Below are 55,831 nucleotides of genomic sequence, written 5' to 3'. Positions count from 1 at the left end.
CCGCGCTGCGCATGCGCAAGGTGCTGGACGGCGAGGAGAACCGGCAGGCGGTGCTCACCCGCTTCGTCACGGCCCTGCCGCCCGGGGACGAGCAGTTGCTCCGCAACCTGCTGGCCCAGGCGGCCGAGGAGGAGGAAGACTGACGCCATGGGGGTCTTCGTCTTCCTGCCGCTCGTCCTTCCGCTGACCGCCTGGCCGATCGCCCGTCTGGCGGAGCAACATCTCCACCCGCGCACTGCGACCGGGCTGTTGACGGCCGTCGCGGCCGTGCTGGCCTGCTGCAGCACGCTGTGCCTCGCCCTCGTCATGGTCGTGGGCACCGCGCAACTGCCGGGCAATCCCCTGCCCGACAGTTGGTCGGACCCGGAGGTCCGGGAGGCCGTACCGTACGACGAGGTCGCCGGGCGGATCGCCATCCCGGCGCTGCTGACCGTACTGACGTCCTGTTCCGCTGCGGTCTGGCGGCAGCACAGGGTCCGGCGGCGCACGGAGGAGGCACTGCGCACGGCCCGCCCGGGGCCGGTGGCCGTACTGCCGGACGAGGCTCCGTACGCGTACGCGCTGCCCGGCCGCGGACTCGACCGGGTCGTCGTCAGCACCGGCATGCTCGCGGCGCTCACCTCCCGTGAGCGACGGGCCCTGTTCGCACACGAGCGGGCCCACCTGTCCGGCCGTCACCACCGGTTCCTGCTCACCGTCCGGCTCGCGGCACACGCCAATCCCTTCCTGCTGCCGCTGCGGACGGCCGTGGCCTACACCTGCGAGCGGTGGGCCGACGAGGAGGCCGCTGCGCAGATCGGCAGCAGGCGGACCGTGGCTCGGGCCATCGGCAAGGCCGCCCTGGTCTCCCCCGGCGGGCCGCCGGTCGCGGCGGCGCACTTCGCGATGGCCGGGCCGGTACCGCGCCGCGTGGCCGCGCTGCTGGGCCCGGCCCCCGCCGGGGGAGCCTGGCCGCCCGCCTTCACCCGGGCCGGCCTGGCGGTGTGGACCGCGGCCGGCGGGGCGACGGCCTCGGCGCTGTCCTCCGCGAACGCGGCCGTCACCCTCTACTTCATCCTGCACGCGGCCACGTTCTCCGCCTGAGCGGCGGCTCGCGGCGCCGGCCCGCGGTCACGGGCCGGCCGGGCCGGAACTACGCCTTCTCCCCCAGCCCGGTGAGGAAGCCCTTGGCCTTGTCCACCCCGGTGTCGATGTGGTCGGCGTACTTGCCGTCCGTCTTCTCGTCGACGACGTCGGCCGCCTTCTCCAGGCCCTGTGCCAGGACCTCGCGGTGCTCCGTCGCCAGTTCGGTCGCCTTGCCGACCAGACCCTTCAGACCGTCGAGCATGATCCGCTCCTTCACTGTTGTGTCGAACGGGCCGGTGAGGCCCGTCTGTTCCACCGCGTACGCCGCGGGGTCAGGCTTCGTCGTCGCCCTCGTCCTCGTCGTCCTCGAAGAAGTCGCCTACCTCGTCGATGACTTCGGCCGCCACCATGCCGCCCACCACGCCGACCGCCAGTCCGGCCGCACCGGCGGCGACGACCGTTCCCATGCCGGGGCCGGACCGGTGGCCTCCGTGGCCGTGATCGTCCTTGTGGCCCGCGTGGCCGTAGGGGTCGTGCCCGTAGGAGGCGTGGGGCGCGTGCGCGCCGTGCGCCTCGATCAGGGCGCGGATCCAGCCGTCGACTTCGGCGTTCCAGTCCGTTTGGGCCACCTGGTCGTGGCGGACCGTGTGACGGGCGAGGGCGTCGTGGCTGCCGGAGAACCCGCCGCGCTTGTCCGCCTCCAGGACGACGTCCATGCCGGCCGCGGAGGCGAGGAAGGTGACCTCGATCTCGTTCACCCGGTGGGCGTAGCTCGGGGCGGGGCTCAGCTCGATCTCCTGGTAGAAGGGCAGCTGCTGGCCGGTGCCGCCGATGTGTCCGTACTCGAGGTCGGCGGACTTGAAGCCGAAGCCGAGCTGCCCCAGGGCCTCCAGCACGGCCTCCTGGACCGGGAGCGGACGGACGGTGAAGGCGTCGAGGTCGCCCTTGTCCCTGGCTCCGGACACGCCGAGTTCGGTGCGCACCCCGAGGACGATGCCGAGGGCCTGGCCGTGCAGCTCGGTGACGGGGGTCTCCCAGGGCAGGGCGACGGTGAACGGAATGTTGCGCTGTTCGCCCTCGTGGAGGCGGAAGCCGCCGCCGACGGTGAAGCGCTCGAAGACGGCGACGCCGTCGTGCTCGCCGTGCTCGGTCTCCGCCTCGACACGGGCGACGAGTTCGAGGGTGATGTGCTCGACGTCGTAGTCCGCGCGGCCCCCGGTGAGCCGGACCTCGCCGGACAGGCTGCCACCGGGTACCGGGCTCACCGGGTCGAGGACCGTGTCGACGGCAGGACCGCCGACGCCCATCGAGCCGAGCAGTCGCTTGAACACCATCGTGGCGTCCACTCCTTCAGTCATGGTTGAATCTACACGCATGTAGAAGCATAGGAGTAACCGGAGGATCGCGAAGCGTCGCCGCGGGAACCGGGCGAGAACGACGCGAAAGCGCCGCCGGCAGGGCGGATGGGCTTTGCTTGCTCTTTACCAAGGAGTCGCGGATACTGTCCGTGACCGAACAGCCGTCCGGACCCAAGCGGTCCGCCCGAGAAGCGAATGGAGCAGCAGCCCGCAATGGGTGAACCTCCCAGTCCCTGCCGTGCCACGTCCTGCCCGAAGACCCGTGGGGTTCACGATCCGGGAGCGGGGGTGGCACGGTGACCGAGATCCTGCTGCTGCTCCTCGCGCTCGCCCTGACGCTGGCCTGCGCGGTGTTCGTCGCCGCCGAGTTCTCCCTGACCACCGTCGAGCGCAGTGAGCTGGAGCGCGCTGCCGCCGCCGGTGAACGGGGAGCCGAGAGCGCGTTGAAGGCTGCCAAAAAGCTGACCTTCCAGCTGTCCGGTGCCCAGTTGGGCATCACGGTGACCTCGCTCGTCATCGGCATGCTCGCCGAGCCGTCCGTCTCCGCCCTGCTGCGCGGGCCGCTGACCGCGGCCGGACTGCCCGACGGGGCCGTCGCCACCACGGCGACGCTGCTCGGCGTGGCGCTGTCCACGGTCGTCCTGATGGTCGTCGGCGAGCTGGTCCCCAAGAACTGGGCGATCTCCCGCCCGCTGGCCGTGGCGAAGGTGGTGGCCGGTCCGCAGCGTGCCTTCACCGCCGTCTTCGCACCGCTGATCCGGCACCTGAACAACACCGCCAACCGCCTGGTGCGCCGCTTCGGGCTGGAGCCCGCCGAGGAGCTCGCCTCGGCCCGCACCCCGGAGGAACTGGTCGCGCTCGCCCGGCACTCCGCCCGCGAGGGCGCGATAGAGGCCGATTCCGCCGAACTGTTCGTGAAGACCCTGCACCTGGGCGAGCTGACCGCCGAGAACGTGATGACGCCCCGCGTGGACGTGCGGGCCCTGGAGGCCCACGCCACCGCGCTCGACGCCGCCCATCTGACCCTGGCCACCGGCATCTCGCGGTTCCCGGTCTACCGGGACTCGCTGGACGAGGTCGTCGGCACCGTCCACGTCCGGGACGTGCTGGCCCTGGAGGAGGACAAACGGCCCCTCACCCCGATCGTGGACCTGATGACCGAACCGCTGCTGGTTCCGCACTCGCTGCCCGTGGACACCCTGCTGGGTCGCCTCCGCAGGGCCCGCACGATGGCCGTGGTGATCGACGAGTACGGCGGCACCGCCGGTGTGGCCACCGTGGAGGACATCGTCGAGGAGGTCGTCGGCGAGGTGCGCGACGAGCACGACCCGATGGAGGTCCCCGACCTGATCGAGGCCCCGGACGAGGACGGCCGCAAGGTGTGGGAGGCCGACGGCAGTGTGCGCCTCGACGAGCTGGCCGAGATCGGCCTCACCGTGCCCGAGGGTCCCTACGAGACACTCGCCGGCCTGATCGCCACGCGCCTCGAACGCATCCCCGTCGAACGGGACACGGTGGACGTCGACGGCTGGCAGCTGACCGTGCTCGACGTCGACCATCACCGGGCGGACCGGGTGACGCTCACCATGCCCGCCGCCACCCACACGCACGAGGAGGATGCCCGATGACCACCGTCCAGCTGCTGATCGGCGCACTCACCCTCATCACGAACGCCTTCTTCGTCGGCGCCGAGTTCGCGCTGATCTCGGTACGCCGCAGCCAGATCGAACCGGCCGCGCTCAAGGGCGACCGGCGGGCCAGGACCACGCTGTGGGGGCTGGAGCACCTCTCCGCGATGATGGCCACCGCCCAGCTCGGCATCACCGTCTCCTCGCTGGTCCTCGGCGCCGTCGCCGAGCCGGCCATCGCGCACCTGCTGGAACCGCCGTTCGCCTCGATCGGCGTGCCCGAGGCGCTCGTCCACCCGATCGCCTTCGTCATCGCGCTCACCCTGGCCACGTACCTCCATATGCTGATCGGCGAGATGGTCCCGAAGAACATCGCGCTGGCCGCCCCGGCACCCACCGCGCTGCTCCTCGGACCGCCCCTGGTCGCCGTCACCCGGGCGCTGCGCCCGCTGATCTTCGGCATCAACGCCTTCGCCAACACCCTGCTGCGCCTGCTGAAGGTGGAACCCAAGGACGAGGTCGCCGCCGTCTTCACCGACGACGAACTCGCGCGGCTGGTCGCGGACTCCCGCGACGCCGGTCTGCTCGACCCGGAGGACAGCGAACGTCTCCAGGACGCGCTCGAACTCGGCACCCGCACGGTCGGCGAGATCATGATCGCGCGATCCGACTTCGTCACGGTCGGCGAGGACGTCACGCCGCGCGGGCTGGAGCGCACCGCCGCGGAGCACGGATTCTCCCGGCTGGTCGTCACCAGTTCCGGGGGCGGGATCCTGGGCTTCGTGCACATCAAGGACGCCCTCGGTGCGGCCGATCGCTCGGCCCCCTTCCCCCGAGCGAGCCTGCACACCGTCACGGAGGTGCCGGTCTCGACCCCCCTTGACGACACCATGTCCGCCATGCGGGCCGCCGGTACGCACCTCGCCGCCGTCACCGGCGTCGACGGCGCCGTGGTCGGTTTCGTCACCATGGAGGACGTCCTGGAGGAGCTGGTCGGCGAGGCGTCCGAACCCGCCGCCGGCTGAGCAGGCCCGCCGGCGGGGCCGCAGAGCCCCGCCGGACCGGTGCGAGCCCCGCCGGTGGCGTTCGGGCATCCGGGTGACGGCCGGTACGGATGGTGACGTATGCGCCGGACGGGCATTGCGTACGTCACCACCGGCCTGTCCCCGGCGGGCGCAGCCCGTGGAGCCCCGGCCGGCCCATGACCGGCAGGAGTCCGTCACCGCGAGATCAGGCCGGCACCTCGTGCGGGATGCCGCGGGTGGTGACGACCCTGGCGCTGCCGTCGGCCAGCCGGTAGGACAGGCCCACCACTGCCACGCTCCCGGCCGCCACCTGGTCGGCGAGGACCCGGGAGCGGTCCAGGAGCAGGTCGACGGTGTGTCGTATGTGCTCGGCGATGATGTCGTCCTCGTCGGTGAGCCCGGCGGCACGGGCGGCCAGCACGCTGGGGGTCACGCGTTCGATGACGTCGCGCACGTATCCGGTGGCGCTGACCCCGTCCGCCACGGCGGCGCGGGTGGCGGCGACCGCACCGCAGGTGTCGTGGCCGAGCACGACGACCAGCGGACAGTCCAGCACGCTCACGGCGTACTCGATGCTGCCCAGGACCTCCGCTCCCGCGACGTGGCCCGCGGTGCGGACGACGAAGAGGTCGCCCAGCCCGCGGTCGAAGATGATCTCGGCCGCCAGCCTGGAATCGGAACAGCCGAAGAGGACGGCGAAGGGACGTTGGGCGGGCGCGGTCTCGGTACGGCGTGCCGCGTCCTGGTTCGGGTGCTCAGGTGCACCCGCGGTGAAACGCCGGTTGCCGGCCAGCAGCAGCTCGAAGGCCTCGGACGGAGTCGGTGACAGCGATGTACTCATGACCGCAGGCTACGACGCCGCCCGGGCCTCCACCCACCGAGGGTCACGCCTCCAGCAGGTCGGGCACGACGGAGCGCAGGGTGTGGACGCCGATGGCTCCGGCCCGCTTGAGGACCGGAACCGGTCCGGTGAGGTCCACGATCGAGGAGGCGACGGCCGCCTCGGTGGGACCGCCGTCGAGGTAGACGGAGACGGAGTCGCCCAGCATGTCCTGTGCGGCGTCGCAGTCCTGGGGGGAGGGGCGACCGGTCAGGTTGGCGCTGGAAACCGCCATCGGCCCGGTCTCCGCGAGCAGTGCGAGGGCAACGGGGTGCGAGGGCATCCGGACGGCGACCGTACCGCCCGTCTCTCCGAGGTCCCAGGTCAGCGAGGGCAGGTGGCGGGTGACCAGGGTCAGTCCGCCCGGCCAGAAGGCCTCCACCAGCGCCCATCCCTGCTTCGGGAGATCGGCCACGAGGTCGTGCAGGGCGTCCGGGGAGGCGACCAGGACCGGCGAGGGCATCGCACGGTCGCGGCCCTTGGCTCCCAGCAGGCTGTCCACCGCGTCGGGGTTGAAGGCGTCCGCACCGATGCCGTAGACGGTGTCGGTCGGGAGCACCACGAGGTCGCCCCGCCGGACCGCCAGTGCGGCGGCGGTCAGCCCCTCGGCCCGGGCCGAATCCGTGGAGCAGTCGTATCGAAGGGCCATGGCCGCGTCTCCATCCCACCGGGCTCTCGGCCCGGACCTGCCGTGTGACGTCGGCAGGCTACCGGAACGGCCCGCGCACCGGGCAGCAGGGCGTCAACACCGCGGACGACCTTTCCCCCGATCGTGGAACGGCGCGCACCGCCGTGGGCGGCGCCGTCCGCCGCGGTTCCGGGCGGCAGGGTGCGCGGTGTGCCCGGCGCCCCGGGCCGGTTCGTGCGCTCCGGGGAGTTTCCGCTCCGCCCCGTCGGGGGTAGTCGGATCCCAGCGGTCGACGAGGCCCGTCCGTTGGCCGGCCGCGGCGGTGCCGGCCGGACCGGCCGGGAAGCACCCCGATACCGGGCCCGGGGCCCGTGTGATCCTGTGCATCCACTCCGGGGAGGCGATCGTGCCGGGCAGGGGCATGCGAGGGGCCGCGGGCGCGACGGCCGCGGTCTGCATGCTGCTGCTCCTCGGCCCGGCCACGCCGGGCGGGGGCGTCCCCCGTGCCGGACGGCTGCCGCCCGGCGCGGCCAAGGAGGTCGTGCCCGACCGGGTCGGCACGTGGAACATCTGCAATCCGTGCGGGAGCGGGAACGACTACGGCCGTGCGACGGAGATCGCCACGTACGCGCCGCAGGTGATCGGCCTGCAAGAGGCCTGCGTACGTGACGTCGAGCGGATCCGCGCATACCTGGAGGAGGTCTACGGGCTGGCCTACCACGTCCGCTACGGAACGGTCCTGCGCAACTGGAACCGCTGCGGGGGGCTGCCGTGGCGGCCGGGCGGCTACGGCCAGGCGATCCTCTCGGCAGCGCCGATGACCGACCGGGTGAGCGTCGAGTACCCCGACGGCGGTTCCGAGGACCGCGGCTACCTGGCCGTCACCACACTGGTGGGCGGCCGGCCCGTCCGCATATTCAACACCCACCTCGCCGAGCGGCGGCAGGGCGAGGTGCGGGCCGGCCAGGTCGAGGTGCTCGCCGCCGCGGTGGCCCGGCACGACCGCGCGATCGTCCTCGGTGACTTCAACGCCGTACCGGACGCGCCCGAACTGGCCCCCTTGTGGGCTCTGGCCCCGGACGCGGACCCCGGCTGCCGTCCCCAAGCCGACGATGCCGGCGGGGACGCAGACGACTGCACGGCGACCACCGACTGGGAGAGCAAGTTCGACTACGTGTTCCTGCGCGGTGTCGTCTCGGGCCCGCACCACGTGCGCCCCAGCCGGTACTCGGACCACCACGTGCTGTACACCGATCTGGACCGCAGCCGGGAGCCGTGACCGTGCCGGGAGCGCAGGACGCTCCCGGGCCGGGGGGACCCGCGGTGTTCGGCGGCATCAGGTGGCTCGCCGCCCCGCCCATGCGGCCGCCTTCCGCAGTACGGGGGCGCGACCGCGGTCCGGTACCGTCCACAGGGTCTGCCCGTGGAGGCCCCAGCGTTCGAGCAGGGCGTTCGCGGCCTGGAAGCCGGTCGTGGCCGCCCGTTCCATCAGCGCGACCGGAAGATCGGTACGCACGACGTCTCCGGCGAGGACCAGTCCGGGATCGCAGGTGCGGACGGTGGGGCGGTCGGCGTAGCCGCCCACCGGAAACAACGGGCAGTCCGCACGCCACTCGTTGCGGACGTCGACGACCTCGGCGGCGCGGGTCTCCGGGTACACGCGGTGGAGCTGCCGCAGCAGTCGCTGCTCCTGAACGGGGCGGGGGACGCTCGGGTCGACGGCGTAGGCGTGGAGTTCCACCACGGATCCTCCGGTGCGCGCCGCCCAGCGGGCGGCCTCGTCCTCCCAGCGGTTCAGCACGCTGATGTTGTCGAGACCGCCGAAGCCGCTGGTGCCCAGGAAGCCCGGCCGGTCGGGGGCGACGGGACGGTCGAGCCAGAGCCGGACGACGAGGAAGGGCGGAGCGGACCGCAACCGCGCCACGCGCTCCCGCCACGGCCGGTCGGCCAGCCGGTCGGAACGGGCCACCAGCGACCGCAGGCCGCCGGCGTCCAGGGCGAGGACCACGGCGTCGTACCGGGACGTGGCGGCGCTCCCGGTCACCTCGAAGAGGCCGGCCGGAGTGGGCCGGACATGGTCGACGGGGCTTGCGGTGCGTACTTCGGCCCGGTGCCGTTCCAAGTAGGCGGCCAGCGGGGCCCACAGCGCGGCCGGGTAGGGCGAGCGGGGCACGTCGAACAGCAGTCCTTCGGCGGAACCGAGGAAGTAGATGTGGAACATGAGGGCCATCTCGGCCGCGGACAGCTCCTTCGGGTCGGCGAAGAAGCTCCGGGAGAACACCTCGAAGGCCAGGTGCCGGGCCCGTTGGGGGAAGCCGATGGCCTCCAGGAAGTCGTGGGCGCTGGTGCCGTCGAGCCGGTGGTACACGTCCGGCACGCGGACGTCGAGCAGCGGCAGGGCCGGGGCCGGATTCATGGCGCGCAGGTCCCGCAGGCGGAAGGTGGGGCTGAGTGCGACGAAGCCCAGCGCGCTCCACGGCGGGGTGCGCGGTACGCGCCGGAAGCTGTCACAGAGACCGTCCGCGTGCAGCAGCGGATAATCGGGGAGTCCGGTGAGGCCCGCCAGGCCGGGGTCGGTTCGGCGGAACAGGCCCCGCAGGTTGTAGTACTGCCGGAAGAAGGCGTGGAAGCCGCGGCTCATCGTCACGGTGCTGCCGTCGCGCAGGCGGGTCGGCCATCCGCCCGCCCGGCCGCCCAGGTAGGGCTCGCGCTCGTAGAGCGTCACCTGCACGCCCCGTTCGGCGAGCGCGGTGGCGGCGGCGAGGCCGGCGATCCCGCCGCCGATCACGGCTGTCGTGGGGCGGCCCTGTGCGCGGCGGGCTCCTGGTGCGGCGGGCAGGACGCGTGCCCGCCGGTCCCTGCCGCGGCGCGCCGCGGTCGGCGTGGGCGCGGTCATCGCGGGCCTGCCGGGCGCGCGGCGACGAAGGTGTGGGTGATGCCCGTCTGCCAGCCCGGCAGGCGCAGGGCCCGGACCGCTTCGAAACCGGCTTCGCGGATGCGGGTGGCGAACCGGTCGGCCGGGTCGAAGTGGACGACGCTGCGCCACAAGTGGCGGTAGAGGGGGCCGTCGCCCAGCAGGGTGGCCGCGGGTTGGACGATGCCGCGGCACACCGCCGTCCACACGACGCGGTCGGTGCGGCGCCCGCTGAGGCTGTATTCGTGCGCGGCGAGCCTGCCGCCCGGCCGCAACACGCTGCTGACGGTGTGGAGGACGGCGTCGGGGTCGGTGACGTTGCGGAAGAGGTACGCGGCGAAGACGGCGTCGAACGGTCCCTGGACGCCCGCGTCCGCCAGATGCTCGGCCGGTGCGTGAACGAAGCGCACACCGCCCGCCCACGGTTTTGCGGCGGCTTTCGCCAGCATCCCGGCGGATGCGTCGACGGCGGTGACGTCCGCGGCGGGCAGGACGGCGCGGATCGCGGCCGTCGAGGCCCCGGTGCCGCAGCCGAGGTCCAGGATCCTCAACCCGGCCCCCGGCGCGGTGAGACCGAGGCGGCGTACCGAGCGCCGCAGGTGCGCGTGGTAGCCGGGGTTCGCCGCGACCAGTGCGTCGTAGGTGCGGGAGGCGTGGTCGAAGGCGGCGGCGAGGTCCTCGTCGCGCAGCAGGGTCATACGTTCTCCAGAGACGGGTGGTGGCGCGGTCGAGGGTCAGGGGAAGGGGCGGCGGGGCAGGCGGGGCAATTCGGCGGCGGTGCGCAACATGGGGCCGACGGGGGCGTGGCGGCCCACGGACAGGTCTTCGAGCAGGCTGGTGCGGCCGTCGAGGAAGCGGAGCAGCCGGGACGGGGGGACGCGGGTGAAGAGCCGGCAGAACAGGTCGGGGCCGTCGACCCGGCCGGTGTCCAGGGCGCGCAGCAGGACCGCGTCCATGGCACGGGCCCGCGAGGAGTGGGCGGCCGGGGGCACCGGGTCGCGACCCTGCCGCAGCGCGGCGGCGACGGCCCGGGTCTGGCGCTGGAGTCCGGCGAAGGTGTAGCCCGTGGACGGGCGGGTCGCGCCGCCGGCGGCGCCGATCCGGAACACCGAAGCGCCGACCCGCTGGGGTACGGGGGCGTCCGTCATGGGGATGAGGCCGGTCTCGGTGGCCAGGATCTCCAGGTCGCCGAGGGCCAGGACGTCCGTGGTGTAGTGCCGCAGCGCGGCCTCGTAGCCGCTGCCCGTGAGCACGCACGGGGAGAACTCGGTGTACTCGACGAGCGCCTCCCGCGGCCCAGTGGGCAGGACGTAGCCGAAGGAGAGCCCCTCGGCGGGCTGCGGTGTGCGGAAGTCCATCAGTTCGGCGGTCGTGTGGTCGAAGGCGGGCCGGGAGGTCCGGACGAACCAGCCGCGGAAGTGCTGCAGCATGGTGGTCCGGGCGGCCGGAAGGCTTCCCGGCGGACGCGAGTCGAACACCCAGCGGGCCTCCAGGGCATCCCCGCTGCCGTCGGCGCGGGTCATCAGGACCCGGGGCCCGGACGGGGCCTCCTCGACGGTGTCGACGGTCGCCTCCAGGCGCCGGACGTTGGAGCTGTGCGCGAGGTCCTGCCCGACCAGCGACTCGAAGTCGTCGGAGCGGATCATCTTGTACCGCAGCGGTGTGATGTCCGCTTCGATCGCAGGGCCGGCCGGCGGCCTCACGCGCAGGTGGCTCCATCGTGATCGCACCGCGGCGTCGAAGCGGCCGTGGCCGGACTCCCAGAAGCACCAGGTGCGGGGGGCGGGCCGCAGCGGACCGGGCGGGGGGTCGATGAGGACCACGGACGGGGCCGGGCCGCCGTGTCCGTTCAACCGGTGGGCCAGGGACAGGCCGGCGGCGCCCGCCCCGATGACCGCCACGTCCGCCTTCAGCACGGCGCTGCCTCCATCCCCGGTTCGGCGTTCCTGGGCAGGGCTTCCCGTCGGAGGGTGCAATCGGATGCGCTCTGGTGCCGAGGTCACCTGATCAGGTGCGTCCGCACGACGGCAATCCCGCGCGTTCGGGTATCCGCTCCGGACCGCATCCGTATCACGGGAAAAGACCGAAGACACACGCTCGGAGCGATCGACACCACGACGAGAGGAACCGGGATGCGCCGCACCCAGGCGAAGGACCAGACCGCGGCCGCACCGCCGCCCGTCCCCCGCCTCGTGGCCCCCTCGGGGTCCGCTGCGCGGCGCCGCCCGACCGGCTCGGCGGGCGTCGGCACCGGGCACGGCTCGCCTGCCCGGGACGGGATCGCCTCGGCGGTCGACCCCGCGGCCGTGGATGCGGACGTGCCCGCCGCGATCGGGAGCGCGCTGGAGCAGGTGCTCGGCGACCGGCTGACCCGGTCCGGTGTGCTGGACGCCGACTTCGCCGGGGAACTGGCCGCGCGCGTCGCACGCTTCACCCGGGAGGGCGGCAAACGCACCCGCTCGCAGCTCCTCTGGTGGTCGATGCGCGCCTGCGGCGGGGACGACGGGCCGACGGCCGCGGCCGCCCTGCGCATCGGCGCGGCGCTCGAACTGCTCCAGACCTGTGCCCTGGTGCACGACGACGTGATGGACGGATCGGCGCTCCGGCGCGGCCGGCCGGCTCTCCACGCCGACGTGCGGGACGGCTGCGACAGTGTCGCGGCACCGGCCCGCGCCGCCCGCTTCGGTGAGGCGGTCGCGGTCCTGGCCGGTGATCTGGCCCTCGCGTGGGCGGACGACGTGATGGCGGAAGCGGCCCTCGATCCGTGGACGGCGAGCGTCGTGCGCGAGGTCTGGAGCGACATGCGCACCGAGATGGTGGCAGGTCAGTTCCTCGACCTCCGAGGCCAGCTGACCGGGTCGCGCTCGCCGGCGCAGGCCCTGCGGGCCGCCCGCCTCAAGAGCGCCCTGTATTCGGTCGAACGGCCTCTGGCGCTGGGTGCGGCGGTGGCGGGCGCGGACGGCCGGACCCGGCGGGCCCTGTGCTCGGCCGGGCGCTGCGTGGGCATGGCGTTCCAGCTGCGCGACGACCTCGAGGACGTCTTCGGCGATCCACGGCACACCGGCAAGAGCTGCGGGGGCGACATCCGCACGGGAAAGCCGACCTATCTGGCCGCGCTCGCGGTCGCGCGCGCCGAGGCCGCGGCCGACCGGCGGGCTCTGGAAGTGCTGCAACACGCCCTCGGGAAGGAGGATCTCTCGCACGACGGCCTCGACGAGGTAAGGGAGGTGCTGGTGCGGACGGGTGCCCGAGCGGCGGTCGAGGCGAGGATCGAGCGCTTGTCGGCCCAGGGCATGCGTCACTTCGACGGCGCCGGGCTCACCGCGGACGCCGCGGGCCGGCTGCGCGGGCTGTTGACCGCCCAGGCGGCTTCCCGCTCGGTGGACGATCCGCCGGCCCCCTCGGGTCCGACGTCCGCCGCCGTCACGGCCTCCGGCGCGGCGGAGGGCGGGCGATGACCCGGACCGTGAGCGGCCGCACGGACCACGTGGTGGTCGTCGGCGCCGGCCTGGCCGGCCTGTCGGCTGCTCTGCACCTGCTGGGCGCGGGGCGCCGGGTGACCGTCGTCGAGCGCGAGGAGCTGCCCGGCGGGCGGGCGGGACGGCTGCTGCGCGGCGGCTACCGGATCGACACCGGCCCGACGGTGCTGACCATGCCAGGCCTCGCCGAAGAAGCCTTCGCCGCGGTCGGCGAGAGACTGGAGCGGTGGGTGGAGCTGATCCCGCTGCACCCGGCCTATCGGGCGTCGTTCGCCGACGGCAGCACCCTGGACGTGCACACCGAGGGCGAGGCGATGGCGGCAGCGGTCGAGCGGTTCGCCGGAGCCGGTGAGGCGGCGGGGTACCTGCGGCTGCGCGCCTGGCTGGAGCGGCTCTACCGGGTACAGATGCGCCGGTTCATCGACGCGAACTTCGACTCACCGCTGGACCTGCTGACCGGTGACCTCGCCCGGCTGGCGGCGCTCGGCGGTTTCGGGCGGCTGGACCGGCGCATCGCCCGTTTCCTGAAGGACGAGCGGCTGCAACGGGTGTTCTCCTTCCAGGCCCTGTACGCCGGCGTGCCGCCGGCCCGGGCGCTGGCCGCCTACGCCGTCATCGCCTACATGGACACGGTGGCCGGCGTGTACTTCCCGCGCGGGGGCATGCACGCCCTGCCTCAGGCCATGGCGGACGCGGCGGCCTGCGCGGGCGCGGAGCTGAGGTTCGGCGAGCCGGTGACCGCGCTGGAGCGCTCCGGGGAGCGGATCACCGCCGTCGTCACCGCGAAAGACCGCATCCCCTGCAACGCTCTCGTCCTCACGCCGGACCTGCCCGTCGCCTACCGGCTCCTCGGCCGCCGGCCTCGCAGGCCGGTGCGGCTGCGGCACTCCCCCTCCGCCGTCGTTCTGCACGCGGGAACGGACCGCACGTGGCCGCAGCTGGCCCACCACACGATCTCCTTCGGTGCCGCCTGGCAGAGCACCTTCGACGAACTCACCCGACAGGGAAGGCTGATGGGCGATCCGTCCCTCCTGATCACCCGGCCCACGGCCACCGACCCGGCGCTCGCCCCGCCGGGTCGCCATCTGCACTACGTCCTCGCCCCCTGTCCGAACACCGACATCGGCCCCTCAGGGGCTGCTTGGGGCGAACTGGGCCCCCGCTACCGGGACGACCTGCTGCGCGAGCTGGAACGGCGCGGCTTGGACGGTATCTCGTCCGCCATCGAGGACGAATGCCTGGTCACGCCGGCCGACTGGGCGGATCAAGGGCATGCGGCGGGCACCCCCTTCTCGGCCGCCCACACCTTCTTTCAGACGGGTCCGTTCCGGCCCCGCAACCTGGTGCGGGGCACATCGAACGCCGTCCTGGCCGGCTGCGGTACCACCCCCGGCGTGGGCGTGCCCACCGCCCTGGTGTCGGGGAAGCTGGCGGCGGCCAGGATCACGGGCGGTGCCCGGCGCGCTTCGGCCCGGGCCAGTGGGGCGGCGCGGTGACCGGGCGGCGCGAACTCGACGCCGCGGGCATCACCGACCCGGTGCTGCGCGCGGCGTACCGGCGCTGCCGCGAGCTCAACGCGGCGCACGGAAAGACGTACTTCCTGGCCACCCGCCTGCTCCCCGTCGAGCGCAGGCCCGCTGTGCACGCGCTGTACGGGTTCGCCCGGTGGGCCGACGACATCGTGGACTCGACGGATCGCGGTGCGGACGACGGTCTGCGCGGTGCGCGGCTGGCGGCGCTCCAGCGGTGTCTGGACGAGGGCCTGCGGCAAGGAGGCGGCGGCGAGCCGGTGGTCGCGGCGCTGGCCGACACGGCGCGCCGATACGCCATCGATCACCGCCTCTTCCAGGACTTCATGACCTCGATGCGGTCCGATCTGGTGGTGACCGGCTATCCCACCTATGCGGACCTGTACGGCTACATGCACGGCTCGGCGGCCGTGATCGGCCTGCAGATGCTGCCGGTGCTGGGCACGGTGGTACGGCGCGAGGAGGCCGAGCCGTACGCGGCAGCGCTCGGGGTCGCCTTCCAGCTCACGAACTTCCTGCGGGACGTCGGCGAGGACCTCGACCGTGGGCGCGTGTACGTCCCGGCCGACCTACTGGCCGCGCACGGGGTCGACCGGGAGCTGCTGCACCGGTGCCGGGACACGGGCGGGCAGGACCGCCGTGTCCTGGCCGCTCTGCGGGAGTTCGGGGCACTGACCCGCGGCGTCTACCGGGAGGCGCAGCCCGGCCTCGCCCTGCTCGATCCGGTGTCCCGGCCCTGCATCCGCACCGCGTACGTCCTGTACGGGAGCATCCTGGACGCCGTCGCCCGGGACGGCTATGCGGTGCTGCACCGCCGTGCCGTGGTGCCGCGCCGCAAGCGCGCCGCGGTCGCGGCGGGGGCACTGGCCCGGCTGACGGCGATCAGGCTGCGCCACCGCCGTCGGCGCGGAGCGCCGGTGCAGGCGCCGCCGGTGCCGCCGGCCGGACCGGCCCGGCCGGTATCCGAGGAGGTCGTATGAAGCCCGGTCCTTCGGCATGGCGGGCCCGTCTGCCGCTGTCGCTGCGCCGCAGACCCGTGCCGTGGGAGCAGCAGCAGCCGACCTGGCGCGCCGCCAGGCCAAGCCTGATCGCGCAGGCGCTGAAGCGGGCGCAGGCCCGGCCGTCGGGGAACTGGTTCGTCGTGGGGGCGTCCTCCTCACTCGGCGGTGACCGCCCCGTGGCCCGCACCGTGGCCGACCGGGAGGTCGTGCTCTGGCGCGGTACGGACGGGCGGCTGCGCGCCGGCCCGGGTGCCTGTCCGCACCTCGGGGCACCCCTCGCGGAAAGCCCGGTCCGGTGCGGAACGCTGGTGTGTCATTGGCACGGACTCGCTCTCGACGGCACGTCGTTCGCGGGCTGGGAGCCGTTGCCGGCCTTCGACGACGGCGTCCTCCTGTGGGTGCGGCTCGACGAGGTCGGCGGGGAGGAACCGCTCGACGCCCCCGTGGTACCGGTCCGGCCTGCTCCGGCTCGGGGGGTGACCGCGGTGTACGAGGGCACGGGGCTGTGCGAACCCGAGGACATCGTGGCCAATCGCCTGGATCCATGGCACGGGGCCTGGTTCCACCCGTATTCGTTCGTGGATCTCACGGTCGTCGGCTCGCCCGGCGGGGACGACGCCGAGGACCGCTTCACCGTCGCCGTCTCCTTCAAGGTGGCCGGGCGGCTGGTGGTACCGGTGCGGGCGGTCTTCACCGCTCCGGAACCACGTACCGTCGTCATGCGCATCACCGAGGGCGAAGGCGCGGGCTCGGTGGTGGAGACGCACGCGACGCCTCTGGGGCCGGATGAGCTCGGCCGTCCCCGCACGGCGGTGACCGAGGCCGTGGTGGCGGCCTCCGACCGGCCGGGTTTCCTGTTCGCCCGCTGGGCCGCCCCGGTCCTTCGCCCGGTGATGCGTTCTGCGGCGGCCCGGCTGTGGCGGGACGACCTGGCCTATGCCGAACGCCGCTGGCATCTGCGCTCCACGGGCCGGTCCCCTGGGTGATGCCCGGGGCGCGGCCGCTGGGGCGCCGGTTTCGCGGGCCGCCGCGGTCCGGCACCCGCGCTGACACCGGTGACCACCCGGCGCGGACGGACGAGGAGCGGAAGCCCCCGGCCACACCTCCTGCCGTCCCGTCGTCTGACCGGACCGAAACCGGGGCAGACGGTCAAACGGGGCGGAGGGAGGTCCGAGGATGACCTGGATCCGTGACGTGTTCGGCCGTGCCAGGGGCGCCGCGACCGCGGTCGGTGAGCGGCGTGCGCAGGCGCTGGCCCGACACGACGCCGAGGAGGCAGCCGAGCGGGCGCGGGCGGCGCGCTCACGCCCGGCCCGGGCACCGGAGCGGGTTCCGGACCCGTCCCGTGCGGTGCCCTGGGGCATGCGGGTCGCGGCCGAGGTCGCCTGGCGGTTCCTGGTTCTCGCCGGCGCCGTGTGGGTCGTGATGCGGGTGATCGGCTCCGTCCGGCTGGTCGCGCTGGCCTTCGTCGCCGCGCTGCTGGTCACCGCGCTGCTCCAGCCGACGGTCGCCCGGCTGCGCGGTCGGGGGCTCCCCCAGGGGCTCGCCACCGTCGTCACGGCGCTCTGCGGGTTCTGCGCGCTCGGGCTGATCGGCTGGTTTGTCGTATGGCAGGTGCTCGACAACCTGGACAGCCTGTCCGATCGGCTTCAGGAGGGCATCGCGGAACTGAAGCGGTGGCTCCTCGACAGTCCGTTCCACGTGACCGAGCAGCAGATCAACGATGTCACCGAGCGGCTGAGCGATGCCATCGGCACCAGCACCAGCGAGATCACCTCGACCGGTCTCCAGGGAGTGACCGTCCTCATCGAGGTCATCACCGGCATGCTTCTGGCGATGTTCATCACGCTCTTCCTGCTCTACGACGGGCGGCGGGTGTGGGAGTGGGCGCTGAGGCTGCTGCCGGTCGCCGTGCGGCCCCGCGTCGCCGGCGCGGGCCCACCGGCCTGGCGGACGCTCACGGCCTACATCCGCGGGACACTGATCGTGGCCCTGATCGACGCCGTGTTCATCGGGATCGGGATCTACTTCCTCGGCGTCCCCCTCGCCGTCCCCATCGCCGTGGTGATCTTCCTGGCCTCGTTCGTACCGTTGATCGGCGCCATCGCCTCCGGCGCGCTCGCCGTGATCGTCGCGCTGGTCACCCAGGGCGTCTTCACCGCCTTGATGACCCTGCTGGTGGTGCTCCTCGTGCAGCAGATCGAGGGGCACGTCCTGCAGCCGTTCATCCTCGGGCGGGCCGTCCGGATCCATCCGCTGGCCGTCGCCCTGTCCGTCGCCACCGGCGGACTGGTCGCGGGCATCGGCGGTGCGGTCGTGGCCGTCCCGCTCGTGGCCGTGGCGAACACGGTGATCGTGCATGTGCGGTCCCCTTCCGACGAGGACGGAAGGCCGGAGTCGGAGCCGGAAGCCGAACCGGGCCGGCCATCGGACCCAGAGGCGGGGGTCACACCCGCGGCGGCACCGGCGGAGTCCACGACCCCCGTTCCCGGGGCCGAGTCCGAGGTCCCCGGCGCCCCGGCCGCCGACGGGGAGCCCACCACGCGGCAGCCCCGACAGCGGCCGCCCGGTGCCGCGGAGTGAACCCCGGGGCGGGCGCGCTGGCTCGTCGCGCCGGTCAGGCGGGTGTGAGCCGCCGCGCCCCGGGCAGGAGACCCACGCCGGGAGCGGACGGACGAGGCACCGGCCCGCCGCCCGTCGGGTCCCGCGCACCCGGACCCTCGTCAGCAGGAGGGCGATCGTCATGGCATCCCAGCACCGGCACCAGCACTACCGCAGCGGGCGGGCGGCCGACCGGCACGCGCGCGCGGCAGCCACTCGCTGGCGGCACGACGGCAGCGAACCCCGGTGGGCCCGCAGCGATCTGCGGCTCCGCCGCCTGCTCTCCCTGCTCTTCGCGCCGTTCTTCGCACTGATCGGCGTCCTCATGCTGCTTCTCGGGTCCGGGGCGACGGGCACCGCGAGCCCCCCGCGAGGCCTCTACACGGCTCTCGCCGTGTGCTGCTTCCTGCTCGCCCTCGTGGCTCTGGTCGACCTCTACGTGATCAGGGTCCGGAGGCGTGAACAACAGCGGTGGCACCGCCCTTCCTGACTGCGGAGCGTCGAGGCGGCCGGGGGCCGTTCGACGCGCCGGGACGCCCCGTGGCGGGCAGGGTCGCGTCACGGGCACCAGGAACCGCCGGGCGCCGATATCCGGTGTCCGGCGGTCCCACTGCCCGACACTGGACGCACAGCCACCTGCCAGCACACCGGGAGACAGACATGAAAATGCTGATCAACAGCCCTGAGACCGTGGTAGCCGATGCGTTGCGCGGGCTGGCCGCCGCCCACCCGGACCTGGAGGTGGACCCGGAAGCGCGGGTCGTCGTTCGGAAGGGGGCGCGCGAGGGCGGTCGGGTCGGCCTGGTGTCCGGCGGCGGCTCCGGGCACGAGCCCCTGCACGCCGGTTTCGTCGGGCCCGGCATGCTCTCCGCCGCCTGTCCGGGAGAGGTGTTCACGTCCCCCGTGCCCGACCAGGTGCTGCGGGCGGCCAAGGCCGTGGACTCCGGCCAAGGGGTGCTCTTCATCGTCAAGAACTACACCGGGGACGTCCTGAACTTCGACATGGCCGCCGAACTCGCCGAGGAGGACGGCATCCGGATCCAGCGCGTACTGGTCGACGACGACGTGGCCGTCACCGACAGCCTCTACACCGCCGGCCGGCGTGGCACCGGAGCCACGCTCTTCGTCGAGAAGATCGCCGGAGCGGCCGCCGAGGAGGGCGCTCCGCTCGACCGGGTCGCCGCCGTGGCCGAGCGCGTCGGCAAGGCGTCGCGCAGCTTCGGCGTGGCCCTGAGCGCCTGCACGACGCCCGCGAAGGGCAGTCCCACCTTCGACCTGCCGGACGGCGAGCTCGAACTCGGCATCGGGATCCACGGCGAGCCCGGCCGGGAGCGCCGCCCGATGATGTCCGCCCGTGAGATCGCGGAGTTCGCGGTGGGCGCCGTACTGGACGACCTCGCCGCCGTGGCCCCGGCCGACGGGCCGGTCCTGGCCCTGGTGAACGGGATGGGTGCGACGCCCCTGCTGGAGCTGTACGGGTTCCACGCCGAGGTGGCGCGCGTGCTGGCGGACCGGGGCGTGCCGGTGGCGCGGGCCCTCGTGGGCAACTACGTGACGTCGCTGGACATGGCGGGGTGCTCGGTGACCCTGTGCCGGGCCGACGAGGAAATCCTCCGGCTGTGGGATGCCCCCGTGCAGACCCCTGCGCTGCGCTGGGGCCGCTGATCGGGACCACGGGCCCGGCCCGGACAGATCCTAGGCGGCGGGACGGGCTCCGCCGGCCCTCCGGTGGGCGACGCGGCCGCCGAGGGCTCCGGTGACTCCCACCGCCGCCAGACCGGCCCATCCCCACAGCCTGCCCTTCGCGGGGTGTCCGCTCAGGCGTGCCGCCAGGGAGACCGCGTAGCAGCTGACGGCCGCCGCGTTCGAGACGGCGTGGGCGAGGCCGGTCCGGGCCTGTTCGGGCGGCAGGTCGGCCCAGTCCGCCCAGCCGGCGATCGCGGCCGGCCCCACGCCCGCGAGGCCGACGGCCGTCAGGGTCGTGGCTGCGCGCCGCTCGCCGGGGACGGAGTCCAGCACCGCGGCGGAGAGCCAGCATCCGATGGGCACCTGCACGAGGACGGGGTGGAGTGGGTGCCCCAGCGGCGCGCCCTTCAGCAGGTCCCTCGTCCCGCCCAACGGGAGCGAGCGGATCCCCCGCTGGAGGATGCGGATCGCCGGATCGGCCAAGGTGCTCCGTTCGATGCGGTTCAGGGTGGTCAGCCACCGTCCGGAGGCTGCGTTCAGCGCGAGGCCGACCTTCGCGGGGCTCAGGGCTTCCGTGTTCATGGGTGGCGCCTACCCGCCTTCCGGCATCCGTCCCACGTTGGTGTCGGCCGAATGAGATCGCGTCACCGCTGGACTGCACAGGCTCGCTGTACAGGCGCCCCTCCTTGACAGGCTACGTATCGTTTATCAATGCTATTGATAAACGATACGCTGATACGCGCAGAGCGGGTGAGGGGAATTCATGGACGCCAAGTCCTGGTGGAGCCAGACCGACAGCCGGCTGCTGGAGGCAGCTCTGGGCCTGGCTGCCCTGTTGGTCGGCACCTTCGGCGTGCTGTTTCCGGCCCTCGGAGTGGCGGGGCTGATGGATCCGATGGACACCCGCGAGGTCGAGGCCGCGACAGCGACCCGAGTGCCGGCAATCGTGACCGATGCGGTGACGGGACACGACATGACTCTCACCGGCACCCACCAGGCGGAACTCGTCTTCGCCAACCCGGACCTGGGTCAGCGCCTGCTGCTGGCCGTGCCGGAAATCGTCGACAGCGCGCTCCTGTTCCTCGTCCTGGCCCTCCTCTTCACGATGGCCCGGACCCTGCGCGGCGGCGACGTCTTCGTGCTGGTGAACGCGCGCCGCCTCAGCGTCATAGGATTCGCGGTGCTGGTGCACGCCCTCCTCGCCCCGGTCCTGGCGACCCTCACCACGGAGGTGCTGGTGAGTGACACCCCCATGGCCGAGCAGGTTCCGTTCTCGGTCACCTTCACCGGCGAGTACGTGTTGCTGGCGTTCCTCGTCCTGGGGCTGGGAGAAGTCTTCCGACGAGGAACGAAGCTGCGCGCCGACACGGAGGGTTTGGTCTGATGCCCCCGGAAGAGAAACATCGGGTCCAGGTCCACCTGGACCGACTACTGGCCGAGCGCGGCATGACCCTGTCCGAACTGGCGACCAGGGTCGGGGTGACAGTGGCCAACCTCTCCATCCTCAAGAACGACAGGGCGAAGGCGATCCGCTTCTCCACCCTCACCGCCGTCTGCCGCGAACTGGACTGCCAACCCGGCGACCTGCTCAGCATCCGCAACGACTGACCCCGTCCCGCAAGACCCGGACAGCGGGGTGTCGATCCGTCGCACCGTTCGCGTGGCGACGGATCGACACCACCGCGCAGGAGGGCCACCCCTTCCTGTGAACGTCATGTCCGCCCTGCTCGCGGCAGTGGCCGCGATCCCGATATGACTGATCCACCCATGCGAGTGGATCGTCCGCCCGCCCATGCCCGGTGGCGCACGGCCCTCTATATACAGGTGATGTCGCTCACCCCACCGTTCGCCTGATGGGTCGTCACGTCATGCTGAAGGTCGCTCTCCCGGTCCTCGCCGCCTCGTTCCTGTTCTCCGCCGCCCTCGCTCCGTCCGCCTCGGCGGCGCCCGCGGCGGAGGACGAGACCACCACCCCTTGTGGACCGGTGGTCGAGTACCGCGCCGTCGACTGGTGGCGCACCACCACCATTCCGCAGATCGCCCGCTCCGTCGCGGCCCAGGCGTCCAACGAGCGCTGGCAGTGGCGCAATGACGTCAACACGCTGTGGCGCGGCGACACCAGGGAGACCGTCGAGGAGATCTTCCGCACCGGGTTCACGCCCCGGGGCGACCGGCTCACCCCGCTGGCGGAGTACATCGTCAAGGGCGGCGGCCAGCTCAGCGCCCACCTCAGCACCAGCTGCGACGTATCGGTGGCGAAGAGGTTCGCCACCTACGGTGCGGAGCAGACCGGCTGGGTGTACGAGATCTACGCGCCCGGCGGCATCGACGTGAACGCGACCGCGCGGGTGAACAACTACCAGTCACCGTACCTGTGGAACAAGGAGATCGACTTCCCCGGCGGCGTCGGGGGTAACTTCATCAAGGGCGCGTGCAAGTACCGGCTGACCGGATCCGACCCGGTCACCAACGAGAAGACCTGGGAGCGGCTCGGCTGCAAGGACAACGCCGGCTTCGCGCCCTACAAGTCCGAACCGACCGCCTACACCCTCGCGCGCTGAGGCCGGCCGCGAGACGTCCTCCGGCCGGCCTCCGACCACAACGCCCGCAGCCCGGCCCGTGCGCCCCGCCGACTCCTGCGGGCTCCGCGTCGGACCGGGCGAGGGGGCGCGGGCTCGTACCGCGAGCCAGCCGGTATGCGCATCGCGCAGGGCTGACCTGCGACATCTTCGCTTGTCGAAGCCGTCACGGTGCACCAGTGTGGCGCGCATGACCTCACCGCACGCTCATGACACGGACCCCGCCCACCTGGGTGGCGAAGCTACCGCCGACTCCCCCGCCGTGCCCGGCGCCGTGCTCGCACCGCTCCACGCCTACGTCCGCGGACACGCCACCGGCGACCCGGCCCACTTCCGGCAGGCGTTCCTGCCCACCGCCCACGTCGAGGGGATCCGGGACGGCGCGTTCGTCTCGTGGCGCCTGGACGACTACTGCGCCCTCTTCCCCGGCCGGCCTGCTCCCGACGAGGCGGCCCGGTCCCGTCGGATCGACACCGTCGGCGTCCACGGCACCGTCGCTACCGCGACCATGACGCTTCGCCACGGTGCGGCCACGTTCACCGACGTCTTCCTTCTGGTCCGCGTCGACGAAGGCTGGCGCATCGCCAACAAGGCCTATCACCGGCATGAGTGAGAGACCTTCAGCAACATCCGGCACTCGACGCCCGAGTTCCCCGCGCTGATTTCTTAGCAGGGGAAGCCAACAATTCTCCTGGTCCGTCAACGAACGACTAGAAAGGATCGCATCAGACCGAACCCGACCCCCGATGAGGGTGCGGAACCCGTCGGTGGTCGGAATGACGGCGAAGGCGGTGAGCGTATGTCTGAGTCCGGCCCGAGCGATTGCGGCGGGACCATTGTCGCCCAGTCCGGTTCCCGGACCTCTTCCCCGGCAGGCCGGCCATGCTGATGCCCATCCTGTTCTCTCCCGCGCAGGCCTCGGCCCACGAGTACCGCTCCCTGACGTCGACCATCCGGGCGAAGGCGGAAGACGGGCAGGGATTCTTCGGCGGCGCCGGGCGCAAGGAGGGCGAAATGCCGTTCCTTCCGCTCCGCCTCGGACTGCGGGGGCTGTTCGTCGAGCTCTTCATCGAACTCCGCCCCCGCAATACGAGCCTGCGCATCGCCGGATTCCGCAAGCTCGTGGAGAACGGACAGACCCCACCGGATTCGTACGTGCACCACGTGCGCGACTCGGCGGTACCGCAGGGCCTCCACCGGACGGAGACCCTGCCGTTCGGCGGGGCCCGCGCCGACCTGGAATCGGCTGCCGCCGTCCGGCGCGCCGGGATCCTGATCGGACGCCGGGCCCTGAGCCTCGCCGTGATCCGGCTGCACCAGAACTGCGACCCACAGAGCACCGCCTACGGAATGCTCGTGCTCTCGGAAATGCTCTGCGAGGCCGCCCGGTACCCCGCCCTGGCCGATGCGATGTCCCGACTCTGGATGAGCGGCGGCCGGCTGTAGTCCGTGCCCCTGACCACGGACTACAGCCGGTCGAGGGTCTGGCCGCTCAGAGGGTCTCACTGAGCGAGTCCGCCAAGCGGCGCCGGGCCGTTCGGGTCGCGGGCAGGGCGGCCGCCGACACCGCGCCCACCACCGATCCGGCGATCACCGTCAGCAGCACCGGCAGCGGAGGCAGCTGGGCGATGCCCGCGCCGATGCCGCTCGACGCTCCCTGGGTGTCCACCAGCCAGGTGCCGGACAGGACACCCACGGCCGTGCCCACCAGTGCGGCCGCGAGCGCGGTCAGGCCGGCGGCCGTCACGATCATCGCGCCGATCTGCCGGGGCGTGAGCCCGATCGCCTTCAGCGCGAGCAGGTCGCGGCCCCGGTCGCGCACACCGGTGCCGATCAGGGTCAGCAGTTCGATCAGCCCGATGAGGGCCAGTACGGCGATCAGGGCACCGATCACCCCGCGCGCCGGTCCCAGACGGTCCGCCGGGTTGGGCGTCTCGCGGATGTCGAGGGCCGCTCCGGCGGCAGCGGCGAGGGCGCTGCTCACCGATCGGGGGTCGGCGCCTTCGCGCAGTTCCAGGGCGTGGTAGGCGGGCCGCAGCTGCGGGTCGCGCTCGCGCAGCGCGTCGAGGGTCGTGGTGATCACCCGGCCGCCGGATTCGGGCTCGATGGTGCGGCCGACGAGGTGCAGGATCTGCGGCCGTCCGCCGACCGTCATCCGTACCCAGTCGCCGACCCGTACGCCGAGGAGGTCCAGCAGCCCCTGCCCGGCCACCGCCTCGTCGGGGCCGGCGACCGCGCGCCCTTCGACCACCGCGGAGGGGTAGGGCCGGAGCGCCGTGCCGAGGCCGCGCAGGGTGATGGTTCCGGTCTGTCCGGGGACGAGCGCCGCCATCTCGGCGGCCGGGTGGACGGCCTCGACGTCCTCGGCCGCCGCGAGGATGCCCTCCAGCTCCGCGTCCGACGGCCCGGCGGGCTGCTCGGCGCGTACGGTCAGTGCCGCGGCCAGCCCCATCTGCGCGGGCCGGCTGCGGAACTGGTCCAGGGTCGACCAAGCCACCAGGGCGACCGTGATGAGCACCAGCGGAAGCGCGAGCCGCGCGACCGGCACCAGCGTCCGTCCGCGCCGGGGGAAGGCCGCGCGCCACCCCAGGACCAGGGCGGGCGGGACACGCACGCCGAGCGCCCGCTTGCCGAGCGCGGTCATCGGGGCGGCGGACGGGAGTGCGGCCCGGGCGACCGGCACCGGTGGCACCCGTCCGGCCCGCCAGGCCGAGAGCCCCGTGGAGGCCGCGATCAGCAGCACCGCGCCGACGGGTATGCCGATCATCAAAGCGGTATGGCCGGGCAGGTCCTGCCACACGGCGGCGGCCTCCCCGATCCGCCCCGGTATGCGGGCGCCGAGCAGGGCGATCGCCGTGGTGCCGAGGGCCACGCCGAGGAGCGCGAAGGCCAGGTGCTGCACGAGGAAGCCACGGGCGACCTGGCCGGGGGTGAAGCCGATCGCCTTGAGCACGGCGATGTCCCGCAGCTGGCCCCGGACACGGGCGCCGATCGCGCCGGACGCGGCCAGGGCGGCCGCGAGCAGGGCGCCGAGGCCGAATACGGCGAACATCGCGCCCAGGAGCCGGTCGTCGCCGCCCGCGTCGGCGCGAGCCTGCTGCCACTTGGTGACCTCGGCCACCCGGTCGGCGCCGAGTACGGTGACCGCTCGCTGGACGATGAAGTCCGTGTCGGCCGGGTCCTCCAGGCGCAGCCCCACGCTCTGCCCGGTGTCCGCACGGGCGATCCCGTCGAGCGTGGCGGGGAGCACCCAGCCGATGCCCGCCACGCCGCCGGGCTGGTAGCGGGGCTCGGCCACGTCGGCGGTTCCGCTCACCCGCAGCAGGTGCGCGGCGCCGTCCGGCCCGGTGACGCGTACGGTGTCGCCCGGCTCCGCCCAGAGCGCACGGGCGACCGAGGTCTCCAGGACAACGGATCCGGCGTCCGGGCCCCCGCCGGCGTCCGGCGCGGTGAGCCAGCTGCCGGCGCCGACGAGCGGCCGTCCGGTTCGCGGCGGCTCCGCCGGGGCGGCGCGGAGCGTCACCCCGGCCCGGGCCCCGCGGGACTCGACGGTCGTCGCCGCCGTGCGGTAGGGCCCCGCCAGTGCCTGGACCCCTTCCACACCCGACAGGGCCTCCGTGTCCGCACCGGCGCGGGTGTGCAGCCAGATGTGGGCACCGTGGGACTGGTTGAAGACCCGCTGCCAGGGGTTCGCGGCGTAGCCGAAGAGCGCGCCGGCCAGCAGGAGCGAGGCGATGACCCCGGCGCTGGCCAGGACCACGAAGAGGGCTTCACCGCGGTGTGCGCGGAAGTCGGCCTGCGCCCAGCGCAGGGTGGCCCGCACGCTCACTCCTTCAGTTCGAGGACGCCGGTGACGCCGCCGGCCGGCCCGGGGCGTCCGCCGCCGAGCGGTGCGTCGTCGGCTATGCGGCCGTCGAAGAAGCTGATGACGCGGTCGGCGGCGCTGGCCATCCGGGCGTCGTGCGTGACCATCATGATCGTCTGTCCGCGCTGGTGGAACCGGGTGAGCAGCCGCAGCACCTCACGCGTGCCCTTGCTGTCGAGGCTGCCGGCCGGTTCGTCGGCAAGGAGCAGCCGGGGGTGGTTGACCAGGGCGCGGGCGAGCGCGACCCGCTGCTGTTCGCCACCGGACAGTTCTCCGGGCATGGACCGCTCACGGCCTTCGAGGCCGAGCTCGGCGAGTAGTTCGGCGCGGGAGTCGCGGGCGGCCTTCGGGGAGGCGCCGGCGAGCAGGGCGGGCAGTTCGACGTTGTCGGCGACGGTGAGGTTGGAGACGAGGTTGAAGAACTGGAAGACGACGCCGATGCTGCGGCGCCGCAGCACGGCCCAGCGGGCCTCGCGGTATGCGTCGACCCGCTCCCCGTCGAGCCACAGCCGGCCGCCGTCGGGCCGCTGGAGCCCGCCGATCAGGTGCAGCAGTGTGGACTTGCCTGCTCCGGACGGTCCGGTGACGGCGACGAACTCCCCGGGTTGGACGGACAGGTCCACACCGCGTACCGCGGGCACCGGCGCGCCTTCGCCGTGGTGCGTCTTGGTCAGGCCTTCGGCGCGGACGAGGGGCACCTCGGGGCGGACGGCGGGCGGCACGGCCGGAGCGGCCGTGGCGTCGTCGCTCATTCCAGCTCCTCCTGACAGCGTTCCAGCCAGTCGAGGTCGGCCTGCAGGTGCAGCATGGCGCCCTCGATCAGCAGTTGGGAGATCTTGTTGTCGCGGTCCTCGGCCGCGGCCAGCTTCGACAGGTCCCGCATGGTGTTGAGGTACTGGCGCCGCTGCTTGTTGATCAGGGCGATCGGATCGGCCAGGCCCGAGCGCGGTGCGAGCGCCAGCTTCATGAAGAACTCGTCCCGGACGCGGGGTTCCTCGGCGGTGTCCTCGAACCACGCCAGTACGGCTTCGCGCCCGGCGTCCGTCAGTTTGTACGTGCGTTTGTTGGGGCGGCCCGACTGTTCGACGTCCTCGCCCTCGATCAGGCCGCTCTTCTCCAGCCTTCCGAGGGTGACGTAGATCTGGCCGACGTTGGGCTGAGGGTACGCGGCGCCCAGGAGCTTCTCAAGGTCCTGCTTGAGCTCGTAACCGTGCGCAGGGCTACGGGTGAGGAGCGCAAGGAGCGCCAGCCGCACTCGGCCCCTCCTTCCCGCTCCGTAGTCAACCGTTCACTGGTGCTCGGCCGGATGTGGCCGGAGTCTGTCTTGTCTGCCTGGACGTCTAGTATCGCCCATGCCTAACGGGTATATATAGGCCACGATGGTCGGCAGTGCAGCCGGATCGTGTTCTGGGAGGAATCTATGCGGTGGATGCGTGCCGCGGGTAGAGCTCTCCTGGTCGCAGCGGTCCTGCTGGCCGGGTACGCCGGTCTCGGCGTACGCCCCGGCGCGGGTACTGCCGCCTCCGATGCCCGAGGCCCCCTGACGCTCGTGACGGCGGGCGACCTGACCGACTACCTCGGCCCCGTCCTCGACGACTGGAACGCGAGCCGTCCCGGCGAACGCGTCACGCTCGTCGAGCTGCCCGACTCGGCCGACGAGACCCGGGCCCAGATGATCAGCGAGCTGCGGTCCGGCCGCGACCGGTTCGACGTGCTGAACATCGACGTCGCCTGGACCTCCGAGTTCGCGGCCGCCGGATGGATCTCACCGCTCGATCGGGACCGGTTCCCGCTGGATGCCTTCCTGCGGCCGGTCGTGGACACCGCGACCTTCGACGGACGACTGTACGCGGTCCCGTACGTCACGAACGCGGGCCTGCTCTACTACCGCAAGGACATCCTGGACCTGGCGGGCGAGAAGCCCCCGCGGACCTGGTCCGAACTGGCCCGCCAGGCGCGCACGCTCGCCCCGCTCCACGGGCTGGACGGCTACGCGGGCCAGTTCCTCCCGTACGAGGGGCTCACCGTCAACGTCACCGAGGCCGTGCACTCGGCGGGCGGCGCGATCCTGCGCGACGAAGGCGCCCGGGTCGCCGTGGACTCGGACGGGGCGCGCGCCGGACTGCGGTTCCTCGCGGACGGGGTGCGGGAGGGATGGATCTCCCGCGAGGCGCTCGGCTACAAGGAGGAGGAGTCCCGGAAGGCGTTCCAGGACGGACGGCTGCTGTTCCTGCGGAACTGGCCCTACGTGTACGCGGACGCGAGCGCGGCCGGGTCGGAGGTCGCGGGCAGGTTCGGTGCCGTACCGCTGCCGGGAGCGGACGGGCCCGGCACCAGCGTGCTCGGCGGCTCCAACCTGGCTGTCAGCACCCACGCCCGCCATCCGGCGTCGGCGGCCGACCTGATCTCGTACCTCACCAGTGAACGGGTGCAGCGCCGGGTCCTCACCGAGGGGGCGCTGCCACCGGTGCGCGCCGCGCTGTACGAGGATCCCGCGCTGGTGCGCGCGTATCCCTATCTGCCGACGTTGCGGCAGAGCGTGCTGTCTGCGGCACCGCGCCCCAAAAGCCCGCGCTATGACCAGGTGAGCCTCGCCGTGCAGGCCGTGGGGCAGGACGTCCTGGCCTTGCGTCAGACGCCTGACGAGGCGGTGGAGCGGCTGGCGCGCGAGCTCGCGGCCATTGCCCGCACGGGCTGATCACATTTCCGCATCTCTCTGAGGGCTTCTACTTACATGTTGAGTAGAAGCCCTCTTTCGCATACGCGGCGACTCACGGACAAACCACCCCAGCTTTGACCCGTTTCTGGACACATCGTTGACATCTTCCAGTCGCCGCTACTTAACATGCATGCATAACAGCGCACCTGATCCAGGGCGCTCTCGCATTCAAAGACAGGTCGACGCGAGATGCTCAGCACCCTTCCGGCCGGTACCGGTCACCCCTCCCGCAGCGCCGCCCCCTCCGCCCCGTGGTGGCGCGACGCGGTGATCTACCAGGTCTACGTCCGCAGCTTCCTCGACAGCACCGGGGACGGCGTCGGCGACCTCGCCGGCGTCCGCGCCGGACTTCCCTACCTCAGGAAGCTCGGCGTCGACGGCATCTGGCTCAGCCCCTTCTACCCTTCGCCGCAGCACGACCACGGCTACGACGTCGCCGACTACTGCGGCGTCGACCCGGTCTACGGCGATCTCGCCGAGTTCGACCGGCTGGTCGCCGACGCCCACCGGCTCGGACTCCGACTGCTGCTCGACATCGTCCCCAACCACTGCTCCAGCGCGCACCCGTGGTTCCGCGAAGCGCTCGCCGCGGCCCCCGGCAGCGAGGCACGATCCCGCTTCCACTTCGCCGCCGGCCGCGGTCCGCAGGGCGAGGAGCCGCCCAACAACTGGCGCGCCATGTTCGGCGGCCCGGCGTGGAGCCGGACCACCGGGGCCGACGGCACTCCCGGCGAGTGGTACCTGCACCTCTTCACGCCTGAGCAGCCCGACCTGAACTGGCGCGACCCCGTCGTGGGCGACGACTTCGAGCGCGTGCTGCGCTTCTGGCTGGACCGAGGCGTCGACGGGTTCCGCATCGACGTCGCCGCCGGGCTGTTCAAGCACCCCGAGCTGCCCGACTCGGACGACCCCGGAGCGGACGAGCGGGCCCGCGACGCCGTCAACCAGCTGGCCTGGAACCAGCCCGAGGTGCACGGCGTGTGGCGCCGGTGGCGCGCGGTCTGCGAGGAGTACACCGCTCGGGACGGCCACGAGCGGCTGCTGGTCGGCGAGGTGTCCGTGCCCACCGCACGCGAGCACGCCGAGTACGTCCGCCCCGACGAGCTGCACCAGGCCTTCTTCTTCGACCTGCTCAGCGCGCCCTGGGACGCCGAGGCCTTCCGCACGACGATCACCGACGCGATGCGCGACATCGCCGGCACCGGCTCCACCGTCACCTGGGTCCTCAACAACCATGACCAGGTCCGCACGGTCACCCGCTACGCGGGCGAGCCCGGGGTGGAGGGCAGCGGGCTGGGCGCGGCCCGCGCCCGCGCAGCGGCCCTCCTGATGCTCGCCCTGCCCGGCGCCGCGTACGTCTACCAGGGCGAGGAGCTCGGCCTCCCCGAAGTCCTCGACCTGCCCGACGAGGTCCTCACCGATCCGATCTTCCGCCGCACGGGCAGCCGCAAGCACGTACGGGACGGCTGCCGCGTCCCCCTGCCCTGGTCCGGGCACGCCTCGCCCTTCGGCTTCAGCCAGGAGACGGCCGGCGTCAAGCCGTGGCTGCCGCAGCCCGACTGGTTCGCCGAGCACGCCACCGACCGCGCGCTCGCCGACACCCGTTCCTTCTGGCACCTCTACCGCGAAGGACTCCAGCTGCGACGCACCCTGCCGCAGCTCGGCGAGGGCACCCTGCGGTGGCTGGACGCACCCGCGCAGGTACTGGCCATCGCCCGCGGCGACGGCCTGGTCTGCGCGGTCAACTTCGGCACGGAGCCGGTGCCCGCGCCGGTTCCCGGCACTCCGCTGCTCGCCAGCGGCCCCTGCCCCGACGGGGTGCTCCCCGCGGCGACCGCGGCCTGGTGGGCGGGCGAGTACCCGGTCCCCGGCCCGGCCGCCCCGCGGCCCCACCCCCTCGGCCCGTAGCCCTCGCTTCCCAGGCCTCGGCCCGTACCCCTCGGCGCACAGCCCCGCACCCCGCAGCCCCTGTCACCCCGCAATTCCCGAGCAGCCGCTCCCCAACCCCGGATCTCCCCGAAAGGACCCCTCATGCGACGAACCGGCAAGACAACCCGCCGCAGTGCCGCCACCGCCACCGCGGCCCTGGCCCTCGCCCTCGGAACCACCGCCTGCGGCGCCGCCGGGCCCGGGGGCAGCGGCGAGCTCAGCGGCCAGACCGTGACCGTGGCCGGCGTCTGGACCGGCGCCGAGCAGGACAGCTTCAAGAAGGTGCTCGACGCCTTCGCCCAGAAGACCGGCGCCAAGACGGTCTTCGTGCCCTCCGGGGACAACGTCTCCACCTTCGTCGGAAGCAAGATCGAAGGCGGCAACGCACCCGACGTGGTCATGGTTCCCCAGGTGGGGGTGCTCCAGCAGTTCGCGAAGGAGGGCTGGCTGCAGCCGCTGTCCGACCAGACCGCCAAGACCGCCGGGTCCACCCTCGCTCCGGTGTGGAAGAACTACGGCACCGTCGACGGCACCTACTACGGCCTCTACTTCAAGGCCGCCCACAAGTCGACCGTCTGGTACTCCCCCGAGGCGTTCGCCCAGGCCGGCGTCGGCGAACCCAAGAGCTACAGCGACATGCTCAAGGTCGGCCGCACCCTCGCGGACTCGGGCCGCCCGGCCTTCGCCATAGCCGGCGAGGACGGCTGGACCCTCACCGACTGGTTCGAGAACATCTACCTCTCCCAGGCCGGACCGGAGAAGTACGACCAGCTCGCCCAGCACAAGCTGAAGTGGACCGACGAGAGCGTCGTGCGGGCCCTGACGACGCTCGGGGAACTGTTCAAGGACAAGCAGCTCGTGGCCGGCGGCGCGCAGGCCGCGCTCGGCACCGACTTCCCCTCGTCGGTGGCGCAGGTCTTCGGCCCGGAGCCCAAGGCCGGCATGGTCTACGAAGGCGACTTCGTGGGCGGCGTGGCCAAGGGGCAGTTCGGCAAGAAGCTCGGACAGGACGCCAAGTTCTTCCCCTTCCCCTCGGTCGACGGCGGCCGGGCGCCGGTGGTCAGCGGCGGTGACGCGGCGGTCGTCCTGAAGGACGGCAAGAACGGCGAGGCGGGCATGAAGCTGGTCGAGTTCCTCGCGAGCTCCGAGGCCGCCGAGGTCTGGGCGGGCGCGGGCGGATTCCTGTCCCCGAACAACGAGGTCGACTTCGCCTCGTACGGCGACGACACCACGCGCAGCACCGCCAACTCCCTGATCGCGGCCGGCAACTCGATCCGCTTCGACATGTCGGACCAGGCCCCGGCCGCGTTCGGCGGTACCAAGGGCGCGGGCGAGTGGAAGCTCCTCCAGGACTTCCTGCGCGACCCCTCGGACCCGCAGGGCACCGCCACGAAGCTCGAGGCCGAAGCCGCCAAGGCCTACGGGAACTGAGGCGACGCCATGGCTGACACCGTGACCGCCCGTCCGGCGACCGGGCGCCGCCCCGCGGCCGACGGGCGGCGTCGGGCCCAGCGCAGGAGACGCCGCCTCGCGGTGGTCTTCGTCCTGCCGGCCCTGCTGCTGCTCGGCGCGCTGGTCGTCTACCCCGTCCTGTTCTCCTTCGGCCGCAGCCTCTTCGACGCCGACGGCAACCGGTTCGTCGGCGCCGCCAACTACGCGGCGATCGTTCAGGACCCGGCGACCCTCAAGGCCATCCGCAACAGCGCCGTCTGGGTCGTCGTCGCGCCCACCCTGCTCACCGGACTCGGCCTGATGCTCGCCGTGCTCACCGAGAAGGTGCGCTGGGCGACGGCCTTCAAGCTGGTGCTCTTCCTCCCGATGGCCGTGTCGTTCCTCGCCGCGGGCATCATCTTCCGGCTGGCCTACGACCAGGACCCGGACCGGGGCGTCCTCAACGCCGCCGCCGTGGCCGTCCACGACGGTTTCGACGACGCCGCCGCGTATCCGACCGCCCGGGTCCGGGAGGGCTACGGCCTGACGGGCCCGGCGGGCGGCCCGTACACCACGGAGGCGACCCTGCGGCCCGGGGACTCGATCGGCCTCGGGTTCATCGGGATCGCTCCCGACGCGATACCGGCCGGTGCCGGGGCCGCGTCCGATCCGGCCGCCCCGGCGGGTGCCGCACCCGGCCCCGACACGATCTCAGGCGTCGTCCACCTCGACTTCGCACCCGGTGGTGCGGGGACGCCGGGCAGGGTCGACCCGGGTGAGAAGGGTCTGCCCGGCATGACCGTCGAGGCCGTACGGGACGGCCGGGTGGCCGCGACCGCCACCACGGCCGATGACGGCTCCTTCCGGTTCGCCGGGCTGGCCGACGGCGCCTACACCGTCCGGCTGCCCGCGGCCAACTTCGAAGCCCCGTACCAGGGTGTGAGCTGGCTCGGTCCGGCGCTGGTCACGCCCGCCATCATCGGCGCCTACCTGTGGGTCTGGACCGGCTTCTCGATGGTCCTGATCGGCGCCGGCCTGGCCGCCATCCCGCGCGACGCGCTGGAGGCGGCACGCATGGACGGCGCCACCGAGGGCCAGATCTTCCGCAAGATCACCGTGCCGCTTCTCGCGCCGGTGCTCACCGTGGTGTTCGTGACCCTCGTGATCAACGTGATGAAGGTCTTCGACCTCGTGTGGATCATCGCGCCGGGACCGGTCCAGGAGGAGGCGAACGTGCTGGCCACGCGCATGTGGATGGTCTCCTTCGGCGGCGGCAACGACCAGGGGCTCGGCAGCGCGCTCAGCATGGTGCTCCTGCTGCTCGTCGTCCCGGCGATGGTCTTCAACGTCCGGCGATTCCGAAGGAGTGGAGCATGAGCGGCCACAGCACCGCCGAGCGGAACGGCCCGTCCCGGCGGACGACGGCGATGCCTACCGCCGCCGCGTCCGCTTCCCCGTCCCCGTCCCCGTCCACCCTCACACCCGCGCCCCGCGCGTCCTCCGCGTCCCCGTCGTCCACGCCCGGACGGCGTCGCGGGGGCCGGGTCTCGCGCCTCCTGGGCAGCTCCGCCGTCCAGGGCCTCCTGGTCCTGGTCGCCCTCGTATGGATCACACCGCTGGCGGGCCTGCTCCTGTCGTCGCTGCGCTCGGAGCAGGACAACGCCACGGACGGCTGGTGGACCGCACTCGCCGATCCCTCCCAGCTGTCCCTGGACAACTACAGTGCCCTGCTGAAGGACTCCGGAATCGGGGCTGCCTTCTGGAACACCGTGCTGATCTCCGTGCCGACCACGGCCCTGGTGGTGGTCATCGCGGCACTCGCCGGATACGCCTTCGCCTGGCTGGAGTTCCCCGGCCGGGACGGCATCTTCCTTGTGGTCGTCGGGCTTCTGGTGGTACCCGTGCAGATCGGGCTGCTGCCCGTGGCGAAACTCTTCGGTGCGGTGGGCCTGTTCGGGACCGTCTCGGGTGTCGTCCTCTTCCACGTCGCCTACGGACTGCCGTTCGCCATCTTCCTCCTGCGCAACTACTTCGCCGAGATCCCGCGCGAAATGCTGGAGGCCGCCCGGATGGACGGCGGCAGCGAGTGGCGGATCTTCTCCCGGCTGGTGCTGCCGCTCGGGCGTCCGGCCATCGCGAGCCTGGCCATCTTCCAGTTCCTTTGGGTCTGGAACGACATGCTCGTGGCACTGCTCTTCGCGGACACCGGCTCACAGCCGCTCACAGTCGCGCTGCAGTCCCAGATGCGGCAGTTCGGCAGCAACATCGGCGTGCTCGCACCGGGGGCGTTCCTGTCGCTGGTGGTCCCGCTGGTCGTCTTCTTCGCCTTCCAACGGCACTTCGTCCAGGGTGTCATGGCGGGCTCGGTGAAGTAGCACCGGCCGGACCAGGCCCGTACACCGCCTCCGCATGGGTACCCGTACCCATGCGGAGGCGTCCGCGCGCCCCTCAGGATGCGATCAGCGGCGGACGGCGGGCGGCCCACGGCCGGGCCTCCTCCAACTGCGCCGCCACCCGCAGGACGGACACCTCGTCATCGCGGCGGCCCACCAACTGCACGGCGAGCGGCAGGCCGTCCGCGCCGTGGCCCGCGGGCACAGAGGCCGCCGGGTTTCCGGTAACGTTCCACAGCGCGGTGTAGGCGACCATCGGGCGCGAGCGTGCCAGCGTCGTCAGTAGCCCGGCACCCTCCAGCGCGCCCACCGGGCGAGGGCGGGCGGCGACGACCGGGGTCAGGAGCAGGTCCATGGAGATGAACATCCGGTCGGCACGCGCCGCCAGCCGCTCTCCCGCCCGTATCCCGCGTTCCACCGCGGATTCGGGGACGAGCCGGGCGAGCGCGAGGGTGCTCCGGGTACGCGGCTCAAGCAGTTCGGGGCGTTCGACGGCGGCGGCCTCCGCACGCACCCCGCCGCAGAACTGCGCCGCGAACGGGACCGTCGCGTCCGGATAGCGGGGGTTCACCTCCCGTACGTCATGGCCGATTTCACGCAGTGCGCGTACGGTCTCCAGCAGCGCTCCGACGTGCTCGGGGTGCGGGCGCACCCCCGGTACCGCGGGCCTTGCGCAGTAGCCGATGCGCAGTCGGCCGGGCGGGGTCTCCAGGGCCCGCCGCCAGCCGGTGGTGACGGGGCGGGCGCTCCAGCGGTCGGCGGGGGTGGTGCCGGCGAGGACGTCGTAGAGCAGGGCGGCGTCGCGGACGGTACGGGTCAGCGGTCCCACCGTGCCGAGGGCGTACCAGAGGTGGGCGTTCGGGGCGGTGGAGACGCGACCACGCTGTGGCTTGAGGCCGAACAGGCCACAGCAGGCGGCCGGGATGCGGAGGGACCCGCCGCCGTCCCCGCCGAGCGCAGCGCCGACCATTCCGGCCGCCACGGCCGCGGCGCTGCCGCCGCTGGAGCCGCCGGGCGTGCGGGTGGTGTCCCAGGGATTGTGGGCGGTTCCGTGGGTGTCGGACTCGGTGAAGGGCCACTGGCCGAATTCGGGCATGGTCGTCTTACCGATGACGACGGCCCCGGCGGCGCGCAGGCGGCGCACGGCCTCCGCATCGGCGGTGGCGGGGGTGTGGTTGGCCGCACCGCCGAAGGTGGTGACCTGCCCGGCGACGTCGAACTCGTCCTTGATGGCGACGGGCACGCCGTGCAGCGGACCCCGTGCCGGATCCGGTGCGGCCTGCGTTTCGGTGTGCGTGTGCGCGTCCCGAGCGTCGGCCTCGGCCAGGGCTTCCTCGGCGAGTACGACGCGGAAGGCCCCGAGGGAGGGGTCGAACCGGTCGATGCGGCGCAGGGCGGCCTCGACGAGGGCCCGGGAGGTGACCTTGCCGTGGCGCACCAGCTCGGCCTGTCGCTCGATTCCCTGGAACATCAGCTCCGCGTCGTCCCTGTCCATGCCCACTCCTTCGCCCCCTACCTACCGGTAACTCCAGGCAAGGCTTTCGTCCCGCCGCCACCGAGTCAAGCCACCGTTTCGGACGGCGAAGCGGACGTCCCGGGCCGCAGCCCCATCGCCGGATCGGCGTGAGCGTTGACGGGGTGGTGGAGCGGGACGGCGTGCTGGACTTCCTCCGGGGTCGGCTCGGTGACGTGCTGCCGGACGACGATGCGGAAGGACAGCATCGGCAGCTCTTCGCGCAGGCCCGACACCCCTCCGTCCACACGCCACCGCCCCCCTCGGGGGCGGTGGCGTCCCCCGCGGTCCGCCGATTCAGGTGAGCGCGGCGATCACCTCTCGCGCCGCGCGTTCGCCCTCGGTGGCACCGCCCTCCATGAAGCCCTGGAAGTCGTAGCTGCAGTGCTCGCCGGAGAGGTGGACGTTGCCCTGCGCGGTGCCCTCGTACTTCGCGTACCGGTGCAGGTATCCAGTCGGCCAGTACGAGTACGCGCCCAGCGAGTACGGGTTGCGGTGCCAGGCGGAGAGCTGCGCTCGCCCCGTCCACACGGCCTTGGTCTGCGGGAAGAACGCGTCGATCCCGGTGAGCATGCGGTCGGCGAGCCGTCGCACGTACGGGTCGGACTCGGTGGCGAAGGGTGTGGCGGGTGTCAGGGCGCGCGCCAGGGTCCCGCCGCCGTACTGGAGCAGGATGCCGCCGGTGCCGGGCTGGAGCTTGGTGGTGTCCCAGGTCTGCTGGACCTCCGAGTCGGTGAAGCAGTCGCCCGCCGACACCCCGGGCCAGGGGCCGGTGCCTCTCCACGGGCGGGCGGTGAACTGCATGTTGAGCTTGGTGCAGACACCCATCCGGGCGTCGCGCAGCAGGTTTCTCATGAGGGGGTCGAAACCGGCCGCCGAGGTGTCGACGCCCTGGAGTACCGGCAGCGGCAGGCACAGGACGGTGTGATCGGCCACGACCGTACGGGTGGCGCCGGAGTCATCGAAGGTGAGGGTCTGGGTGCCGTCGGCACCGGCGCGCACCGCGACCAGCCGGCGGCCCATGACGATCGAACCGACGGGCAGGGCCGCGGCGATGGCGTTCGGCAGCTGGTCGTTGCCGCCGACGATGTGGTAGCGCTCGTTGGACAGGCCCCAGACGTTGAAGTTCCCGGGGTTGGGCTGGTAGCCCATCAGCAGGACCAGGGCGAGGGCGGACTGCTCGGTGGTGTCGGCCCCGTACTCGACGTTGTAGGCCACGTCGATGAAGCGGCCGAGCGGGGAGTCGTGCCCGCCGGGGACCCGGCTCTCGATCCACGCGTAGAGGGTCATGTTGTCCAGGGCCGTGCCGACGGGGGTGGTGGAGTTCCAGGACACCTCGCCGGAGTCCTGGAGGTCGCGACGCAGCTGCTGGTACACGGCCTTGAAGTCCTTGTCGGCCTGGGTGCGGGAGTAGTAGGAGCCGTTGAACCACAGGACCTCCTCAGCCCCGTTGGGGCCGCCGCCGAGGAAGTCCTCGGTCGGGAGGTCGAAGCGGCGGCAGAGCTCCAGCATCTTCTTGTGGCTGGTGTCTATCAGTTCGCCGCCCACCTCGGAGGTCTGCCCGTACGCCCAGTGGTCGCGCTGCGTCCACATCCGGCCGCCGACGCGGTCGGGGTTGGCTTCGTAGACGGTGCACGGGATACCCGCGTCCTGGAGGGTGAGGGCGGCGGTCAGGCCGGCGATGCCCGCACCGACCACTGCGACGCGTGCCGGTCGGGGCCTTCTGCCGTCGGGGGCGGGGGTGGCGGCGCGAGCCGGGGTGGTAGCCCAGGCTGGGGTGGCAGCGCACGCCACGGCGGTGCCGAGGCCGAGGGCGGCCGCCCGCCGCATCAGGTCCCGGCGGCCGAGGCCGCGTACGTCAGCGACGGGCAGGCGCAGCCGGTGGGCGGCGGCGTGTTCGGCGGTGAGCCGTCGAAGTGCGTGCATGAGGGGCGTACGGGCCATGACGGGGACTCCTTCGCGAGGTGGGCGACTGCGGGCCGGGCGCGCGTGGATCACGCCTGGGCGGATCAGGTGTTCGCGTGGTGCGGGGACGGGCCGGAGGCCGTTCCGCCGGTACCGGGGGCGGTGTCGTCGTCGGTACGCTCCGCGGCGTCCTCCAGAACGATGCGGCCGATGACCTCGTAGCGCTCGGGCGCCTTGGCCTTGAGCCACAGGCCGAGACCCAGTCCGCCGAAGAAGACGGCGCCGACGATCCAGGGGATCAGCTTGAAGAAGACGGAATCGGCGGCGGTTCCGGCCGCGGTCTCCATGTTGACGACGAGCAGGGCCACGACGACGGTCATCGCGATCCCGCCGAGCAGGGGCGCGGTGAAGGTCCTGAACCAGTGCCGGTCCTCGGGGTGGTTGCGGCGGAAGTAGCCGATGACGGCGAAGGAACACAGGGTCTGGACGATCAGGATCGCCATGGTGCCCAGGATCGCCAGCAGCGTGTACAGGTGCAGGTACGGGTCCTGGCCGGTGAGCCAGAAACCTGCCACCAGGGTCACGGCGATGACGGTCTGGACGAGGGAGGCGACGTGCGGGGAGCCGTGGCGCGCGTGGGTCCGGCCGAGCGCCGGGTGCAGGAAGCGCTCGCGGCCGATGGCGTACAGGTAGCGGGCGGCGCACTGGTGGAAGGCCATTCCGCAGGCGAACGAGCCGGTGAGCAGCAGCCACTGGAAGGCGTCCACGGCCCATGCGCCGATGAAGTGCCGGGTGGGGGCGAGGAAGAGGTCGAGGGGGTTGGCGGAGGTGGACAGTTCCACGGATCCGGTCAGGCCGTTGCCTGCGACGGTCATCCAGGAGACGTAGATGTAGAAGAGGCCGACTCCGACGACGGAGATGAGCGTCGCCTTGGGAATGACCCGCTTGGGGTTGCGGGACTCCTCGCCGTACATGGCGGTGGACTCGAAGCCCACCCAGGACCAGAAGGCGAAGAAGAGGCCCAGGCCGGCGGAGGTGCCGGTGAAGGCGTTCCGGGGGTCGACCGGCTCTAGGGGGATCCCGTCGGGGCCGCCGCCGGCGACCAGTACGGCGGTGGCGACGGCGAACAGGACCGCGATCTCGGCGACCAGCATCACGCCGAGTGCCTTGGCGGTCAGGGTGATGTCGAAGTGGGCGAGACCGGCGGTGACCGCGAGCATCCCGGCCGCGTACAGCACCCAGGGGAGGTCGATCCCGAGCTGGTCGTGGACCGTGGTGCGGGCGAAGTAGGAGAAGACGCCGACGATCGAGGCCTCGAAGACGACGTACGCGAGGACGGCGAGCATGCCGGACGCCATGCCGGCGATGCGGCCGAGTCCGTGGGAGATGTACCCGTAGAAGGCGCCCGCGGCGGTGATGCGCTTGGCCATGGCCACGTAGCCGACCGCGAACACGGTGAGGACGGCGGTGGCGAAGAGGTACCCCGCGGGGGCGCCGGTTCCGTTGCCGAAGCCGACCGCGATGGGGAGGTTGCCGGTCATGGCGGTGATGGGGGCGGCGGTGGCGACGGCCATGAAGACGACGCCGACCAGGCCGACGGAGTTGGCCTTGAGGCGCTGGACCTCGCCCGCGGGGCGGGCCGCCCGGGTGGATCGGGGGGTGCCGGTGGAACCGTTGGACATGTCGTCCTCTTCCGCTCGTGCTGGGTGTCCCGACGTGAGGCGGGCCACTCTGGCGGTACGTGACGCGGCCCACAATCGACATGCGGTCCGGTAATCGCCGTGCAGGGACGACAAGTTGTTGGGGCGTCAGATATGGCTGGTGCGCCTTCGGGCGGCGTTTCGGCGGCGTTCGCGGCGGCCGGCCCGGGGGCGGCCGGGCAGGCGGGGACCGATCGGATCTTGTCAGGGTCTGTTCAAGCCGGGTGGTGATGGGCGAGGATCACGGCCGCCCCACCCGTTTCCTTCCCCACCACGCCTTCCCACCCCCGGAGGATGTCCATGACCCGCCGCACACCCCGCGGCATGCTCGCCGCGGCCACCGCCACCGTGGCGCTCTTCTCGCTCGCCGGCCCAGCCGCCGCGCAGCCCTCGACCCCGCCGGCCGGCTCCACCGCGCCGCAGGGCCGGATCTTCATGGTCAACCCCGTCCAGTCCACGGGCGACCAGACGCTCACCGACGGCAAGGACGCCGATTCCGCCGTCCCCGCCGCCGCGTACGCCCTGGCAGCGCTGCGCAACCTGGACGGCGACGGCGGGCTGCACGGCCGCTGGGCCTCCGTGCGCTCGGACACCGGTCCCTCGGCCAAAACCGGCGAGGCCGCCGGGTACAGCCGCCACGACGACCGTTTCGAGCAGGTCATGGCCTACTTCTGGGTCAACGAGGCGCAGGAGTACCTCCAGTCCCTGGGCTTCGGCACCGAGCTGCGGGGCGCCAACGACCGGGTGCAGCACGTTCGCATCAACCAGTGGGGCGCCGACAACTCCTTCTTCACCGACAAGAAGGACGAGATCCGCTTCGGCAAGGGCGGGGTCGACGACGCCGAGGACGCCGAGGTGATCGTCCACGAGTACGGACACGCGGTGCACGAGGCCCAGGTGCCCGGCTTCGGCACCTCGCCCGAGGCCGGCGCGATCGGCGAGGCCTTCGGCGACTACCTGGCCGTCACGGTCGGGGAGCACGCCGTCGCGCGGTACGGATGGACCCGCCGGACCGAGGTGGGCTGCGTCGCCGACTGGGACGCGACCAGCTACAGCGCCGCCCCGCACTGCCTGCGGAGGATCGACGGTTCGAAGGTCTACGCGGACCGCGTCGGCGAGGTCCACGCGGACGGCGAGATCTGGTCCCGGGCCCTGTTAGACATCCGTGGTGCGCTCGGGGCCCGGACGGCCGACCGGATCATCGTGAACGCCCAGTTCGGGTTCGCCCCCGACACCAGCTTCGCGGACGCGGCGCGGACGACGGTGGCGACCGCTGAGCGGATGTACGGCGCCGCGGCCGCGCAGCAGGTCCGCGCGGCCTTCGCGGCCCGAGAGATCCCCGGCGTCTGAGGGGGGGCCGGTCCGGCGTCGTCCGCTCGACGGCGCCGGGCCCGCGGGCGACGTCCGGCGGGAGGGGGCCACGCGGCGCCCGACCGACCCTTACGACATCCCCGGGCCTGACGAGCAACGCGCCGCGCCGCGCCGCCTGATCGTTCACCGGAACAGGATGTCCAAGGCGCCCGCGAGCCACCTCGGCGGCAGCCTCCACCTTCACGCCTCGACGACCTGACGCAAGGCCCCTGTGCAGGCCGCCTTTTCATCGCAACCGAACGGGCTCGCTAGCGGGTGAGGGTGGCCGCGTGGTCGGGGACGGGGCGCTGGAGATCCTTGGGCGGACGTACGTACCCCGTCGACGGGGGCCGCGGTGGGAGGGCGAGCGACGGCAGGGCCACGTCCTCGTACGGGACCGAGGAGAGCAGGTGGGCGATCATGTTGAGTCTCGCGCTGCGCTTGTCGTCGCTTTCGACCACGTACCAGGGACAGTCCTCGGTGTCCGTGTGGACGAGCATCTCGTCCTTGGCCCGCGAGTACGCCTCCCAGCGGGTGAGGGACTCCAGGTCCATCGGGGAGAGCTTCCAGCGGCGCAGCGGATCCTCCGTGCGGCGGCGGAAGCGCTCCTCCTGGACGGCGTCGCTGACGGAGAACCAGTACTTGCGGAGCAGGACCCCGTCCTCCACCAGCATGCGTTCGAAGACGGGGCACTGGCGCAGGAAGCGCTGGTGCTCCGCGGGGGTACAGAAGCCCATCACGTGTTCCACGCCGGCACGGTTGTACCAGCTGCGGTCGAAGAGCACGATCTCGCCGGCGGCCGGCAGGTGTTCCACGTAGCGCTGGAAGTACCACTGGCCGCGCTCGCGTTCCGTGGGCTTGGGCAGGGCCGCGATGCGGGCCACGCGCGGGTTGAGGTGCTCGGAGACCCGCTTGATCGTTCCTCCCTTGCCCGCGGCGTCGCGCCCCTCGAAGATCACGACGAGTCGGGCGCCCTCCGTACGCACCCATTCCTGGAGCTTGGCCAGCTCCGTCTGCAGCCGCAACAGCTCCTGCTCGTAGACCGCCTTCTTGAGACCCATGGCGCTCGCCTCCCCGTCGTGATCGGGTGTGTCCTGTGTCGTACGCCGATCATGTCAGCCACGGCGGCCGGTGACCCGGAACAAGTGCCGTGCGGCCTCCGGGGTAACGCCGGACGACGGGTTGCCCGAGGCCACGCCGGCGGGACGCGGGCTGCTGTCGGGGAGGTCCGCGGACCACCGCACGCGGCGCACCGGCGGGGACGAGCGTGCGCACGGTCAGACCTCCTGCGGGAGTGGGGTGTCGGGTGCTGGTCCGACGCTTTCCATGGTTCCGGCTCGTCCCGGTCCGGGCCTCCCGCTGCCGGGGGGACCGTCTCCCCCGGATGGGGGAATCGGCGGTGGCGCTAGGGTGAGGCCATGCCCGCCATGATCGACCCGTCGCAGCGGACCCTGCGACTGGAACCCGTCACTGCCGACAACTTCGACGCGGTGTGCGCCGTGCACGTGCGCCCCGACCAGGCACACCTGGTCTCCCCCGTGGTCAAGTCGCTCGCCGAGGCCTACGTCCACCCCGCCGCCGCCTGGCCGCGGGCCGTCGTCGACGGCGACGACGTCGTAGGCTTCGTGATGGCCTTCCACGACATCGTCTGGAATCCGGCGGTCGACCCGGACGACCGGCGCAGCGGCATCTGGCGTTTGAACATCGACGCCGGCCGTCAGGGCAAGGGCTACGGCCGTTTCGCCGTCCGTGCCGTCATCGAGGAGATCCGGCGCCGCGGCACCCACCGGACGGCGCACGTCAGCTGGCACGGCGGCTCCGGCAGCCCCGAACCCTTCTACCTCGGCCTTGGCTTCGTCCCCACCGGCGAGCTCATCGGTGAGGAGCGCGTCGGCGTCCTCACCCTGGACCCGGCCGCCGCGCCTGCGGCCGGCTGAGGACCACCGTGCCCCCTGACCCCGGCGCCGGGCCGGCGTCGGGCCCCGAGGCGTGCGCGCGATAGGCCTGCGGGCTCGTCCCCCGGACCCGTTTGAAGGCCGCGGACAGGGCGAAGGCGCTGCCGTACCCGACCCTGCGGGCCACCTTCTCGACCGTGGCCTCCGGCTCCCGCAGCATGTCTGCCGCCAACGCGAGCCGCCAGCCCGTCAGATAGCCGACCGGCGGCTCCCCCATCACCTCTTTGAACCGGCGTGCCAGCGACGCCCGCGACACCCCCACCCGCACGGCCAGTTCCTCCACGGTCCACCCGTGGGCCGGGCTGTCGTGCAGCAGCCGCAGGGCCGGGCCGACCACCGGATCGCTCTGGGCCCGGAACCAGGCGGGCGCACTCGAGTCCGCGGCCGAGGGCCACGCTCGTAGGACCCCGATCAGCAGCAGGTCCAGCAGCCGGTCCAGCACCACCTCCTGGCCCGGCGCCTCGCTGGAGATCTCGGAGGCGAGCAGGTCGATCAGCGTCGTGTCCGCCGCTCCCGCCGGCCTGACCAGGAGTGTGGGCAGAGCGTCCAGCAGCCGGCGGCCGATCTCACTCGGTGCCTGATAGGTACCGCTGAGCATCACCGCCGAACCAGCGTCCTCGCGGGCCGCTCCCCATGTCCGTACGCCCAGTGCCATGGACTCCGTGACGTCCTCGCCCTCCGGCGTGCTGCACCGCTGGTCCGGCCCCACCGTCACCGTCACCGCAGTGTCCGGGGCGTCGGCCACCGTGTACGGGTCGGGCCCGCGCACCACCGCCACGTCGCCCGGGGCGATCAACACCGGCTCGCCCCCGTCGGGCAGCATCCACGCCGACCCGCGCACCATCGTCGCCACGGAGAGCGGGGCACGGTCCTCGATCCGCATGGCCCACGGCGGGTTCAGGACGGATTTGAGGAGGAAGGCACCCCGGGCCTGCGGGCCTGCGAGCAGGCCGGTCAGCATGTCCATGTGCACATCTTCTCCGCCCCACCGCTCCGGGGTGACGTGCGGTCGGGCCGGTCGGGTCGCATCAGGCGGAGGGGACGTCCCAGACGCCGGTGGCCGCCGCCTCGCGGGCGAAGTCCGCGAAGTCCCTGGGCCTGCGGCCCAGGACCTCTTCCACCCCGTGGACCAGGTGCGCGTTGCGCCCGTCCAGGATCAGGGTGAACAACTCGGCGAAGTCCTCCGGGAGGCCGTGCTCGCGCAACTCCGCCCGGTAGGCCTCGTCGGAGACCGGAACGTAGACGATCTCACGGCCAGTGGCCTTCGACAGTTCGGCGGCGACATCCGCGAAGCTCATGAGCCGCGGACCCGACAGCTCGTACGTCCGGCCGATGTGGCGGGCGTCGGTCAGTGCGGCCACCACCACGTCGGCGATGTCCCCGGTGTCGACGAACGCCTCCGCCCCGTCCGCGGTCGGCAGGGCGATCACGCCGGCCAGCACCGGGTCCAGGAAGAAGCTCTCGTCGAAGTTCTGGTTGAACCAACTCGCCCGCACAATGGTCCAGTCGGCCCCGGACTCCTTCAGCCGCTCCTCGCTGCGCTGCGCGGCCTCCTCGCCCCGCCCGGACAGCAGCACGAGACGGCGTGCTCCTGCGGCGACCGCCACCTCGGCGAAGGCGCCCACCTGCTCGACGGCGCCGGGGAAGGCCAGGTCGGGGTAGTACGTCACGTACACCCGATCGACGCCTTCCAGCGCCGGAATCCAGGTCGCCGGCTCGTTCCAGTCGAAAGCCGGTTCCCCGCCGCGGGAACCGACCCGCACGGGCCGCCCCTGGGCCGTGAGCTTCTCGGCGACCTTGCGGCCGGTCTTGCCGGTTCCCCCGATGACGAGGGTGATGGCCTGGCCGGTGGTCTGCGTGTCGTGCTTCGTCGTCTTCGTCGTCTTCGTCATGACCTCAGTCAAGACGAGCCGCACGAGACGCGACATAGCCGAAACGCTCATCCGCATACGCGAGCGTCTACGCGGGGAGGAGGGAGGAGGGTGTCGATCGGTGACCGCACCGGAAGCCTCCGCCATCCCGGCGCGGTGGCCGGCGGGCCGCCCTCCGAAGCCACGTGCGGCGCGGACACGGGTGGACAGTGGTGGGCACCCGACGGCGCCGCCGGGGCTGGAAAGCGGACACGGCTCGGAGCGACGCTGCATCACGGGGCGAGGCAGCGCAGCGACGCGTTCGACCGGCCCCCGCACCCGCACCCGCACCCGCACCCCGAAGGAGTCCCCTCATGGCATCCCGCCCGTTCCGCGCCGTCAGCACGCTGACCGCTGCCGTCGCGCTGTGCGCAGCCACCTCGACCACCGCACATGCCGCGCAGGACACCGGCCGGTGTACGCCGAAGGTCGTCACGGCCTGGGCCGACGCCTGGAACGGCACCGACCCCAGGGCCCTCGGTGCCCTGTTCACCGCCGACGGCACCTACACCGACGAAGCCGTGGGCATCACCTTCCGCGGCCGCAAGGAGATCTCCGGGTGGAAGGCCCGCGCGGACTCCCTCATCGACGGCGTCCACGTCACCGTCCGCACCGCCCGCCTGGACGGGCACCGTGTGACCGTCCAGGCCGTCTACTCCGGCCATCTCAAGGGTGCTCCCAAGCCGTTCGCCGTACCGATGACCACCGTCCTCGACCTCGGCAGGAACCACCGCCGGATCGCTTCCGACCAGGACCACTACAGTCTGGCCGCCGTGCTCAGCCAGTCCGGCCTACCCGCAGACTGGACTCCGTCCGCCAACTGACCCGCGCCAGGCCGGTACCCTGCCGGATACCGGCCTGAACGCGCCGGACGAGCCCTGCGGGGCGATGCACAGGCCTTCCCCCTTCCACTTCGTGTTGCAGGGGATCACGGCGCAGGTCTCGCCGACCACCAACACCGCCCCGTCGTCGTGCAGATGCTCCACACGTAGGCCCGCGCGTCGTCGCGGACCCGGTCGGCGTCCCACTCCGCCCGCCCGAGCAGGTGCTGCATGCCGTCCGGGGTCCTGCCCCGGCCCACTCGGCAATGGTCCAGCAGTTCTTGCGCGGCAGGTCCGACGGCAGGCCGAGTACCGACGCCCTTGCTCGGCGGCGGATCGACCCGCGTGGGCCGTTCCGCCATCCGGCTCATCAGGCCCTCGAACGCCTGCTGCGAACAGGGCAGTTCCGCTGTGACCTGCGGGCACCGCGTGATCGTGAGTCTTCACACACCGGTGATCAAGGGTGGCCGCACCCGTCTCCACAGCGCGTCAGGGTCGCGCAGCGTCTGTCTCCCGTCCGGTGTCTGGAGGCTTGTGCAACATGGCGAAGTCTGGTGGGTCTGGTTCGACGAGCGGAGGTTGGTCGTGCTGCTGTCGGGAGACGACGCCTCCGGGATCCGGGTGAGAGGTCGTTTTCGTCCGATGTTTCATCCCGAGATGAGCTGTTTGGTGGGCTTCTTCGAGTCGCGCCAGGAGATGGTGTTCTCGCCGGTCAGGCGGCGGGCCATGAGGTCGGTCATGGCGAGGTGGATGACGGCTTCAGAGCGCGTGGGCAGGGTTTCGTAGTCGCGGGCCAGGCGTCGGTGGAGCATGAGCCAGCCGTAGGTTCGCTCGACCGCCCAGCGCTTCGGGATGGGAGTGAAACCCCTGGTCCCAGGCTTGCGGGCGGTGATCTCCATGTCGATTTTGAGGGTGGCCGCGTGCTCGACGAGGTGCTGGCGGTAACCGCCGTCAACCCACACCCTGCGGATCGCAGGGTGTTCGGCGGCGACCTGGTCCAGGAGCCGGGTGCCGGCTACGGAGTCCTGCACGCTCGCCGCGGTGACCAGCGCGGCGAGGATCAGGCCGAGCGTGTCCGTGACAATGCTTCGCTTCCTGCCGACGATCTTCTTGCCGGCGTCGATGCCCTGGCTGCGGGCGGGGACGCTGGTGGACGTCTTGACGCTCTGCGCGTCGATCACGCAGGCCGTCGGCTCCGCGTCCCGCCCTTCCTTCTCTCGCAGAAGCTGCCGGAGCAGGCCGTTGAGCTGGGCGAACACACCCTCGTCCGCCCATTTGGCGAAGTAGCCGTAGACCGTGTTCCCCCCTGGGAGACGGTTTACGGGTTCTTCTGGCGCTGGAACCGGGCCGGTGTGATTACATCGATCCGTGACCAGCTGAGGCGGAGGGTCCGTACGAACCTCGGACGCTGCCCCAACCCGGTCACCCTGATCATCGACTCCCAGTCCGTGAAAGCCGCCGAGACGGTCTCGAAGACCACCCGCGGCTACGACGCCGGAAAGAAGATCAACTGGCGCAAGAGACACATCGCGGTCGACACCAAGGGCATGCCCGTCATGATCATGGTGACCCCAGCAGACGTGACCGATCGCGACGCCGCCCGCGAGATGCTCTTCCGCCTTCGCCTCACCCACCCCGAGATCACCCAGGTCTGGGCCGACTCTGCCTACGCTGGCCAGCTCGTCGACTGGGCCCGCAGCTTCCTCGGCATCACCCTCCACACCGTCTCCCGACCCAAGGGCGCGAAGGGCTTCGTCGTCCTGCCGCGGCGCTGGCGTGTCGAACGCACCATCGGCTGGATCATGAAGGCCCGCCGCAACGTCCGCGACTACGAGCGACTGCCTCAACACGGTGAAGCCCATATCAACTGGACACTCATCACCCTCATGACCAGGCGACTTACCCGCAAGGGCCCCCGTACCGACAGCTGGGCAAGGAAACCTGCGGCGAGCTCGGCCGAGGCCCCGGCTCAGTCCGCCGCCGGTGCCGACGCCAGCTGACGTTCAGCCTTCTCAAGCCACGCCAGATACCAGCGCGTGAAGGTCATCGGTGCGCCGGTCTCATCGAGGAGCGGTTTCAGGTCCTCGTCATCGGCCCTGTTGTCGGACCAGATCCGCCCACGCTCGGGGCCGCTGATGATCAGCCACTCGCGGGCGGCGCAGCCCAGCGTTGAGATCACGATCGCGCCGATCGTGCGGTCCGCCGACCACATCAGGGGTTCCCAGCGCTCTTCCCAGGCCTCAATGGCGTCATCGAAGTCCTCGATCTCCTCGAAGTCCTCCTCCTCCGGATGCTCGGACAGCAGCAGCTGGACAGCTTCGGGATCGGCGCCTTCACGCGGGAATGGCTCGGCCAGTCGGGACAGGTCAGCCAGCTCGGCTCCGTCTCCCTCCCACCGCCAGCGACCCTGAATGAGTCGAACCGGATACACCCCATATGAGGGCCCGGCGCCACCGGCGCCGACATGGAGGAGGAAGCCGCGGTAGTCCCCGGGCAGCGACACACCCGTCTGACCTTCGAGATCGGCCAGCTCTGCCGGAGTCAAGGGGTCCTCAAGGAAGAACTTGTGCCCTACCGCGCCGAAGACGCGGTCACCACCTGGCGCGGCGCTGAGGGCCTGCACCCGCTCGCACACCCCCACCCATATCGAGTCATCCATACGCCGAGCCTATGCGCGACGAGCCTGGCCGACCGGGGCGGGGTTGGACTACGAAGAACTGCAGGTCAGCCATCAAAAACAGGCACTGATGCAGCTCGTCGCTCTGGCAGGCGTCGACCTTGACGGTCTGGGCATCGAAGTGACGGTGGGCGCCGGTGAAGGAGTGCCGTTCGAAGGCGTGCTACGGCTCGCGTTCCCGCGTCCAGGCTTCATGCCTTGCACGTGGCTGACCACCGTGTCACGGGACGACCTGATAGAGCGGGCGGCCGTTCTGTCCTCCGCAAAGCTCAGCGCGACAAGGGACGCCCTCCGTCTCGCTGAGCTCGGGTAAAGGACGAGGAAGCCCGGGCCCGCGACGGCTGGGCGGTCTCGGCCAGGTGATCGACATCGGCCGACGGTCGCCTCGGCGCCCCTTCCGGCAGAGGTGTTTGCGAAGGGGACCGTGAGCGCGCCCGGGTCGACGGGCCTGCATCAACGGGACGAAGCGTTGCCGCTTCGCTATGCGCCGGACGACAGCCGCCCCGCGGCCTGTTCCCATGGCTGAGGCTCGACCACGTCGTCCCCGTCGACGGCGTCCTCCTCGAACCAGCCCCTCCCCGCGAGCCATGCCTCCAGCCACGCTCCGAGGCTGGCGGAGTCGAGGAACCAACACTCATCCCACGATCCGCCGCTGTACGGGTTCGGCTCGAAGAGCAGGACCTGCCCGTCCTCACTGAGACAGTCAACCCCTGCATACATGCCACAGCCCCAGGTCAGGATCGGTACGACGCCTTCGGGCCACTCCGGGTGCTCCACTCCAACCGACGCCTCACGTCGTGTCAGGTATTCACCAACGACGCTGGAGCCCGGACCAAGCAGTGGCAGCAGTCGGTAGTCAGGGCCGAAGCCCCCGTCAGCAACCTCGCGATACAGGCGCGCAAGGAGTGGATGCAGCGTGAAGCCCAGTTGCCTGTCGGCTTCCGCGATCTGGGCATTGTCGACGGGGGCGGGAAGGTCCTTGCTGTCCGATGCGGCCCGGGTGGCAACACGTTCCACAAGGTCATCGATATCGGTCATGGCCGTGATGCTGCCAGAGCCCACTGACATGTCGGCGCCCAGGGCGAGCCGGGCCCGCCGGCACGGCAGTCACCGAACATCACACCCCTACCGCCATAGACGCAAGAATTGTTGAATGCTGCCACATTGGCTGGGATTATTCGCTCAATTTGGTGACTTGTGCACTGATGTTTCATCATCATGACTGCACGTCAGCTTTGGGCGTGCGTCGAGGAGGCGGGGGCGCCGGGGGGTCCCCCGTTCATACCGGTAGATGCGGCACGCGAGTTCCTGTACTCGCCGTGCCCCGCCGTGGCTCCCGTCCCACTTCCGTCACCTAGGCAAAGGCCCATGTCCGCCCAGCAACTCTCGGACCTCATACGTTTCGCCCGTCACAACTCGCCCTTCTACCGGGACCTCTACGCGTCCCAGCCACCGCACGCCGACCGCCTCACCGACCTTCCGGTGGTCGACCAACAGGCGTTCTGGGCGGCCAATACCCTGCACGACAGCCGTGTGCTGACCGGCCCGCTCAGCGAGGCCACGGTCTACAAGACCGGCGGCACCACCGGATCCCCCAAGTTCTCCGTCTACACCCGGGACGAGTGGCGCACCTTCGTCACCTCCTTCGGGCAGGGACTCGTGGACACCGGACTGCGCCCGGGCCACCGGGTCGCCGACCTCTTCTACGCCGGTGAGCTGTATGCCAGCTTCCTGTTCGTCCTCGACTCGCTCGCCCACGCGCCGGTCGACAACGTCCGCCTGCCGATCGGCGGCGGCGCCCCGCCCGAGTCGACGATCCCCACGCTGCGCGATCTCGCGGCTCAGGTGGTCGCCGGTACGCCCACCACCCTGTGCCGGCTCGCCGAGCAGGTCGTCACGTCGGGCGTCCGGCTCGACTCCGTCGAGCTGCTCCTCTTTGGTGGCGAGGCGCTCTTCGAGGACCAGCGGCGCCTGCTGGCCACGGCGTTCCCCGGAGCCGAGGCCCGCTCCGTCGGCTACGCCAGCGTGGACGCGGGCCTGCTCGGCCGCCCCGTACCCGGCCCCGACGCCCGGGTGCACCGGGCCTTCACGCCGCACTCCGTCGTCGAGATCCTCGACGACTCCACGGACGAGCCCGTCACCGAGCCGGGCCGGCCCGGACGGGTCGTCGTCACGAGCCTGTTCCGCCGCCTGATGCCGATCATCCGCTACCCCGCCGGCGACCGCGCCGAGTGGACCGGCACCGGACCCGGACACTTCCGGATCCTGGGCCGCGCCGAGGAGGGCGTACGGGTCGGCCCCGTTTCCCTCTATACCCAGGACGCGCAGGATGCCGTGGCCGCGGCGGACACCTTCCGGCAGGTCGTCGGGATGCAGCTCGTCGTCCGCCGCTGGGAGGGCCGCGACGGACTCGTCCTGCGCCTGGCGGCCGCCCCCGGCGAGGAACCGGACGCGGACCGGAGGGAGTCCCTCGCCCGGGCCGTCGTCGCGGAGCTGGAGGACACCCGGCCGCTGTACCCGGACAGCGTGCGCGCCGGGTTCGTGCACCCGCTGTCCGTGGAGTGGACGCGCCACCGCGACCTCGCCGTCAATCCGCGCTCCGGCAAGCTCGTGCGGGTCCTCGACGAGAGGCCGACGGCGTGAACACACCGGTACCCGCTGCCCCACCCGTTCCCCCACCCACCCCCTTGCCCGCGCCCCCGCCGGGCGGCAGGCGCACCCCGCTGGTCCTGCGCAACGGCGCCTTCGCCGCCGTGTGGCTGGGGCAGGTCCTCACCCAGGCCGCCGTGCGCATGTTCCAGGTCGGCGTGGCCTGGTGGATCGTCGCCCAGGCGGTACAGGGCGCGCGCGGTCTGGCCTCGGGCCTGTTCATGGCCCTCTGCACGCTGCCCGCCGTGGTGCTGGCGCCCGTGGTGGCCGGCACCGTGGCCACGTTCGCCCACCGTTCGGTGCTGCGGACCGCCGCCGGCCTGGCCGCGGCCACCGCGGGCGGCCTCGCGCTGTGGGCGCAGGGCGGCGGGCCGCCGCTCGCGGGCGTGTACGCCGCCGCTCTCGCGCTCGCCACCTGCCAGGCGTTCTTCGACCCCTGCCTGACCACCTCGGTGCCCCAACTCGTCGACGACGCCGACATCGAGACCGCGACCGGCTTCGAGCTGTCCACCCAGTCCCTCGCCGGCCTCGGAGGGGCGCTGCTCGGCGCGCTGACCGTCGACGGAGCCGGTGTGGCCGGACTCGCCGCGGGCTGCGCGGCCGCCTACGGCGCCGCAGCCGTCCTCGTCGCGAGCGCCCGCTTCCGCGACCCGGCGCCTCCCGGCGGCGGACCGGCCGCACCGCCGGCGCGGCGCCCGCTGCGCCGGATCCTCGGCGAACTCCCCTACGTGCGGCGGATCCTGGTCTGCTTCACCGCGGCGAACCTGTTCACCGCCGCCGTGTTCGTCGTGATCCCCCTCTACACCCGCTCGGTCCTGCACGGCGGCGGTGGCACGGTCGGCCTGCTGGAGGCCTCACTGGGCGCCGGCGCCCTCGTCGGCGCCTTCACCGGCACCCGCGTGCCCGGACGGCCCGCGACCGTCGGGGCCTGGTGCCTGGCCCTGATGGCCCTCGCGCTGGCGCTGCCCGGCCTGTTCGCCCACCGACTCGTCATCGCGTGCTGCCTGGCCGTGGCCGGCTGGTGCGCCGGAGCCGTCAGCGTCCGGTTCGTGTCCCTGTTCCAGCGGCTGGTGCCCACCGCCGACAAGCCCGGTTTCTTCGCCGTGATGCAGGCGGTTTTGGGCGCCTCCCTGCCGGTGGCGTCCCTGGTGTTCGGCGCCGCGGGCGACCGGTTCTCCCCGCAGACCCTGTGCCTGGTGCAGGGTGTCGGCCTGCTGCCCGCCGCCTGCGCGCTCGCCCTGCTGGGGTCCCGTACGGCCGAACCCGGGCGCCCGGAGGCGCCGCAGGCCCTCGGAGGCGCCCGGTGAACGCCGTCATCACCCCGGCTGCCGGCGTGGACATCGCCGAACTGCGCCAGCTCTACTACGCCGTCTACGGCCCGCACTACCCCGTGGCGCTCGGCACCGACCCGGCCGAGATGGCCCGCCTCATGGCGGATCCGCACTCGCTGTGGCTCGTCGCCCGCTGCGCCGCCTCCGGGACGCTGACCGCGTCCGCCGCCATCCGCGGCGAGGCCGGTAGCCGTATCGCCCGGCTGGAGGGCATCGCCGTGCACCCCGAGCACCGATCGGCCGGCCTGGCCGCGGCCCTGACCGGGGCGCTGTGCGCCGAGATGCTGGACACGGGCCGGTTGGACTCGGTGTACGCGACCGTCCGCACGGTCGGGTCCGGTCCACAGCGGGTCGTCGCGCGCAACGGATTCCGCCCGCTGGGCATCCTGCCCAACGCCGTGGATCTAAGCAGCCGCGAGAGCCTCGCGCTCTACGCGCGTCACTCCCCCGGCGTCCTGGAGCGCCGGATCCCCGTCACCGAGGTGCCCGCCGTGCTGCTGCCCCTGCTGCGCACGGCCGGGGACGCCCTCGGCATCGACTACCCGCAGGTGCGCACGGTGTCCGGCCCGCCCCCCGCGCACGCACCGCGAGGGGCCGTCGAACGGCTGGAGGTGATCGAGGCCCCGGCCTTCGTGCGCCGCCGCTTCCGCGAGCGGTTCCCCGGTGCGGAGGGCTGGTTCTACCCTCTGCACACCCCGAACGTGCTGCTCACGCCCGAAGACGGCCGGTTCGAGGTCTACGCCTACCTCAACCGGACGGGCGGGTACTGCTCCCTGCTGACCGCCCACCCCGAGCCCACGGCCGCCGCCGCCCACCTCGAAGCCGTCACCCGGGCGCTGGCCCGGGTGGGCGCCGGCTACGTGGAGGCACTCGTTCCGCTGGCCCGCCCGGAAGCCCTCTCCGCCTTCCTGGCCCAGGGCTTCATCGCCGGAGCCCTCTACCCCGCGATGCGCGCGGACGGTGACGGCTTCCACGACTACGCCGTCGTGTCCCGCTCCAGCGAGCGGATCGACTTCCGCGGCGTCACCGTCGAACCGCCCCTCCAGCCCTATCTGGACTGCTACGCGTCGGCCTGGGCGTCGGCGCACCTGCCCACACCATCCGAGGTTGCCCCATGAACGGAACGAACCCCCATCTCGCGCCGGTCGCCGTCCCCGACCCGGCCCTCCTGCCACACGTCCAACAGCTGTGCGACCTGACCGACCCCTACGCCCACGGGCCCGCGGTGGACTCCTTGTTCGCCGCCGCCATGGCGGAGACCAACGCCTGGCACACCGAACGCTCCCCGTTCTTCCGCTCCCTGTACGAGGCCACGCCCCCCGCCGAGCCGTACCGTACGCCGCTCGTCCACGCGAACTTCTTCAAGCGGCACGAGGTGCTCTCCGTCCCGCGCGAGGAGGTCGAACTGCACCTGACCTCCTCCGGCACCACCGGCCAGAAGTCACAGATGTTCTTCGACCGCTGGACCATCCGCGCCGCGCAGCGCATGGTCGCCAGGATCTTCGAGCGCAACGGCTGGATCACCCCGGACCAGGAGGTCAACTACCTCCTGTACAGCTACGAGCCGGCCCCCTCGCTGAACCTGGGCACCGCCTTCACCGACAACTACCTGTGCGACTTCGCCCCGGCGCGCAGTGTCGCGTACGCGCTGCGCAACACCGGCGGCGACCACGAGTTCGACCCCTTCGGCTGCATCGCGGCACTGCGCCGCTTCGAGCGCGAGGACGCCCCGGTCCGCATCCTCGGCTTCCCCGCCTTCCTCTTCTTCACACTGGAGCGGATGCGGGCCATGGGGTTGGCGCCGCTGCGCCTGCCCGAGGGCTCGCTCGTCGTCCTCGGCGGCGGCTGGAAGGGCCACGCCGACCGGCGCGTAGAGAAGGACGAGCTGTACGCACGCGTCACCGAACAGCTCGGCATCCCGGGCGAGCGGATCCGGGACACCTTCGGCTCGGTGGAGCACTGCATCCCGTACATCGAGTGCGACCACCACCGGTTGCACGCCCCCGTCTGGTCCCGGGTGACGATCCGCTCCACCCGGGACCTGGAGCCGGTGCCTTACGGGGAGCGGGGCTACCTGCACCTCGTGTCGCCGTACATCACCTCGGTACCGGCGCAGAGCGTGGTCATGGGCGACCTCGCCTCCCTGCAGCCGGGCGAGGCCTGCGGGTGCGGGCTGGGGACGCCCTGGTTCACCGTCCACGGCCGTGCCGGGGTGAGTCGAAACCGCAGCTGTGCCGTCGCCGCGGCCGAACTGATGAAGGGAATGGCGTGAGCATGAGCATGCACCACCACTATTGGCAGGGCTCCTTCGTCGGCGACGAGGAGGCCGGGCGCCGGCTGGCCGACCTGCCGGCCGCCGTCGAGGCCGCGCTGGCGACGGAACTGGAGACCGAGACCGTCCTGGCCGCCTGCGACGCCCTCGCCACCGCGCTGTGCGACCCGGCCCATCCCGTGCACGGGCGGCTCGCCGGGCACCTGCCGGAGGGCGAGGACCCGACGGTCCTGGCCGAGCTCGGCTCCCTCCTCGGCCGGCGTGAGCTGACCCGCAAGCTGCGCCGGGAACTGGGCGACACGGCTCCCGGCCGGCTGAACCGGGCCGATCCGCGCGAGACGGTCTACGAGGCGTGGGCACCCGTCGGCCTGGTCGCCCACATCGCCCCCGGCAACGCGGCGACGGTGGCACCGCTGAGCATCGTCGAGGGCCTGCTCGCCGGGAACGTCAACATCCTCAAGACCAGCAGTGCCGACACCCTGCTCGCACAGCACCTGATGGCCGAGCTGGCGGCCCTGGACCCCAGTGGCGCGCTGGCCGCGCGGATCGTCGTGCTGCGGTTCCCGTCGTCGCGGCAGGAGTGGCTGCGCATGATGTGCGCGCCCGCGGACGCCGTGGCCGTGTGGGGCGGAGAGGACGCCGTGGCAGGTGTGGCGGCCCACGTGCCGTCCGGCTGCCGGCTGGTGGAATGGGGGCACCGGATCTCCTTCGCCTATCTGACGAGTGACGCCTGGTCGGACGCGGTGACGCTGGGCGCTCTGGCGGACGACGTCACCCTGCATGAGCAGCAGGCCTGCTCCAGCCCCCAGGTGGTCTACCTCGACACCGAGGACGAGGGTGAGGTGTTCGCCTTCGCGGAGCGGTTCGCGGCCGTGCTCGCCGCCCGGCCGCCGGTGTCCGGCGCGTCGCCGGCGGGCGGGCCGGACCCGGCGGAGGCGGCCGAGCTGACCACCACCGAGCTGGTGGCCCGGCTGGAGGAACACCTGGGCCTGACACGGGTGTTCGCCGCGCCGGACGGCTCATGGCGGGTCATGGCGG

Annotated in this window: 50 protein-coding genes and 4 pseudogenes (2 of these 54 running past the window's edge); 32 read left to right on the top strand and 22 right to left on the bottom strand. The window is 72.3% G+C overall.

The features are described from left to right. Together ACFW2G_RS10810 and ACFW2G_RS10805 are read left to right on the top strand one after the other, a co-directional pair. Positions 1-143, top strand: partial view of a BlaI/MecI/CopY family transcriptional regulator gene (locus ACFW2G_RS10810; protein ID WP_384453975.1) — the final stretch only. Its footprint begins 262 nt before the window's first position; only the last 143 of its 405 coding nucleotides appear in the window; its start codon lies beyond the left edge, outside the window; the stop codon is at positions 141-143. A 4-nt stretch (positions 144-147) separates the two neighbouring features. Then, entirely contained in the window at positions 148-1,083 is a 936-nt protein-coding gene (locus ACFW2G_RS10805; protein WP_384453907.1) for a M56 family metallopeptidase, read from the top strand. A 49-nt stretch (positions 1,084-1,132) separates the two neighbouring features. On the opposite strand, the gene ACFW2G_RS10800 is transcribed toward ACFW2G_RS10805, so the two are convergent. Next, positions 1,133-1,327 (bottom strand): antitoxin, encoded by a 195-nt coding sequence (locus ACFW2G_RS10800; RefSeq protein WP_384453903.1) that lies wholly within the window; start codon positions 1,325-1,327, stop codon positions 1,133-1,135. Between the two features lie 70 nt (positions 1,328-1,397). Further along, on the bottom strand, positions 1,398-2,399 hold the full coding sequence (locus tag ACFW2G_RS10795; RefSeq protein ID WP_384581860.1) for a sporulation protein: 1,002 nt from the start codon (positions 2,397-2,399) through the stop codon (positions 1,398-1,400). 320 nt (positions 2,400-2,719) lie between these two features. Between ACFW2G_RS10795 and ACFW2G_RS10790 the strand changes: the two genes are divergently transcribed. Next, positions 2,720-4,051, top strand: coding sequence for a hemolysin family protein (locus ACFW2G_RS10790; RefSeq protein WP_037922541.1), 1,332 nt, complete (start codon positions 2,720-2,722; stop codon positions 4,049-4,051). After that, positions 4,048-5,076 carry a hemolysin family protein gene (locus ACFW2G_RS10785; protein WP_384581829.1) on the top strand — a complete coding sequence of 343 codons (1,029 nt, stop codon included), beginning with the start codon at positions 4,048-4,050 and terminating at the stop codon, positions 5,074-5,076. The genes ACFW2G_RS10790 and ACFW2G_RS10785 overlap by 4 nt, the downstream gene beginning before the upstream one ends. A gap of 205 nt (positions 5,077-5,281) precedes the next feature. Here the strand turns inward: ACFW2G_RS10785 and ACFW2G_RS10780 are convergent, their stop codons facing one another. Both ACFW2G_RS10780 and ACFW2G_RS10775 read right to left on the bottom strand, forming a co-directional pair. Then, the gene (locus ACFW2G_RS10780) at positions 5,282-5,917 is read right to left on the bottom strand and encodes a carbonic anhydrase (RefSeq protein WP_384453897.1); all 636 of its coding nucleotides are present in this window, start codon (positions 5,915-5,917) and stop codon (positions 5,282-5,284) included. Between the two features lie 43 nt (positions 5,918-5,960). Next, positions 5,961-6,605 carry an L-threonylcarbamoyladenylate synthase gene (locus ACFW2G_RS10775; RefSeq protein ID WP_384453894.1) on the bottom strand — a complete coding sequence of 215 codons (645 nt, stop codon included), beginning with the start codon at positions 6,603-6,605 and terminating at the stop codon, positions 5,961-5,963. Positions 6,606-7,005: 400 nt separating this feature from the next. On the opposite strand from ACFW2G_RS10775, the gene ACFW2G_RS10770 reads away from it, so the two are divergent. Then, the gene (locus tag ACFW2G_RS10770; protein ID WP_384581858.1) at positions 7,006-7,863 is read left to right on the top strand and encodes an endonuclease/exonuclease/phosphatase family protein; all 858 of its coding nucleotides are present in this window, start codon (positions 7,006-7,008) and stop codon (positions 7,861-7,863) included. A gap of 57 nt (positions 7,864-7,920) precedes the next feature. Here ACFW2G_RS10770 and ACFW2G_RS10765 read toward each other — a convergent pair whose 3' ends face one another. Genes ACFW2G_RS10765 through ACFW2G_RS10755 form a run of 3 tightly spaced genes read right to left on the bottom strand, consistent with a single transcriptional unit; the run spans position 7,921 to position 11,414 of the window. Further along, positions 7,921-9,480 carry an FAD-dependent oxidoreductase gene (locus ACFW2G_RS10765; RefSeq protein WP_384581827.1) on the bottom strand — a complete coding sequence of 520 codons (1,560 nt, stop codon included), beginning with the start codon at positions 9,478-9,480 and terminating at the stop codon, positions 7,921-7,923. Further along, entirely contained in the window at positions 9,477-10,196 is a 720-nt protein-coding gene (locus ACFW2G_RS10760) for a class I SAM-dependent methyltransferase (protein ID WP_037922526.1), read from the bottom strand. Before ACFW2G_RS10760 ends, ACFW2G_RS10765 begins: the two co-directional genes overlap by 4 nt. A 36-nt stretch (positions 10,197-10,232) precedes the next feature. Further along, positions 10,233-11,414, bottom strand: coding sequence for a lycopene cyclase family protein (locus tag ACFW2G_RS10755; protein ID WP_384453393.1), 1,182 nt, complete (start codon positions 11,412-11,414; stop codon positions 10,233-10,235). A gap of 216 nt (positions 11,415-11,630) precedes the next feature. On the opposite strand from ACFW2G_RS10755, the gene ACFW2G_RS10750 reads away from it, so the two are divergent. The 7 genes from ACFW2G_RS10750 (at position 11,631) to dhaK (ending at position 19,773) form a co-directional block, all read left to right on the top strand. Beyond that, a complete protein-coding gene (locus ACFW2G_RS10750) occupies positions 11,631-12,956 on the top strand; it encodes a polyprenyl synthetase family protein (RefSeq protein ID WP_384581825.1) in 1,326 nt (441 codons plus the stop codon). Next, the gene (crtI, locus tag ACFW2G_RS10745) at positions 12,953-14,473 is read left to right on the top strand and encodes a phytoene desaturase family protein (RefSeq protein WP_384581823.1); all 1,521 of its coding nucleotides are present in this window, start codon (positions 12,953-12,955) and stop codon (positions 14,471-14,473) included. The genes ACFW2G_RS10750 and crtI overlap by 4 nt, the downstream gene beginning before the upstream one ends. Continuing rightward, the gene (locus tag ACFW2G_RS10740) at positions 14,470-15,486 is read left to right on the top strand and encodes a phytoene/squalene synthase family protein (RefSeq protein WP_384453385.1); all 1,017 of its coding nucleotides are present in this window, start codon (positions 14,470-14,472) and stop codon (positions 15,484-15,486) included. Before crtI ends, ACFW2G_RS10740 begins: the two co-directional genes overlap by 4 nt. Further along, a complete protein-coding gene (locus ACFW2G_RS10735) occupies positions 15,483-16,493 on the top strand; it encodes a DUF5914 domain-containing protein (RefSeq protein WP_384453382.1) in 1,011 nt (336 codons plus the stop codon). The genes ACFW2G_RS10740 and ACFW2G_RS10735 overlap by 4 nt, the downstream gene beginning before the upstream one ends. A 190-nt stretch (positions 16,494-16,683) precedes the next feature. After that, positions 16,684-18,090 carry an AI-2E family transporter gene (locus tag ACFW2G_RS10730; protein ID WP_384581821.1) on the top strand — a complete coding sequence of 469 codons (1,407 nt, stop codon included), beginning with the start codon at positions 16,684-16,686 and terminating at the stop codon, positions 18,088-18,090. A gap of 160 nt (positions 18,091-18,250) precedes the next feature. Continuing rightward, complete coding sequence (locus ACFW2G_RS10725; RefSeq protein ID WP_037922506.1) at positions 18,251-18,598, top strand: hypothetical protein; 348 nt, start codon at positions 18,251-18,253, stop codon at positions 18,596-18,598. Between the two features lie 170 nt (positions 18,599-18,768). Next, positions 18,769-19,773: a dihydroxyacetone kinase subunit DhaK gene (dhaK, locus tag ACFW2G_RS10720; protein WP_384581819.1), complete on the top strand. Its 1,005-nt coding sequence runs from the start codon at positions 18,769-18,771 to the stop codon at positions 19,771-19,773. A 30-nt stretch (positions 19,774-19,803) separates the two neighbouring features. Here the strand turns inward: dhaK and ACFW2G_RS10715 are convergent, their stop codons facing one another. Then, on the bottom strand, positions 19,804-20,376 hold the full coding sequence (locus ACFW2G_RS10715; protein WP_384581817.1) for a DUF2231 domain-containing protein: 573 nt from the start codon (positions 20,374-20,376) through the stop codon (positions 19,804-19,806). Between the two features lie 181 nt (positions 20,377-20,557). Here ACFW2G_RS10715 and ACFW2G_RS10710 point away from each other — a divergent pair, with 181 nt between their 5' ends. The 5 genes and pseudogenes from ACFW2G_RS10710 to ACFW2G_RS10690 all read left to right on the top strand — a co-directional run bounded on the left by ACFW2G_RS10710 (position 20,558) and on the right by ACFW2G_RS10690 (position 23,819). Then, positions 20,558-21,178 carry a DUF2975 domain-containing protein gene (locus ACFW2G_RS10710; RefSeq protein WP_384581815.1) on the top strand — a complete coding sequence of 207 codons (621 nt, stop codon included), beginning with the start codon at positions 20,558-20,560 and terminating at the stop codon, positions 21,176-21,178. Continuing rightward, positions 21,178-21,402, top strand: a complete 225-nt coding sequence (locus ACFW2G_RS10705) for a helix-turn-helix transcriptional regulator (protein ID WP_037922498.1) — start codon at positions 21,178-21,180, stop codon at positions 21,400-21,402. The genes ACFW2G_RS10710 and ACFW2G_RS10705 overlap by 1 nt, the downstream gene beginning before the upstream one ends. Positions 21,403-21,647: 245 nt before the next feature. Beyond that, positions 21,648-22,355, top strand: coding sequence for a hypothetical protein (locus ACFW2G_RS10700; RefSeq protein WP_384453364.1), 708 nt, complete (start codon positions 21,648-21,650; stop codon positions 22,353-22,355). Between the two features lie 271 nt (positions 22,356-22,626). Next, a pseudogene (locus ACFW2G_RS10695) lies at positions 22,627-22,986 on the top strand (nuclear transport factor 2 family protein); the annotation flags it as partial. Between the two features lie 269 nt (positions 22,987-23,255). After that, positions 23,256-23,819, top strand: coding sequence for a ribosome-inactivating family protein (locus ACFW2G_RS10690; RefSeq protein ID WP_384453361.1), 564 nt, complete (start codon positions 23,256-23,258; stop codon positions 23,817-23,819). A gap of 46 nt (positions 23,820-23,865) precedes the next feature. Here the strand turns inward: ACFW2G_RS10690 and ACFW2G_RS10685 are convergent, their stop codons facing one another. The 3 genes from ACFW2G_RS10685 to ACFW2G_RS10675 are packed head-to-tail and all read right to left on the bottom strand — an operon-like array spanning position 23,866 to position 27,493. Then, positions 23,866-26,196 (bottom strand): ABC transporter permease, encoded by a 2,331-nt coding sequence (locus ACFW2G_RS10685; RefSeq protein ID WP_384581813.1) that lies wholly within the window; start codon positions 26,194-26,196, stop codon positions 23,866-23,868. 2 nt (positions 26,197-26,198) lie between these two features. Further along, positions 26,199-26,990, bottom strand: coding sequence for an ABC transporter ATP-binding protein (locus tag ACFW2G_RS10680; RefSeq protein ID WP_052030712.1), 792 nt, complete (start codon positions 26,988-26,990; stop codon positions 26,199-26,201). Next, positions 26,987-27,493 (bottom strand): PadR family transcriptional regulator, encoded by a 507-nt coding sequence (locus ACFW2G_RS10675; protein ID WP_037922486.1) that lies wholly within the window; start codon positions 27,491-27,493, stop codon positions 26,987-26,989. Before ACFW2G_RS10675 ends, ACFW2G_RS10680 begins: the two co-directional genes overlap by 4 nt. 165 nt (positions 27,494-27,658) lie before the next feature. Between ACFW2G_RS10675 and ACFW2G_RS10670 the strand changes: the two genes are divergently transcribed. The 5 genes from ACFW2G_RS10670 (at position 27,659) to ACFW2G_RS10650 (ending at position 34,692) form a co-directional block, all read left to right on the top strand. Further along, positions 27,659-28,936: an ABC transporter substrate-binding protein gene (locus ACFW2G_RS10670; RefSeq protein ID WP_384453353.1), complete on the top strand. Its 1,278-nt coding sequence runs from the start codon at positions 27,659-27,661 to the stop codon at positions 28,934-28,936. 210 nt (positions 28,937-29,146) lie between these two features. Beyond that, a complete protein-coding gene (locus ACFW2G_RS10665; RefSeq protein ID WP_384581811.1) occupies positions 29,147-30,865 on the top strand; it encodes a glycoside hydrolase family 13 protein in 1,719 nt (572 codons plus the stop codon). 123 nt (positions 30,866-30,988) lie between these two features. Then, positions 30,989-32,317 (top strand): ABC transporter substrate-binding protein, encoded by a 1,329-nt coding sequence (locus ACFW2G_RS10660; protein WP_384581809.1) that lies wholly within the window; start codon positions 30,989-30,991, stop codon positions 32,315-32,317. Between the two features lie 9 nt (positions 32,318-32,326). Next, positions 32,327-33,694, top strand: coding sequence for an ABC transporter permease subunit (locus tag ACFW2G_RS10655; protein ID WP_037922481.1), 1,368 nt, complete (start codon positions 32,327-32,329; stop codon positions 33,692-33,694). 50 nt (positions 33,695-33,744) lie between these two features. Next, entirely contained in the window at positions 33,745-34,692 is a 948-nt protein-coding gene (locus ACFW2G_RS10650) for a carbohydrate ABC transporter permease (RefSeq protein ID WP_384453407.1), read from the top strand. A gap of 73 nt (positions 34,693-34,765) precedes the next feature. Here ACFW2G_RS10650 and ACFW2G_RS10645 read toward each other — a convergent pair whose 3' ends face one another. From ACFW2G_RS10645 to ACFW2G_RS10630, 4 genes are all read right to left on the bottom strand, one after another. Continuing rightward, positions 34,766-36,205 (bottom strand): amidase, encoded by a 1,440-nt coding sequence (locus ACFW2G_RS10645; RefSeq protein ID WP_384581807.1) that lies wholly within the window; start codon positions 36,203-36,205, stop codon positions 34,766-34,768. A 65-nt stretch (positions 36,206-36,270) separates the two neighbouring features. Continuing rightward, positions 36,271-36,471 carry a hypothetical protein gene (locus tag ACFW2G_RS10640; RefSeq protein WP_384453343.1) on the bottom strand — a complete coding sequence of 67 codons (201 nt, stop codon included), beginning with the start codon at positions 36,469-36,471 and terminating at the stop codon, positions 36,271-36,273. A gap of 49 nt (positions 36,472-36,520) precedes the next feature. Continuing rightward, positions 36,521-38,167, bottom strand: a complete 1,647-nt coding sequence (locus ACFW2G_RS10635) for an FAD-dependent oxidoreductase (protein ID WP_384453340.1) — start codon at positions 38,165-38,167, stop codon at positions 36,521-36,523. 65 nt (positions 38,168-38,232) lie between these two features. Then, a complete protein-coding gene (locus ACFW2G_RS10630) occupies positions 38,233-39,810 on the bottom strand; it encodes an APC family permease (protein ID WP_384453338.1) in 1,578 nt (525 codons plus the stop codon). Positions 39,811-40,128: 318 nt separating this feature from the next. Between ACFW2G_RS10630 and ACFW2G_RS10625 the strand changes: the two genes are divergently transcribed. After that, positions 40,129-41,178 carry a M4 family metallopeptidase gene (locus ACFW2G_RS10625; RefSeq protein WP_384581805.1) on the top strand — a complete coding sequence of 350 codons (1,050 nt, stop codon included), beginning with the start codon at positions 40,129-40,131 and terminating at the stop codon, positions 41,176-41,178. 269 nt (positions 41,179-41,447) lie between these two features. Here the strand turns inward: ACFW2G_RS10625 and ppk2 are convergent, their stop codons facing one another. After that, entirely contained in the window at positions 41,448-42,239 is a 792-nt protein-coding gene (ppk2, locus tag ACFW2G_RS10620) for a polyphosphate kinase 2 (protein ID WP_037922467.1), read from the bottom strand. Positions 42,240-42,605: 366 nt separating this feature from the next. Between ppk2 and ACFW2G_RS10615 the strand changes: the two genes are divergently transcribed. After that, on the top strand, positions 42,606-43,115 hold the full coding sequence (locus ACFW2G_RS10615; protein WP_384453403.1) for a GNAT family N-acetyltransferase: 510 nt from the start codon (positions 42,606-42,608) through the stop codon (positions 43,113-43,115). Here the strand turns inward: ACFW2G_RS10615 and ACFW2G_RS10610 are convergent. Together ACFW2G_RS10610 and ACFW2G_RS10605 are read right to left on the bottom strand one after the other, a co-directional pair. Next, the gene (locus ACFW2G_RS10610; RefSeq protein WP_037922465.1) at positions 43,078-44,100 is read right to left on the bottom strand and encodes an AraC family transcriptional regulator; all 1,023 of its coding nucleotides are present in this window, start codon (positions 44,098-44,100) and stop codon (positions 43,078-43,080) included. The two genes, ACFW2G_RS10615 and ACFW2G_RS10610, sit on opposite strands and share 38 nt — an antisense overlap. Positions 44,101-44,161: 61 nt before the next feature. Beyond that, positions 44,162-45,025: an NAD(P)H-binding protein gene (locus ACFW2G_RS10605; RefSeq protein WP_384453331.1), complete on the bottom strand. Its 864-nt coding sequence runs from the start codon at positions 45,023-45,025 to the stop codon at positions 44,162-44,164. 332 nt (positions 45,026-45,357) lie between these two features. Here ACFW2G_RS10605 and ACFW2G_RS10600 point away from each other — a divergent pair, with 332 nt between their 5' ends. Further along, positions 45,358-45,867 (top strand): nuclear transport factor 2 family protein, encoded by a 510-nt coding sequence (locus tag ACFW2G_RS10600; protein ID WP_384453328.1) that lies wholly within the window; start codon positions 45,358-45,360, stop codon positions 45,865-45,867. A gap of 114 nt (positions 45,868-45,981) precedes the next feature. On the opposite strand, the pseudogene ACFW2G_RS10595 reads toward ACFW2G_RS10600, so the two are convergent. Then, positions 45,982-46,235 (bottom strand): annotated as a pseudogene (locus ACFW2G_RS10595) (transposase); the annotation flags it as partial. A gap of 276 nt (positions 46,236-46,511) precedes the next feature. Next, positions 46,512-47,174, bottom strand: a pseudogene (locus tag ACFW2G_RS10590) (IS5 family transposase); the annotation flags it as partial. Between ACFW2G_RS10590 and ACFW2G_RS10585 the strand changes: the two are divergent. Further along, positions 47,166-47,846: pseudogene (locus ACFW2G_RS10585) on the top strand (IS5 family transposase); the annotation flags it as partial. The pseudogenes ACFW2G_RS10590 and ACFW2G_RS10585 sit on opposite strands and share 9 nt — an antisense overlap. On the opposite strand, the gene ACFW2G_RS10580 reads toward ACFW2G_RS10585, so the two are convergent. Beyond that, the gene (locus tag ACFW2G_RS10580) at positions 47,834-48,523 is read right to left on the bottom strand and encodes an SMI1/KNR4 family protein (protein ID WP_384581803.1); all 690 of its coding nucleotides are present in this window, start codon (positions 48,521-48,523) and stop codon (positions 47,834-47,836) included. The pseudogene ACFW2G_RS10585 and the gene ACFW2G_RS10580 overlap by 13 nt on opposite strands. A gap of 88 nt (positions 48,524-48,611) precedes the next feature. Here ACFW2G_RS10580 and ACFW2G_RS10575 point away from each other — a divergent pair, with 88 nt between their 5' ends. Further along, positions 48,612-48,854, top strand: a complete 243-nt coding sequence (locus ACFW2G_RS10575) for a hypothetical protein (protein WP_384581856.1) — start codon at positions 48,612-48,614, stop codon at positions 48,852-48,854. 167 nt (positions 48,855-49,021) lie between these two features. Here the strand turns inward: ACFW2G_RS10575 and ACFW2G_RS10570 are convergent, their stop codons facing one another. Then, the gene (locus ACFW2G_RS10570; protein ID WP_384581801.1) at positions 49,022-49,579 is read right to left on the bottom strand and encodes an SMI1/KNR4 family protein; all 558 of its coding nucleotides are present in this window, start codon (positions 49,577-49,579) and stop codon (positions 49,022-49,024) included. A gap of 330 nt (positions 49,580-49,909) precedes the next feature. Between ACFW2G_RS10570 and ACFW2G_RS10565 the strand changes: the two genes are divergently transcribed. The 5 genes in view from ACFW2G_RS10565 to ACFW2G_RS10545 are tightly spaced (at most 44 nt apart) and all read left to right on the top strand, a layout consistent with a single transcriptional unit that may run on beyond the window. Beyond that, complete coding sequence (locus ACFW2G_RS10565) at positions 49,910-51,184, top strand: phenylacetate--CoA ligase family protein (protein WP_384453322.1); 1,275 nt, start codon at positions 49,910-49,912, stop codon at positions 51,182-51,184. Positions 51,185-51,228: 44 nt separating this feature from the next. Further along, a complete protein-coding gene (locus ACFW2G_RS10560) occupies positions 51,229-52,497 on the top strand; it encodes an MFS transporter (RefSeq protein WP_384581799.1) in 1,269 nt (422 codons plus the stop codon). Continuing rightward, entirely contained in the window at positions 52,494-53,639 is a 1,146-nt protein-coding gene (locus ACFW2G_RS10555; RefSeq protein ID WP_384453316.1) for a GNAT family N-acetyltransferase, read from the top strand. The genes ACFW2G_RS10560 and ACFW2G_RS10555 overlap by 4 nt, the downstream gene beginning before the upstream one ends. Further along, positions 53,636-54,793: an acyl-protein synthase gene (locus ACFW2G_RS10550; protein ID WP_037922455.1), complete on the top strand. Its 1,158-nt coding sequence runs from the start codon at positions 53,636-53,638 to the stop codon at positions 54,791-54,793. Before ACFW2G_RS10555 ends, ACFW2G_RS10550 begins: the two co-directional genes overlap by 4 nt. A gap of 2 nt (positions 54,794-54,795) precedes the next feature. Beyond that, on the top strand, positions 54,796-55,831 hold the 5' portion of the coding sequence (locus ACFW2G_RS10545; RefSeq protein WP_384581854.1) for an acyl-CoA reductase. Its footprint extends 1,475 nt past the window's final position; only the first 1,036 of its 2,511 coding nucleotides appear in the window; its start codon is at positions 54,796-54,798; its stop codon lies beyond the right edge, outside the window.

It is taken from the genome of Streptomyces sp. NPDC058880, from assembly GCF_042742535.1.
Lineage (GTDB): Bacteria > Actinomycetota > Actinomycetes > Streptomycetales > Streptomycetaceae > Streptomyces.
This window is presented reverse-complemented; position numbering and strand designations above follow the sequence as displayed.

Coding starts and splice junctions, on each gene's coding strand:
- ACFW2G_RS10625 (WP_384581805.1), top strand. CDS start 40,129: ATGACCCGCCGCACACCCCGCGGCATGCTCGCCGCGGCCACCGCCACC.
- ACFW2G_RS10655 (WP_037922481.1), top strand. CDS start 32,327: ATGGCTGACACCGTGACCGCCCGTCCGGCGACCGGGCGCCGCCCCGCG.
- ACFW2G_RS10715 (WP_384581817.1), bottom strand. CDS start 20,376: ATGAACACGGAAGCCCTGAGCCCCGCGAAGGTCGGCCTCGCGCTGAAC.
- dhaK (WP_384581819.1), top strand. CDS start 18,769: ATGAAAATGCTGATCAACAGCCCTGAGACCGTGGTAGCCGATGCGTTG.
- ACFW2G_RS10550 (WP_037922455.1), top strand. CDS start 53,636: ATGAACGGAACGAACCCCCATCTCGCGCCGGTCGCCGTCCCCGACCCG.
- ACFW2G_RS10645 (WP_384581807.1), bottom strand. CDS start 36,205: ATGGACAGGGACGACGCGGAGCTGATGTTCCAGGGAATCGAGCGACAG.
- ACFW2G_RS10780 (WP_384453897.1), bottom strand. CDS start 5,917: ATGAGTACATCGCTGTCACCGACTCCGTCCGAGGCCTTCGAGCTGCTG.
- ACFW2G_RS10660 (WP_384581809.1), top strand. CDS start 30,989: ATGCGACGAACCGGCAAGACAACCCGCCGCAGTGCCGCCACCGCCACC.
- ACFW2G_RS10600 (WP_384453328.1), top strand. CDS start 45,358: ATGGCATCCCGCCCGTTCCGCGCCGTCAGCACGCTGACCGCTGCCGTC.
- ACFW2G_RS10650 (WP_384453407.1), top strand. CDS start 33,745: ATGCCTACCGCCGCCGCGTCCGCTTCCCCGTCCCCGTCCCCGTCCACC.
- ppk2 (WP_037922467.1), bottom strand. CDS start 42,239: ATGGGTCTCAAGAAGGCGGTCTACGAGCAGGAGCTGTTGCGGCTGCAG.
- ACFW2G_RS10765 (WP_384581827.1), bottom strand. CDS start 9,480: ATGACCGCGCCCACGCCGACCGCGGCGCGCCGCGGCAGGGACCGGCGG.
- ACFW2G_RS10610 (WP_037922465.1), bottom strand. CDS start 44,100: ATGGACATGCTGACCGGCCTGCTCGCAGGCCCGCAGGCCCGGGGTGCC.
- ACFW2G_RS10670 (WP_384453353.1), top strand. CDS start 27,659: ATGCGGTGGATGCGTGCCGCGGGTAGAGCTCTCCTGGTCGCAGCGGTC.
- ACFW2G_RS10750 (WP_384581825.1), top strand. CDS start 11,631: ATGCGCCGCACCCAGGCGAAGGACCAGACCGCGGCCGCACCGCCGCCC.
- ACFW2G_RS10730 (WP_384581821.1), top strand. CDS start 16,684: ATGACCTGGATCCGTGACGTGTTCGGCCGTGCCAGGGGCGCCGCGACC.
- ACFW2G_RS10785 (WP_384581829.1), top strand. CDS start 4,048: ATGACCACCGTCCAGCTGCTGATCGGCGCACTCACCCTCATCACGAAC.
- ACFW2G_RS10725 (WP_037922506.1), top strand. CDS start 18,251: ATGGCATCCCAGCACCGGCACCAGCACTACCGCAGCGGGCGGGCGGCC.
- ACFW2G_RS10575 (WP_384581856.1), top strand. CDS start 48,612: ATGCAGCTCGTCGCTCTGGCAGGCGTCGACCTTGACGGTCTGGGCATC.
- ACFW2G_RS10680 (WP_052030712.1), bottom strand. CDS start 26,990: ATGAGCGACGACGCCACGGCCGCTCCGGCCGTGCCGCCCGCCGTCCGC.
- ACFW2G_RS10800 (WP_384453903.1), bottom strand. CDS start 1,327: ATGCTCGACGGTCTGAAGGGTCTGGTCGGCAAGGCGACCGAACTGGCG.
- ACFW2G_RS10710 (WP_384581815.1), top strand. CDS start 20,558: ATGGACGCCAAGTCCTGGTGGAGCCAGACCGACAGCCGGCTGCTGGAG.
- ACFW2G_RS10570 (WP_384581801.1), bottom strand. CDS start 49,579: ATGACCGATATCGATGACCTTGTGGAACGTGTTGCCACCCGGGCCGCA.
- ACFW2G_RS10605 (WP_384453331.1), bottom strand. CDS start 45,025: ATGACGAAGACGACGAAGACGACGAAGCACGACACGCAGACCACCGGC.
- ACFW2G_RS10565 (WP_384453322.1), top strand. CDS start 49,910: ATGTCCGCCCAGCAACTCTCGGACCTCATACGTTTCGCCCGTCACAAC.
- ACFW2G_RS10665 (WP_384581811.1), top strand. CDS start 29,147: ATGCTCAGCACCCTTCCGGCCGGTACCGGTCACCCCTCCCGCAGCGCC.
- ACFW2G_RS10630 (WP_384453338.1), bottom strand. CDS start 39,810: ATGTCCAACGGTTCCACCGGCACCCCCCGATCCACCCGGGCGGCCCGC.
- ACFW2G_RS10795 (WP_384581860.1), bottom strand. CDS start 2,399: ATGGTGTTCAAGCGACTGCTCGGCTCGATGGGCGTCGGCGGTCCTGCC.
- ACFW2G_RS10775 (WP_384453894.1), bottom strand. CDS start 6,605: ATGGCCCTTCGATACGACTGCTCCACGGATTCGGCCCGGGCCGAGGGG.
- ACFW2G_RS10690 (WP_384453361.1), top strand. CDS start 23,256: ATGCTGATGCCCATCCTGTTCTCTCCCGCGCAGGCCTCGGCCCACGAG.
- ACFW2G_RS10700 (WP_384453364.1), top strand. CDS start 21,648: ATGGGTCGTCACGTCATGCTGAAGGTCGCTCTCCCGGTCCTCGCCGCC.
- ACFW2G_RS10805 (WP_384453907.1), top strand. CDS start 148: ATGGGGGTCTTCGTCTTCCTGCCGCTCGTCCTTCCGCTGACCGCCTGG.
- ACFW2G_RS10735 (WP_384453382.1), top strand. CDS start 15,483: ATGAAGCCCGGTCCTTCGGCATGGCGGGCCCGTCTGCCGCTGTCGCTG.
- ACFW2G_RS10635 (WP_384453340.1), bottom strand. CDS start 38,167: ATGGCCCGTACGCCCCTCATGCACGCACTTCGACGGCTCACCGCCGAA.
- ACFW2G_RS10615 (WP_384453403.1), top strand. CDS start 42,606: ATGATCGACCCGTCGCAGCGGACCCTGCGACTGGAACCCGTCACTGCC.
- ACFW2G_RS10705 (WP_037922498.1), top strand. CDS start 21,178: ATGCCCCCGGAAGAGAAACATCGGGTCCAGGTCCACCTGGACCGACTA.
- ACFW2G_RS10770 (WP_384581858.1), top strand. CDS start 7,006: ATGCGAGGGGCCGCGGGCGCGACGGCCGCGGTCTGCATGCTGCTGCTC.
- ACFW2G_RS10760 (WP_037922526.1), bottom strand. CDS start 10,196: ATGACCCTGCTGCGCGACGAGGACCTCGCCGCCGCCTTCGACCACGCC.
- ACFW2G_RS10580 (WP_384581803.1), bottom strand. CDS start 48,523: ATGGATGACTCGATATGGGTGGGGGTGTGCGAGCGGGTGCAGGCCCTC.
- crtI (WP_384581823.1), top strand. CDS start 12,953: ATGACCCGGACCGTGAGCGGCCGCACGGACCACGTGGTGGTCGTCGGC.